This window comes from Faecalimicrobium dakarense (assembly GCF_000499525.1).
Taxonomy (GTDB): Bacteria; Bacillota; Clostridia; order Peptostreptococcales; family Peptostreptococcaceae; genus Faecalimicrobium; species Faecalimicrobium dakarense.
Genome location: NZ_HG529318.1, coordinates 1 through 47,024 on the forward strand (window position 1 = coordinate 1; position 47,024 = coordinate 47,024).

The following is a 47,024-nucleotide window of genomic DNA, read 5'->3' on the forward strand; positions in this document are numbered from 1 at the left end:
TTTATTAAAATATAATTGTTTTTATTTTTTTCAATCTCTTTAATGCAAGTTAATACATGTTTTTTTAATTCCTCTAATTCTATAGGTTTTAACAAATATCTATAAGCTCTTACCTCATATCCTTCTTGTACATAATCTATTAAAGAAGTTATAAATATTATCTCCATTGTATTATCTACTTCTCTAATCTTTCTTGCAGTATCCATTCCATTTATTTGCCCCATTTGTATATCAAGAAGTAATATATCTATGTCTTTTAAGTTACATTCAAGTAACTCTTCTCCTAGGCTGTATTTTTTTATTTCATATTCTATATTTATATTTTTTAATATAGAATCAAGATAATCTTCTATTGATCGTTGTGTTTCTTTTTCATCTTCACAAATTGCTATCCTAATCATAAATTCCCCCATTTTCAATTATTCTCAATTTAGAACAATTACGAACTTAATTATATTATATACTACATTCAAATATTCTCCAACTTTCACCATCCCCATTAAATATAACCATCATATTATCTTATAAATTAGTTTTATTTAATTAATCACAAAGAAAATGACTTTGATATGCCTAAGTGATAAAATATAAGCAAGTCGATAAATTGGAATTTGAAAGGAAAATGATATTATATGTATAATATAACGATACGCACTGCAATAGAAAGTGATAGAAAAGAAATTGCAAAAACATTTGCGGAATCCTTTTACAATGATTGGAAGTCTTTCTCAGATGATGTTGATAAAATAAGTCGTGCCTTAGAAAATGGAATAAATATAAAGCATTATCTAGTGGCAATATTAGATAACGAAATTGTTGCTTTTCTGGCGTTTGTTACAGGAAACAATAGAGCTTTTGGCATTCCCATAAAAGAGTTCCAAAAAGAGTTCGGCTATTTTAAAGGATTTATGGGTGGTATGACAATAAAAAATGATTTTGAGAAGTCTTTAGAACTCCCTGATACAACTTGCTATATCGATATAGTTGGTGTAAAAAAAGCAATATATGAGAAATGGTATTGCCAGTAAGCTAATTCAGTATTTATTAAATATAAACAATTATACGGAATACACATTGTCTGTTACAAATATAAATCAACCAGCAATTTCATGTTATAAGAAAATTGGTTTCAAAGAGTATCGAAAAGAAAAAGTAAAGTACGCTAAACAAAGAGGATTTTCAGAATATATATTTTTAAAACTTAAAAAGTCAAAATGATTTAATTAGAGTATTAGCTCAAATGGCAGTAGTAACTATTATGCTTATAGTAAGCTTAGTATATATTGTAAAAGACCTCTTGTATTGAGGTCTTTTATAGTGCAATTTTATAATTTATATAAATATTAAATAATAAATTATACCAAATACAGGAAAAAGATGTTAGAATTCAAAGTAAAGTATTAAAATATAAAATAATAATTCATAGTCCTAATTAGGTTTATAAGTTGTTATTTTCATTTAAGGAGTTTGTTATGCAAAAAGCTATAGATTTTATAAATGGTTTGAGTACGAAGAGGTTTATATTGATATCGGTATTAGTTGCATGTTTGTTCACTATACCAATTACTTTTATCGAGATGTATCTTGGTATAAATCATTGAGGACCAAATATCGATGAGAATATTTTAGTATTTTATGCTATTACAATGGGGCCTATAATAGAATCTATCTTAATAATCTTTATCACTAAGTTAGTAGGAAAATTTACAAAAAATAAATTTAAGATTACTATAATAACAGCTATATTATTTGCTTGTGGTCATACATATAGCTATGAGTATAAATTTCTAATCTTTGTCCCATCGTTGATATTGGTATGTTCATATGTTTTATATGATAATAAAAGCAGCAAGATAAGTTCATTTTCAATAATGACTATTATTCATAGTTTATATAATTTGATGCAAATTTTATCGACTGAATTGATCTATTATTATTTGGTAAATTGATTAAAATCATTTGATTAGAAAGTGAAAAATATTTAAATCAGTAGTGGTATGATTTCTGTTTTATTAAAGTTAATCCCCTTAGAATCAATTGATTTTAAGGGGATTTTTACTAGATATCTTTAAAATAAGTTTGTAAAAACTAGTTAGTCATTATCAACTTTTTTTAATTTTGATTTTGCAATAATATAACAACTCGTTCCGAAGAAAAGAGTAGCACAAATCCATACAATAATTTGAAACAATCCTATATTAATTCTTTCTCCCAAAAGTGTCGGGAATATGTATTCCATCATAACAAGCATAGAAAATCCCCATTGTATTGCTGCTATTATAGTTTGTTTTTTTGATTTTTTTAACTGTGTAGAATACGTAGCATTATCATCGAATTCCGTTTTATCAACACCACTTTTTCTTAATTTGATAAGAATATAATAAGCATTAAATTGCTGAATAAAAAACATAGCAAATGTACCAAATGTTAATTTATGATTAATAGAATCAAAAATAAGACTAACTAGCATACAGATTGTAAGTAGATAAAATGTATATAAATTTGCAGTTGTAAGTGTTTCATTAATTATACCTTGTTGATACTCATCTCTTTCTTCTACATATCCTATGTAATGTTTTAAAAGTTTGTTTTCTAGTTTATTCATACTTTTATTCCCCTCCCCAAAATAGTGTATTTAAATCAGTCCCTAGAGCTTTTGCAATCCTAATGCATAAATCTAAAGATGGATTATATTTTTGATTTTCAATTAAATTTATAGTTTGCCTTGCAACACCTACTTGTTTTGCCAATTCTAATTGAGACATCTTAGATAAAGTTCGATACTCTTTTATTTTGTTCATAACATCACCTCTACAATAAAAGTCATATATATATGACTTATTAGTATAATAATACTCTTTTGGATTTTTAGTGTCAAGTATATGTGACATAAATAAAATTAATTGTAATTATTATTTTGGATTTTAAGAGCACTTTTACTAGTTATATTTAGATGCGTTTTTAGGGCGTAGTTATTATAAATATTAAAATATATATTTTTTAAATTTCAGTCATAATATAAAAATCAATGTGATATATATGTAATATAGAGATATAAATATATCACATTAACGGAGGGGGATTTATTTATGAAAGAGTTAAACAAGTATTCAATTCTATTTGCACTTTTTGGATTTTTAGGTTTTAAAGAATTAAACGGTGATCCACTAGGACTTCTATATTTTGCGTTCTTTGGTCAACTTTCTCACATTTGGTGGAACAAGTTAGGTGATTATGAAGATGAGCGATTAATTTATAATAAACATCGAGCAGCTTCTATATCATTTAAGATAGGTTTTGTTCTAGCAGTTGTATCAAGTGTATTAATTAATATATATATAGTAGATGTTCTAACACTTTATAGGATGCAAGTATTAATACTAGCACTTACTTTTGCACTATCAGTGAATTTATGGGCATTTTTAACTTACAAATTTGATACAGGGAACTAAAAATTATGACAAAATTTATTAGTAATTTAAAGAAGTACCGTCAATTTAATGAGTTAACTCAAGAAGAATTGGCTAATAAAGTTAATGTTAGAAGAGAAACTATAGCTCGTTTAGAAAATGCAAAATACAATCCTTCACTTGAATTAGCTGTTAGAATATCAAAAGAATTGCATACTGCGATTGAAGAATTATTTATTTTTGAATTTTAGCTAGTTACTAAATTTCACTTTAGAAATTTGTTATATTTGAAATAAAATAACGCCATTAGAATTCATTCATTTGGATTCTAATGGCGTTTTCAATGGTTATCTTTAAATAACTTTTTAAGAAGTAGTATTTCTTATGAATGTACACAAAACATCTGCTTTAGTGGAAATTTAATAAAAATTAAAAATATGAGAAATAGTTGAAATTTTTTTCTTGATTAGTATATAATATAGATATAAATATTTAACTAATTAGTTAAATATTTATATCTATATTTAGGAGGAAATCATGATTAAAGTATTTAAAGCATTAAGTGATGAAACAAGAAGAGAAATTTTAAAATTACTTAATGAACGAGATATGAATGCAGGAGAAATAGCTAACTGCTTTAAAATGTCTAAACCAGCAATATCTAAGCACTTAGATATTTTAAGAGATGCAGAGCTTGTCACTTCAGAGAAAAAAGGGCAATTTTTAATCTATTCTATAAATACATCAGTTATTCAAGAAGTTCTTGGTGGTTTTTTAGATACTTTTACTAAAAAATAGGAGGAATGTATGGAAATAGTAGGTTTAATATTAATTACGATAACAATATTAGGAGTATATATAAATGCTCCCAATATGTTAGGTCTTTCAAAGGATAATCCTAAAGTTAAAACAGTTAGAGCTATACAGATACTATGTTTAATAGTCATTATAAGTCGTACTTTATTGCCACTTTTGGGAATGGATAAGCTATTTTCACCTGAAATTAATGACAAGATATCGGTGGGTATAAATGCCATTATAATTATGTACTTTGGAAATTTACTGCCTAAAATACCAATTTATAAAAATATAGAGATAAAGAATTCGTGGGCAACAGGCGATGAAAGAGTTTGGAGAAAAGCGACTAAAGTTTTTTCTTATTTATCATTTTTTATAGCTATATCAATGTTTATATTAAGTTTTCATTTTGATTCAAGTAAAGTTACTACAGTATGTCAATTTATATGGTTTTTTAATACCGTTATTATATTTACTAAGTTACTATAACAAGAAATTTAAATATATTAAAATAAAATAACTAATATATAAATTTATAGAGCGATAAGAGATTGCTCTATTTTTATGTTCATAAAAACATATGATTTTTAGAATCCATTTATTTGGATTTTAAAGGCATTTTTACTAGTTATTTTTAAATATGTTTTTATGAACTAGTTAAAAAGCACTCCTAGGAGTGCTTTTCTTTATTCTAATGCCAATTTATTTTTTGATTTAAAATAAATTCTAAAGCATATATCTTCAATTAATGCGTAAACACTACTCGTTATAAAATATAAACCTAATGCAACTGGAGTTCTTGCAGTTAATATAAAACTCATAACTACTGTCATTATAGCCATATGTTTATTAAGTGCTACTTGAGAACTAGTCTTAAAATAAGGTATATAGCTTATTAAACTGGGTGCTAACATTGTTAACGTATATATACAAGGTATTATAAATAAATTATCAGACATGCTTAAGTTATTTACCCAAGGGACTATCAAACTAGAAAAATTCTGTGGCATACTTGAAAATACCCTATAAAGTGCAAATACTATTGGCATTTGAAGTAATAAAGTAGAACAGCCTAACATACTTTTCATGCTCTCAGTTGCGTGTAATTGCATCTGTTTTTCAAGCTCCTTAGAATTATTTTTATATTTCTCCTTTAATTGATTCATCTTCTCAGCCATGTCTTGTTGTTTTCTCATAGAGAATTTTTGTTTCATAGATAACGGCATAATTATTAATTTAACCATTAATGTTACAACAATTATTGCAACTCCTAAATCTCCTGTAAAACTAAATAATATACTTAATAAATCTTGTAATATACTTGAAATGAAATTCATTTTATTCACTCCTTATAATTATAATTTAATATTTCGGATTAAAAAAAATTCATTTCAAATTAAAACAGACTACAATACCTCCAAATATCATATTTCTGAAATACAAAATACTCTTTTGGTATTAAGTTATAGAAATATCCTAGTCTATTATAAAAAACAGTCTTTATAAAAGTATAATTAATTTTAGAACATAAAAGTTCTTTACAGAAGTAAACTAGAGAGCCAATTATGGAAATTAAAAATGCCACATAGATTAATATATAAATTATATTATCTATATCAGGTCTCATTATTTTCACCTCACAATTAATTTACTTACAATAAATAATACTATAATTATATGAAAATATCTATTCAAATATTTATATAAATATAGTATATCTTTAAATGTGTTAGTTAAAACCTATTTAAATAATTTTCAAAATAGGTCTTGATTCTATATAACCTATCTGCTACATTCTATTTAGAAATATTTTTAAATAGACTTCAAAGGAGGGATTTTTTTATAGGATTTCAAGAGACCTTCAAGGCATTTTCTGACCCAATAAGAAGAGATATATTAATACTACTAAAAGACGGGAAAAAGTCAGCTGGAGAGATTGGTTCTAAATTTGATATGACTGGAGCTAGCATATCCTATCACCTATCAATATTAAAAAAAGCTGACTTAATATCTGAGTCAAAATACAAAAATTTTATTTATTATCAACTTAATATATCTGTATTTGAAGAAGTTATGATATGGATATCTCAATTTAAAGAAGGGGGAAAAGAAGATGTATAAAAAATTAGGAAAACTATACTGGTTTTTATCTACTTTACCAACCATAATAACTTTAATAATTTTACCCTACTTGCCAAATCAAATACCTGTTCATTATAGTTTAGGAGGAGAAGTAAATCGTTATGGCAGTAAGTACGAATCACTTGTACTACCTCTGATATGCATTATAATTGCATTTTTAATTCCTTATTTGAGCAATCGTTATGATAAATATGATATTAAATCAAAATCAAATATAAGGGTTAATAATCTAATGTTCATTGTAATGAATATATTAAACTTATTTTTCTTATACAATGCTTACACAATGTCAGATAATTTAAATGGAAATTTAAGTTCTAATATATTTAATGGAATACTTCCTATAACATTTATAATAATGGGAAATTATATGCCGAAAACTACTCCAAATCCTGTGTTCGGTATAAGAATAAAAGCAACATTAAGTGATGAAGATGTTTGGTATAAAACCCATAGAATGGCAGGTAAATTATGGGTTATTACTGGAGTAGTGACATTAATTATAGTTGCATGGAGTAGTTTTGATTTTGGAGTTACTGTTAGTATGATTGTTTTTGTAATTGATGTTTTTATACCAATTGTTTACGCAAATAAGATTTATAAACTAAAAAATAATGCTTAACTTAATAAATTTACTCGATTAAAGAAGGGGTGCTTTATATGATAGATACTTTAATAATTTTAATGGTTGGTGTTTTAGGAATTGTATTTGGAGCTTTAGTAAGAAAGTATAAAATGGTTTATGTTATCAGGGGCTTAGACATAGAAAAATATGATAAGGATAAACTTTGCAATATAGTAAGCTCAATGCTTATAATATATGGAATAACTATGGTTGCCGTAAGTTTTGTAAATCACTTATTAGGTGGAGGAGATAATACAGTTACTACAATAGCAATGATAGCATCAATACTAGGGTTATCTATAGGAATTCCTATGAGAGCAAAGAATTATGCTAGTTTAAATAATCTATAGTAATTGTAGAGAGGTTCTTATGGCTACATTTAAAAGTTCAAGTACCATCATAAAATTAGAAATGTCAGACTTTATTTTTACTAAGTCTGACATTTCTTTAATTAATCATATTAATTTTGATTTATTATTTTATCCTCAGTTATTATACCTGTTACTTCATCTAAATTAGCAAATTTATATAGTCCATCATAGTTAAACTTCTCTTTTTCCATTACTAAATATCTTTTATTAGAGCATTCAATTATAGTTTTTTTTGTATTTCCATCTTCTAAATTAAGTGTAGTTATATATCCTGTTTCTAAGTTAATTCCACATACTCCTATAAACGCTTTATCAAAAGTAAATTTTCTTATATATCTATCAGCAGCTGAACCTACTATTGCACCTATCTCTTTATTAAATTCTCCTCCAATACAAATTACTTTTGTATTCTTATTACTTCTTAATTCTAATACAATTTCTATCATATTTGTTACTACTGTAATTTCTTTATTTATTTTGTTTAATTCTTTTGCAATCTCTAGGCTATTAGTCGATATATCTAAAAATATTATATCTCCATTATCTATTAGTGTAATTGCTTTTAATGCTATCGCTTTTTTCTCTTCCATATTAATATCTTTTCTTTTATCAACGTTTTTTATCTCATTATAATCTCTTTGTGCAATAGCACCTCCATATACTCTTTTTAAGTGACCTCTAGACTCTAATTCTTTTAAGTCTTTTCTAATACAGTCTTGTGTAACTTCAAAGAATTCGGATAGATCTTTAACCTTTACTCTCCCACTTACTTTGATTGTTTCTATAATTTTTTCGTATCTCTCTTCTAAAAACAAATTCTCCACCTCTTATTTTCGTTCCAAATTTCTTATTTATTATTATTATTTATTATTATTTTATATTATTTCTTATTGATTTATACGCATTACCATATTATACTATAAATATAATAATTAGTATATAAAGTAGCGTTATAAGTTAATTCTTAGCGTGATACTTTATATACTAACAAAAGCACTGATCTTTTTAAAAAGATTAGTGCTTTTTATATTTTACATTCGATATCATAAGTATAGGTTATGTCAAATTAAATATTTATAGTATCATGATAATTTATAAGAGTATATGTATTTTAACTCCACTACTAAACTATTAAATATATTTTGACTTTACAATAAATTACTTTAGGAGCTAATATTATTGTTACTTATGCTAATGATTATGATTTAGTTATAGAGTAAATTATCTAAAAGTATTATTAGAATAAAGTAAGAAAATATAAAAGCCTGGTGATCATCTCTCTAGGCTTTTCTCTACCCTCTGTTTTTACATTTTTCAAGTAATAAATTTTTATCTCCCTCATCTAAATGCACTACACTTCTGGTAGAACTTGCTATAGTAGATAACTCTGACTTTCCTTCTTTAAATTCATTGTCTTTAAATTTATCTAAGCTAATAAATAACTCTTTGTTTAAAGGTAATGGATGTGTTAAAATTTTTGAGTTATATCTATTTCCAAGTATAATAACTTCATCTTCTCTTGCACTACATTTTAAATTGCTTATTTCTATATCATCTTTTCCTATAGATAATATTTTATCTATATAAAAGTATGCTGTTATATACCTAATTCCATTTATTGTAGTATTAAAAAATGCATATGATCCTGGATTAGCATGATTTAATATAGATTTTCCTTTAAGTTTAGAATCTCCATACACTAGATGAGTAAAATCTGGATCTATATGTCCTTTTTCTGAACAGTCAAAGCTATAGTTTATTAATAAATGTTTCATTTTAAATTTATATCCCCCTCTTTATTTTTTATATAATAATTAAATTTCACATTCTAATATGTATATAAATTTTTAATCACAAGGTCTACATACTTCACATTCTATAATTTCTATAGAAGGTATCTCATCAAATCCCTTACTACCTATTTTTAGAACTTTATTAAATAAAAACTCACTTAAACAACTTTGAGGTAAATCCTTTAACCTTGAGTACTTAGATATTTGCCACTGCTCTATAAATGCTCTTTCCCCAAATCCTTGACATCTTGTTATAACAGAATTTGCAGCTTGCTTTTTAGTTATTTTATTTTCTTGATAATATCGTGTAGCATTTGTTATGCTTTTATATATTATTCCATATATTTGAGAAACCGAAAAATTATCCAATAAATCATTAAATACTACATTGGTTTTTTCTCCCGGATTAAAGCTAAATCCAACTTTTTTCATTTGATAATCTAGATATTCAAGACATTCCTGTAAAGCTATCTGTTTCCACATATTATAAGCTAAATTTATCTGTATTTCCTCTTTAAGCATCTTAGAATTTAATATCTCATTTATCGTGCAAGATTTATCAACATCATATTTTATATTAAGGTGATAGTTTACTAAGTTTATATAAAATGTATTAGGAAAGTCTTCTCCTTCTTTAAAAGCTGATAAACTAGACATTGGATGAACAGTAATAATATTTTTCGAATATAAGTATCTTATAATATCATACTTTATTTCACCTGGGGCTAAACTCCCCTCCATACTTTCTAATGGCAGTATATTCGACATATCTTCACTTAGAGCAAACCTTAACAACGATCCTAAGTAAACCTTATCCTCAAATTCTAAACTGTCTATATTAATAGGTTTATGACTAACATTACAATATACTAACTCTATTAATTTCCTTTTTTCTAAATCTTTTCTCTCTTTTTCTTCTTTTAATCTTTTTAACTTTAATTCTCTATCTGAGATGCATTTATCACACTTACAACTATAATTCTCTTTATGGCCACATGTAGAACAAAACGGGGTATTATTATTTTTAGGATAATTAGTTTTTGATGGCCTATTAACTATCATTTTAGAATCACAATGAGGGCATAATCTATCATCTAATTCTTCTGGTGGGAATAACGTATATAGTCTAGACGGTGATATATTTATATTAAATAATCCTATTATTTCATTAGTAGCTTTATCTCCACTATAGTATAATCTCATTAAATCTTCTACAGATTCTAGACTTAAGTGTTGTAATTTTTCATGTAACTTCATATCGATATTCGCTTCTCCTTATTGTTTATAAATATTTCTAATTATACCATATTTATAAAAATATTTTATTATAAAATTATAATATATTAAAATATATATTTATTTTTACAACACTAAATCTATAATTTATTTCTCTTTTACCAACATTCTACTTTATGGAAAATATATAAATTTGAATCTGTTCAATTCCAACGTATAAATTTAATAGAAAAATAGCTATAAAAATAATTCACACTATTAACCTATATTTTTCTTTATTTTCTCTAAATATATTAAGTTCTTTCAATCCTAACCCTGGAATAAATATATCCATAAAGAAATAAATTATTGAATTAACCAAAGTCACAATACCCCAAATAGTAGTTAATATTTTTGTAGGTCCTCCCCATCCACTAATTTCAAATTTCATATTATTCTCCCATTATTTTAATTAATAGTATAAGCTATCTTTTTCTATATCTATCAATAATTTCTGTCGTTGCAAGTTTTAATTTACCTTCTTCAATTATATAAATTCTATCACAAAGTTGTTGTATATCCTCAAAATTATGGCTTGTTAATAGTATAGTTCGACCTTCATCTTTAAGGTACTTTATTATGTTTTTTATATCTTCATAAGTTTTATAATCTAATGCATTAAAAGGCTCATCTAAAACTAAAATATCCTGATCTTCCATTATAGCTTGAGCAATTCCAAGCTTTTGCTTCATACCAAGAGAATAATCTTGAACCTTCGCTTTATTATTTGGATTTAGACCAACTTTTTCCATAGTATGTTTTATTTTTTTATCATCTATTTTATTGTTTATATCAGCTAAAAACTTTAAATTTTGAAAACCATTAAATATACTTATATATCCTGGCTCATTAATAAAGACACCTACATCTTCAGGAAAATCTATTTTTTCACCTAGTTTTGAACCTCTAATAAATGTAGCTCCACTATCTGGTGATACAAATCCACATATTACTTTAAATAAAACTGATTTACCACTACCATTAGCCCCTATAATTCCTACAGTTTCCCCCTTATTTATTTCTATACTTATATTATTTAAAATGTTTGTACCATTGTATGACTTAGTTACATCTTCTAATTTTATTGCAACATTCATGTTAGTTCACTCCTTTAAGTTTATTTAATTATCAACTTTTTGTGTTTTGAATTTAGATAAATAAGCGTTATTGTAATTAATATTAATAGCTCTAAAATAACCTCTTTTAAATCTAGACCATAATTCATTCCGTACTCACCTAATATAAATTTATATCTTACTAAGCTTGAAATACCAAAAGGTATATAATAAATCAATTTAGATGGAATTACACTGATTAGATTAAACAGTACTAAACTAAAAAATGAAATAGTTATATTATTAGTAAGGCTATAAACTAAAAATAAAATAAGAAATTCAAATACTATACTAAGCAATTTAGTAATAAATACTGTAAAAAATAGATTATAAAAACCAGCTTCAAAGTTTGTTCCAAGCAATATCCCTATAAAAATAGGTATTAATATATTTAATATTGTGTATAGAAATATAAATTTTAACGAAACAGTAATTATAGATTTAAACCATGTTAAGCTACTTTTTAACCTTATATTTAAAAATAGTGTTCTATCATTACATTCCCGTTCAATAAACACACTTAATAAATATATCGGTGTTAAATTAAATACAAGCATTTCTAATATAATAAACGGATTAAATTCTCCTATAAAAGATCCTGAAAAAACATTCATTAAGTATTCATTTACTGATAGATTGTCCTCTAAAGATACTAATCTCCACATGCTCATTATTATTAATACAAATATAATTGACATTATATTGGATTTATTAAATAAAGACTTACTATGATATCTATAAATACCTCTATTGTTTGAAGTCTTTTTTATAATGTTCTTATCAAATACAAAGTTTCTATCTAAGGCAATACCTTATTCCCGTAATCCTTGTTTATTTTACAAAGCATTAAAATAAATAAAATTTCTATTATTAAATTCGGTATAATACCAAAACCAAAGATAAAACTATGATGAAAAATTATATAAGTGTTAATAAATAAAAAAGATACAAATTTTAAGCTAGTTGTTTTAATGCTAATAGCAGAAAGTAAATAAACAAATATAATAATTTTTATAGATGTTTTTTTACTAAAATAATGACTTATAGTACATATAAGTAAGCTAGTCATAAAAAATCCTAAAACCATATAAATAGTCATATACAAAACAATCTCACTTGGATTTGTAAATTTACTAGAATAAAAATATAAAACTTCATACAGCATAGAGTTTATATTTTCAAAACTATTATCATTTCTTAATCCAATTGACATAATTACTATTATTAAACTTTGAGATAAAACAAATAGTATTGAAAATATCCCATAAGCATATATTTTTGATTTGAAGTAGTTCCAATATGTTTTACTTCTAATTAGTGCATATTGATAGTCATCATCTAGACCAGAAATAATCATTAATAAAAACATAGGAATCATAAAGTATATTGTATAGTAGTGATTAGATAATGCTTCTACTATAAATTGTTGCGAAGATAAATTACCGTTTATCCTAGTGTCTAGATTAAAAATAATTAAAACTAGCCATAGAAATATTAATTTTTTAGATAAAAGTTTATTAATTTCTAATTTAAATAAAGAATTCATAATATCACCTATAAGTTATATACTTTCGCTTTTTTCCATTTAAGAATTACCAAAAGTATGATTATAAATAAAATAGATATAGTTGGTCCTACTAATAAATTAAATATATTAGTATGGGTCATAGTGTTAACATAAAATGAAGCAATAAATCTTTGTTTATGAAAACCTAATGTAGCCATTATAAAATTATCTAAAATAGCATAGATAAATGGGCCTGTAAGAATTACAAATATATTATCTAGATAAATAGAAAATACAAATCCCATAGTAGCCATAATCATTGCTAAAAATCCATCCCATAAACAATGAATAAATACATATAAATAAGTATGATTTATTAAAAACTCCTCCATAAATAAATTTGTATAAAAAAGAGGCTCATAAGATGCTGGTGCATGTACATTGTTTAAAAATAATAATGATACTAATCCACCTATAAACATAGGTATAAATACAATTAAAAAGGCGCTTAATACACAAACAATCCATTTTGAAAGTATATACTCTTTTTTAGATACTCTAGTAACTGTATATAGTAAAAATTTGTTTTTCCTTTCATAATACATAACCCAACAAGTAGGACATACAACTAAAATAGGAAATATTAATGCTATATAATCAATTGATACATTCCAAAACTCAAAACTGTGTTGTACGTAGTACTCATTTCCTGATTTCATAACAGTAGCTAAAAATAATAACGTTGTAATTATTAATGTTGTAATGACTGGTTTAAATACTTTTTTTATTTCTAATTTAATTAAATTTATCAAATTAATCACACTCCTTAGGTCAATTAGTTTATAACTATAGTATAAGCATAAAAAATTCTTATTCAATGAAATAGCCATAAAAGAAGGTTTTAAAGATATGTAATTTTTTCATACCCTTAAAACCTCTTTTTGTTCTCAAATTATTTACTTTTCAATAATAGTATGGTAATGAAACACCTATTGTAATATAGTTATTATTATTTATATTGGAGTTATAAAATAATATATTTCCTTTATTATTTTGGACGATATTTTTTACGTTATATAGTCCGTATCCTCTTGATTTGTTTGATTTAGTAGAATATCCTAATTCAAACATTTTACTAAATTCCAAATTAGAAGTATACTTATAAGGATTTCTTAATAATACTTCTAAACTATCATTATTTTTATTTATATCTAAATATATAACATCATTATAAACACTTGCTTCAATAGCATTATCTATTAGTATTCCTAATATTTCAATCAACTCATATTCCTCAATAGGTATTTTATCTAATTTAGTGATTATATTTACATCTAATGTTATATTTCTTAATTTAGCTAGTTTAAGCTTAGAATAAATAAACCCAGCTATAACCTTATTATCAATAACCATAATCTTCTTAATTCCATAATCTATTTTTATACTATCACTATACGAACCAAGTTTTTTCTTAGCTTCATCTAAGTTTTGTGCTGTTTCAAGAATACTATAAATAGCTAGTATTTTATTATCAAATTCATGTTGCTTAGATCTTACTTCATCAATTAAGTCATCTATTACTGGAACATAGTTTTCTATTACATCAAGTCTTCTTTTTTGAATCAGCTTCTCTCTTTGAATTATTAAGGTAATGAAATTAATAAATAAAATAATAAGTAAAAATACTAAAACGAAAATAATATTTTTTAATAACATAGCTGTATTAAAATTATAAAATGATACTAATGATATCAAAAATATAAAAGAATTAATAACTACAATTTTAAATATATATTGACTACTTATTAAATACTCCCTAAATTTGTAGAGAGGTAATTTATGAAAAATTAATGTAAAGTATAAGATAAAGAGCATCAAAATCCTATATCCATATTCATAAACACTTGTGTTAGTTAAACCAATATAGCTAAATATAGATATTATGATTAACCTAACAGAAATAAAAATCACAATAGAAAACAATGTAAGATAAAAGGTTTCACTATTGCTAGATTTAAATAAATAGCTGTTTAAAATCATAAATCCAAGCACTAAAAATAATACACCTGCAATAGAATTTACAGGGAATAAATCATAATTTGCATAATTAAAGAAAATTTTACTTTGACTTACACCATCAACAGGTGTACTGTCAATTCTAGCTACTATATATATAACTGTGGTAAGTAAAATCCAAAGCAAATTTTTATTATTCTTATTTATATTTTTATTAATTAGATAATTATATATAAGAAATGTAGATAAACTATCAAGTAATGCTTGGACTATTAATCTATAAAACATTACACTCAAACTTCTTTCCTATAGGTATATTGCCATAAGTACTAAGATGAATTATTTTATTTACCTTATCTATTTTTTCTATATAGCTTTTATTAACTATATAACTTTTATGACACTGAATAAAATCTGTATCATCTATGAGTTCAAGTATTGATTTTAATGAATATCCAGATATTACTTCACTACCTTTATTTAAATGGATCTCTAGTTTTTTCCTAAAAGATTCTATATATATAATGTCTTTTAAATCATATTCAAATATAAATAGCTTCTGCGTAATTTTTAACTTCTTACGTTTAGGATTTAAGTGTGTTTTATATTCTATAACATCCTTAAGTGTTTTTAGTAGCTCATCTTTTGTAAAAGGTTTTGTTAAAAAACTATAACTTTTTATTTCTCTATACGCATAAAGCTCTTCATTTGCTAGAGCTGTTATAAATACTATAGGACTATATTTATATGTATCTATTGACCTTATTTGTTTAGCTAATAAAGTTCCCTTATAATCATTTAATTGTATGTCTAATAAAAATATATCTATATGATTAACGTTTGCATAATCAAGAGCATCTTTTGCATTATCAAATATAGTAGATTTTATATTAGGATAAATATCATTAATAGTTTGATAAATTAAATTACTTATATTGCTTTCATCCTCGACTATAACTATATTCAAATAATATCACCCCTTTAGATTTTAATTTTTTTGATTTTTTAATTATAATATAACAAATAAAATGAATAATCAAATTAATATATTCAATATAAAAATATTGATAATTAAACATAATAGTATAGTTAAAATATATATAATAAATAATTAATTATCTTTTAGATATTACGATTTTTAATCATAAGTGCAATATATCCTAAAAGAGAGCCTACTCCAATTGTAAGTGATACAGCAGATACTACATCTGATTTATTGTAAAATGGACGCTCTACAAAAATCATTGGATTTACTATATTTCCATCAATATCTAAAAAATCTTTTGTATCATATGAAAAATAGTTTGCAAATTTATGTGTCGAATCTTCAGCAAAATCTATATCACTATATACTGATTTTGCTTTTACCTTTGAAGAATCTAGACTAGTATTTCCTTTTTCCATATCTGCTACATATATGTCTCTTAGTTTTAATTTATTATTAAATTTGTCTTCTTTTAATAGTTTTTCAAGTTCTGATTTGTACATATCTAACTCAGTCATATCATATTTTTCTGCTATTTTTTTTAGCTCACTATTAAACTCTTGAGTTAGCTTATAACTGTTTTTTTGCAAGCTATCTTTATAGTACCACGTTGTTCCAAATACTAATAATCCAATTATGGCTACAATTCCAAATATTCTTTTAGTAGCTTTCAGTGTAGATTTATGTATATTTAATGATGTAGAGAGCTCCTTTATTATTATTTGTAACTCTTGTTGCATTTCTAAGCCCCCATCAAATCTTTCAATAGCTTTTTTACATGCTTCTTCTTCATCTAGTCCTTCTAACTTTAATTCATTTACAGATTCTATAAGATGTTGTCTCATTTCTTCTTTTAAATCAAGATTTTTATTATTTATGCTGTTTTTATATAAATCATCTAGATACTTGTCTATTATCTTCATAACTTAATTTTCCTCCCCTAAAAATTGATTCATAACCTTTTGAATAAATCTCCATTCTTGTTTCTTTACTTCTAAGAACTCTTTACCTTCATCAGTTAAATTATAATACTTTCTTCTTCCCCCAGAACTTTGCTCACTCCCCCAATATGCTTGAATTAAATTCTTAGATTCCATTCTTTTAAGAGCTAGGTACATAGTTCCCTCTTTTAGCTCAAATTCGCTTTTTTCTCTTACTTCTTTAGCTATTTCATATCCATAGCAATCTTTTTCTTTTAATATGGAAAGTATTAGAGTATCAATATGTCCTTTTAATACTTCTTTGTTTAACTCCATTATATATATCACCTACTTTATATTTAGTACTCTATTATATAGAGTAGTTATACTTAACATAGTAATTTATAATACTCTATAATGCAAGGTTTAATTTTAAAACTGTATTATTTCGAATAAAAGTGTCCATGAAAACATCTGTTTTGTAGACCTTTTATTAAACTTTAAATTTAGATATAATTAAGTTAACGACTGTAATATAATATAAATAGGAATTTGAGGTGAAAATCTTATGGACAAATATACAAAAGAAGAATTGTTAAAGGCACTACAAGTTGTATCTTCAACTATCAGTAACTGTGAAAAAATACATCCCAAATTTGCAGAAGGTACCTCTCATCACACACTTCTTAAGAACAGGATAAAAGCAATGTATATTTCAAAATCATTGATAACAGATGAAGATATTTCGGATGAATATACAAAAGAAGAATTGTTAGAGGCGCTACGACCTGTATCTTCAGTTATCAGCAAATGTGAAAAAGCACAGCTAAAATTTGTGGAGGGTACCTCTCATCACACCCGCTTCAAGAACATAATAGAAGCAATGTATATTTCAAAATCATTGATAACAAATGAAATTAGTAAAAGAGATTAATTTCTAGTTTTTCTATATTAAAATAACAAGTCTTAAAATTTTACTTTAGGGACTAAGTTACATATTTAGAATAAAGTTAAAGCCCTTAGAAACAAAATGAATGGTTTCTAAGGGCTTTTTTACTAAATCTATTTCAATAAGTTTTTAAGGATTAGTTTAGCTATTACCTAAATAATATGTAGGATTATTAGCAAAAAGTGCAACAAAACATAAATTTGTAGATAATTACTTTTTTAAATAGTATATTGAATTTAAGAAGGGAATGAGGCAATGAAAATTAATATTTTAATAGATAAAGTTTTAAATAAAGACGAAATTGAAATTAAAGTAAGTCCTGAGAATATAAACCTTGGACAAGATTTAAAAAATTACATAAGACAAAATTCAAATTTAACAGTTATAAATGCGACAAATGATAGAAAACTACAAGTAAATATCAATGATATCTTAGAATTTCAATCAGAAGGGCATATGTGTTGTGTAAAGATGAAATCTAAAGAACTTTACTTAATAAACAAACGATTAAAAGAAATAGAAAAGTTAGAGTATGCACACTTTATAAAAATCAATAATCAAACAATTATTAATTTAAATGAAATCAAGGAATTTTCATCTGCACCAAATGCAAGATTAGAAGTTATACTTAGTGATGGAGCATCTCACTTTGTAAACAGACACTATGTAAAAATAATAAAGGAGAGATTATTATGAATAAACAATTAAAATCATCTTTTTTTCAAACTTTTTCAATGACATTTATATGGATTTTATTATTAATATCTATATTTTTAAGAGATATAACATTTTCAGTTAATTATACTTGGAATCTGGTAGGTATAAGTGCTATTTCTGCGAGTATATTCGGCATAATGTATCCAACCTTATGGAATTTTTCATCTATGAAAGCTTTTAACAAAATTGCTATATCATCTATTGTAAATACATTAGGTGGAATAGTATCAGTTTGGCTATTTTCAATCCATATGTTTAATTTTATAAAACCATGGATAATATATATATTTATTCTTACAATAATAGGTCATGTTATTAGCTTTTATTTTTATTCAAAGTGGGATAATGATAAAAATTCTGATGAATTAAATAACTTATTAAAAAATAACTAGTTGTTAAATTTCACTTTAGAGACTAGCTATATATTTAAAACAAATATAAAGCCCTTAAGATTCAAACAAATGGATTCTAAGGGCTTTTTTTACTAAACATCTTTAAATAAATTTTAGAATTATAATTATACACCATAAACAGTTTTCACTGTACCTCACAATAATTTCATATATATTCAGTCACTAGGGAGATAAGTCTGAGCTGTTGGGAGCGACCCTAGGCTTCTTACCCCAGTACAAAGTACGATATTCCTACATGAGAATGGTTACTCATAAATTTCATCTAACTTTCAGAAATATAATCTATATTCTCTCTATCTTGTCCTAAGGCTACTTTAACATAGTTCTTGTGTTACACACAGATCTCTCTGCTTCAAGACAAATGGCTTTGTTTGGTATTTCCAATGTCATATAAGGTACCACGCTTATACCCCGTTGGATTATTCCTCACTGAGTCGTCTATTGCAGCCACCACAAGGCTATTACCTTTATATGCAAGTATGTTTTAATCAGATATTGATTGTTTTTTCTTTCGATAAACAAAAGGTGAAACTCCAGTCTGTAACTTAAACTTTTCAATATAATAGCTAGCACTTCCAAATCCACATTGGTAAGCTATATCAGTAATAGATTCATTTGTTGTAATTAATAAATTTTCACTAACGATTAATCTATAATTAGTAATATATTCAAAAATAGAACAATTCATATGTTTTTTAAATTCTCTACAACATGCACTTTTAGATAAATTAACTTGGCTAGATATATCTTTTAAGTTGATCTTTTCCATATAATGATTATGTATATAATTAATAATTTTTTTTAATCTAGAAGTATCATTAATATTTTTATCGTCATGGTATAATATAAGGCAATTTTTTATTAAACTATTCCATATATTCAAAATTGATATAAGTATTTGTAATTCAAACCCAGAATTTTTCTTTGTATACTCTTTATGAATCTCTAGCAAATCTTTTAAAATATCAGATTTCCACTTAGTATCACTTTTTAAGATACAATACTTAACCATTGAGTTGCCTACATATGGTCGTACATATTTTATATTTATTATACTTCCTGTAAAACCATAAATTAAATTTGGATGAAAATCAAAACAAATAAAAGAACTATCAATGTCTTTATAGTTCTTTGCACTATGTAGCTGTTGCGAGTTAATAAATAACCCCTTTCCCTCAGGTAAAATTACTGTATCTCCTTCAATATTAAAGCTCACAGTTCCTTTTGTAACAATACAAAATTGAAGTTCCTCATGCCAATGCCAATCAATAAAACCCAATACATTTTTGTTAATTTGAGTTGAATATATAGCAAGTGGAAACTCTAAAGATCCATGTTTAGTTATTTCTTTTTGGTTTTCATCAATAATTATATTGTGAATTTGCATAATATTCTCCTTTATTAAAAGTTAGATTATAAACTATATATCAATATAGTTATATTTATAGCTTATATTTTTGTATAAATACATTTTTAATATCAATATAATTATACTATCGATTAAATAAATTTCATATAGAAAGGAAATAAATTTTATGAAGGATTCTTTAAGGGCAAAAGGTCTATTTCTAGTAATGTTTGGTACATTACTTTGGGGAATTTCTGGAGTTGTAGCTCAATATTTATTTCAAAGTAAGAACTTTACACCAGAGTGGCTTGTTGTTATAAGAATGTTTTTTTCTGGAGCAATTATTTTAATTTTTTCTTTACTTAAAGGTGATAAAAATGTAATTGAAATATGGAAAGACAAAGAAAATATTATAAAGATTTTAATATTTTCTATACTTGGAATGCTTGGAGTCCAATATTCTTATTTTGCAGCTATACACCATGGAAATGCTGCTACTGCAACAATACTTCAATATTTATCACCAATTATTATCACAATCTACTTAGCTCTTTATAATAAAAAACTCCCAACATTAAAACAAATATCTTGCGTACTTATGGCAATCTTAGGGACTTTTTTAATTATTACAAAAGGAAATTTAAACAGCTTAGCAATATCAAAACCGGCTATTTTCTGGGGAGTACTATCTGCTTTTGCATGTGCTATATACACACTACAGCCTGCATCTTTATTAAAAAGATATGGATCATTATGTGTGGTCGGTTGGGGAATGCTTATTGGAGGAATTGCTTTTAGTTTTATACAGTCACCTTTTGATGTTGTAGGAAACTGGTCATTTGAGTCAGTTTTGGCTATTGTATTTGTAGTATTATTTGGAACTTTAACAGCTTTTTACTGCTATTTAGAAAGTCTAAAATATATTGAGCCCTATGAGGCTAGCGTATTTACTTGTGTAGAGCCATTGTCAGCATCTATTCTTTCAATAATATTTTTAAATGTAACTTTTAATTTAATACAGTGGATAGGAACATTGTGTATAATTATTACAATTACTATGCTTTCACTTACTAAGAAAGAAAATAGTTCAATGAGTAAAGAAGAAGATGAAGGAAACATTACTAGTTAAATTTTACTTTAGTAACTAGTTAGTATATTTGTATAAAATTAATGCCATTACAATTCATTTATTTGAATTATAATGGCATTAATTTTACAAAGCCTTATCCAACTCTTGTTCCATTAGGTACTGCTTTTTCAGGCTGTGCTAACACAGGAATAATACCATCAGCATATCCAATATCAAAAAGCATCCCTTCTGAAACTTCCCCTGCCATTTTCTTTGGAGCTAAATTAACTATAAATAATGCCTGTTGGCCTTCAATTTCTTTAGGATTATCTCTTTCACCTTTCATCCCTACTAATATAGTTCTTGTAAATTCCCCAAAATCAACAGATAGTTTAACTAACTTATCTGATTTTTCAACATCCTCAACTAATTTAATTGTTCCAACTCTAATATCAATCTTATCAATTAAGTCCATATTGATATTCGCTTTAACTGGAGCACCCATACCAATTCCTCCTTTTCAACTTATTTTAATTAATTATAGCATAGGAAGAAATATTAAATGTCCATTATTCAACAACTTTGCAATATTAATAGTTAGTATCCTATTAATGACACGTATAATACTCAATAAGTACTATGCATCTACACGCCAAGATACTAATTGAAATAAATTTAATAGTATACTAAAATTATATTATCGAAGATGAATTTTGGAATCTATTTCCAAATACAAAATTGGTGTTATTACTTGCCTCGGTATAATTACTGATTAAATAAAAGGAGCCTAGATTATGAAAAACTATATTAATACTAACATTCCTAATTTCAAAATTAGATTTGCAACAAAAGAAGATAACAAATTAATACTTACATTTATTAAAGAATTAGCAGATTATGAAAATCTATTAAGTGAAGTAGTTGCAACAGAAGAAATATTATATGAATCTTTATTTGTTAAAAAACAGGCTGAAGTAATAATAGGTGAATATAATAATGAACCAGTTGGATTTGCATTATTCTTCCATAACTTCTCTACTTTCTTAGGTAAAGCTAATTTATACTTAGAAGATTTATATGTAAGACCGAGCATGAGAGGTATTGGAGCTGGAAAGGCATTACTTTCAGCTTTAGGAAAAATAGCTATAGATAGAGGCTGTGGTAGATTAGATTGGTGGTGTCTTGATTGGAATAAATCTTCTATAGAATTCTATAAAAAAAATGGGAGCAATTCCTATGGATGAATGGACTGTTTATAGAGTCGAGAACCAAGCTCTTATCGATTTAGCCAATGGTCTAAATGAGTAACCATTTTATTTTCAATATAAACTATTAATTTAATATTTTGTTATTATAAGCTGAGCTGATAAATGACACTTATAATACTCTATAAGTACTATACATATACACACCAATGATACTAATTGAAATAAATTTAATAGTATGCTAAAGTTATATTATTAATATAAACTTGTAAATTATAATTAGTTTTCTAGGGTTCCGTAGTTTTTAACTAGCTGGTCCGAGAGAAAACACACAGTTAACTGTGGACACGGAAGGAAAAAAGCCTGGGAGATATTTTATAATACTTCCAAGGCTTTTTTGTATTTAAATTATTTTAGGAGGGTGTTTAAATGAAAAAATTTATTACTGAAGATGAATTCTGGAATCTATTTCCAAATGCAAAAATTGGTGTTATTACTTGCCACGATATAGATAACTCTATAAAAGATAAAGACAAATATAAAAATATGATTTCTGAATCAGAAAAAGAAGTTTCAAAACACTTACGAAATGAGGAGTTTAGTAGTAATGAAGTAATAAAAGTATGGAGAGATGCTTTTAAAAAGTTTAAAACAAAAAAAGGTGCAAGGTCATCAATTGAGGCTTTATTAAAACGTGTTTCTACTGGAAAAAATTTAGGAACTATTAACCCTTTAGTAGACATTTATAACTCTATTTCACTAAAATACGCTCTACCATGTGGTGGTGAGGATATAGATACATTTGTAGGAGATATAAGATTAACTAAGGCTATAGGGGATGAAAATTTTGTTACATTAGGAACTGATAAAAATGAACCACCATATGAAGGTGAAATAGTATATAAAGATGATGAAGGAGCAATCTGTAGATGCTTTAATTGGCGTGAATCAGTAAGAACTATGTTAACTGAAAACACAAAGAATGCTTTTTTATGTATTGAATTAGTAGATGAAAAAAGAGTGAAAGAATTTGAGAATGCTTTAAACGATTTATCTAAATTAGTTAAAGATAATTTAGGTGGAACATGTAGTATATCTATTCTTGATATTAATAATAAAGAGGCAGTTATAAATTAATTTTAAATGGGGGGAAATAATGAGTAATTTTAGTTGTAAAAACATTTATATTGAAGATGGGAAAAAAATATTAGAAATTAATATACTTCCTGAAAAACACTGTAACTTTGACTGTATTTTTTGCCCTATAGGAAGGTCAAAAAATAAAATAGATACACAAAAGTCATTTGATGAAATAGATGATTCATTAGTTGAATTAGAAAAAAAGATAGAAGATACAAAGCCAGAGTTAATCTTTATTAATTCAAAAGGAGAGGCTTTAGTACATGATAAAATTGAAGAGATCATAGATTTTATAAAATCTAAAGGGTTATCTGTAAGACTACTTTCTAATGGATACGTATTATCTAAAGATGATTACATAAAAATTGCTAATAAATGCGATGAAGTTATTGGCGAAATAAAAGTAATTACAGAGGAAGATTTCCAAAAAGTTCAACGACCAATTGAAGGTTATACTCTAAAAGAATATATTTCAAACATGGTTTACTTTAATAAACAATATAAAGGTAAATTTATATTTGAAATAACTATTGTTAAAGGATATAACGATGATAATAAATCAGTTGAAAAGATAAAAGATGTTATTAAAGAAATATCTCCTGATAAGGTAATTGTTGTAAGAATGGATGATGAAATCTTTAAGAAAAAGCTTGGAATAAGTGATGAAAGATTTGAAGAAATTTCAAAGGAATTACTAAATATATAATACGTATTTACATAAAATTAATGCCCTTCCAATCCATTTATTTGGATTGTAAGGGCTTTTTACTTAATATATCTTAATCAATTCTATATTTGCCTATTTCAGTCTTTCCATCTTTTTCGTAAACTGGAATTATTCTAGGACCTTCTTTTTCTCTCTTTTCCATATAAGCAAGTGCTTCTTCAGGGTTATTAGGTTGGTTTGCTTCATCGTACAAATCAGCCTTTCTTACATACCCTTCTACATCATTTAAACCTACAACTTCCATTAAATCTGGCTCTTCCCATTCACCATTTCCCTTATCAATATAAGTTCCATAAGTTTCGCCATTATTATTAGTTTCAAAATACCCCCTAATTGTATCAATTGTCTTAGATATTTTGTTATTATCAGCTGAACTGATAGTAAATATCCCGCACCCTACTATTAAAATAGATATGGATAGTCCTACTGCATATAATTTTAACTTCATTTAATTCCCCTCTTTAAACTATTTATTTTCATACAATTGCTGTCTTTCTTCTAACTCTTCTTTTGGAATACCCATGTTTCTTTTTGTCATAAATCCCCTCCTAAGGGTATTTTTAAATGTTATAATTTAAATTTAGGATAGATTTTAACTACTAAATAAAGTAACAAGAAATTATAATAAGTAAGCCACTTGTTTTAGAAATAATATCTAGTATGGTACTATTTATGTTTCTATTTATTATACTTGTCCCTAAAAATAATATCCCCAGAATACATCTAATTAAATATCCCATTTCAATATTAATATTCATTACAAATGAATATAACAAAGAACATGCTACTAAGGCTAAAACTATATATTCCATATTTATCTGTATTTTTTTTAATATATTCAAATATGCCCCCCCTTTTTACAGCATTAAATATTGCAAAAAAAAGTATATCATATTATAAGCATTATTTAAGTTCCATTTTTTAACAATAATCTATTTATGACTTTAATAAAAAAGGAGTATTAAGAATTAATGCTCCCTTAACTTAAATTAATTCTCTTGTTTTTTTAGTGCTGTATATAGATGAGCAGTTCCTCCAGATGCTAATATTTGCCCTTTTAATCTTTTGTTATACTTCATCGATACACCCCTTATTATATACTTTTTCTTAAATATATAACGAATGTAATTTATTATTTTGTGACAAATTTATATTTTTGAAATATGTATTTATGAACTAATCAAAAAATAAAAAAATATAAGAACAAATTATGATTAGTATAATAAGTAAATCGAATATTAATGAAGTTTTACTATATCTTTGATTTGTACTTCTTAGTTGCTTAATATCTTTTGTTAAAGAAACTAACATATAACTGGCTAATGATAATATGGCTAAACCAATTATAGAGTTATAAGTGGCTCTACCTACTATACTACTAATATAAACTTTAATTTTTAGAAGAACTATTAAAAGTATAGCTATTACCCAACGATATTTCTTTAAAAAACTTTCTATTTTTTTCATCTCTCCCATCTCACTGTTCAACTCAATCTCACTACCTCTCTTAGACGAAAAGTTACTCAATAAAATTATACATATAAAGTCCTTAAAACTCAAATAAATGGATTTTAAGGACTTTTTTACTACATCCCTTTAAATAACTTTTAGAGACTAGTTTATTTACAACTGAAATTAAGCTATATTTTTTAATAAAGGAGGTCTAATATGAATATCAAATATAATAAAACTTTAATAATTATGTTAAGTATATTACTTCCAAGTTTATATTTATTTCTTTTAAATTTTAATAGTTCTATTACATTAGCAATCATACTATTTTTTATATCTTATGTAGGATTTAAAATACGTAAATCAAAGAATATTAATTTAAGTTTGATTATATTAGCAGCTCTGTTCGCTTTAGGAAATTCCTGCTTAGGGTTATATGAATTAAATTTAATTAGTATATAAATGAGACTACATTTAAAATAAAAGCTATGCCCTTAGTATCCAAATAAATGGATTCTAAGGGCATTTTTTTACTAGATATCTTTAAATGTACTGTTACGTCACAATCTTATTGAATAAATTTGTGCCTTTTTTTGTTAATTACAATTACCTCTACAAAAATAAATATAAGGAATATACTCGCTACTGATATTGCTATCTCGAATGGTAATTCAAAAACAAATTTATCTAATGTAATAATTAACCCAAAAATAATTGAAATTATCCCAGTTAAAAAATATGCTTTAGAAAATAAATCTATATATCTATCCTTATCTTTTACTCTTTCAGGGTTATCAAATGCATACTTTTTTATATTTTTAGTTTTACTCAATCGATTTCCTCTATCTATAAACCCAAGACCAAATAATATATTTATCATTTATTTTCCTCCCTTTTTATAAATAGTATTAATACTATTATACCAGATTGGTTAAATAAAGATTTTAACAACCCCTAAAATTTCTGTTTAGAAACTAGTTTATATATTCAATTAAAAATAAATGGATTCTAAGGCTATTTAAACTATAACTTTTTAAATAAGCTTTTTGAGAATAGTATTTTTAAGAATGGCCAAGAAAACATCTATTTTAGTGGACATATGGTAAACTATAACTTATATTATGATTAAATAGACAATTGTTGTAAATTACGAGTAGTTTATTAACATGTGCATAAAGAGAATACTAGCGGGAGAATTTATAATGAATAAATATCAGAAGGTACTGAACTCAGCAACAAAAGAAGTAGAATCGTATTATAAAATGTCAATCAAACTAAAATACAAAGATAAATGGTTAAAAGGTGGTACACCTATAAATCATCCTATTCATATATCTTATGATGAAGAATTTAATAAATATAGCTACACTACTATTAGAAGTTATTTAAAATTATCATATAGAGATATAAATAAGCTTAAAAGTATTAGAGATATAATAGCTACTAATAATAAAGAAATATATTATATACTTTTTAATGAGGATATTAAATATAATAATAGATAATATCATTCTTATTTTGTTTTATTTTGAACTAAGAGAACATTAATGTGAGATACTTTTTTTAGTGTTCAAAAAACATACTATTTAGTTAACATATTTACTTGCTCTATAACATATCTAAAAATATTTAAATCAATATCCAAACTGTACAAAAAATAAAAAATACCGTTTTGTGTACAATTTTTTATATTAGGCTATGTTTTAATATAGTGTTGATATTAGGAACAATTTTAATAACAAAAAAGTAGGGGTATATCGATTGATTGATACACTCCTACTTTTTTGTTAGCATTATATTAATATTGTTCACTAAATCTACTCTACAAATTGGAATTTAGACTTCTATTTTACTGCCAGTAGACAAGTAAATAAGTCGTTCAGAAAGAACTTGCTTCATTTTGTAAAATGCTTTTTCTCCTGTGCAATGACAAGTGTAGTAACACGTAGAATTGTCATTTAATCTTTCTGCAATTTCCTGTATCAAAGCATTACTTTCTGTCCTTTTTGATATTGGATTATACAAATGAAAACCTCCAACAACACAAGTTATTTTATTATTCACTATATGCTCTGCTTTGTTTTTAATGTTTATTATTCCTGCATGTGAACACCCTGCTATAAGTATCAACTTTTCATTTTCTAAAATAATTAAACTTTGTTCATGAGAGAAATCATCTATTGAAATGCTTTTTCCTGTTTTCGCAAATAAAGTATTATTTGATGTAGAGATACATTCCCTCGTATCAACATCGGAGAATAAAATCAATTCATCATCTATCACCATTCTTTTTTTAGTTAGAACTACTTGCGGATGATTTTTTAATGAACTATCGATACCAACATCAATTTTAAGTCCAAGAAGTTTTGTGTAATGTTTATCAAAAGCATTATCTCTAATATAGACCTTTGCAGAATGATTATTTTCTAAAAATAGTTTTAAAGGTCCTCCATGGTCTATATGACCATGAGATATTATAACTGTATCAATATCTGAAATATCAATCCCCATTTTCTTCGCATTTTCAAGAAATAATCCATTTTTACCTAAATCAAATAGTATTTTATGATTATTTGTCTCTATATAAAAGCATAAACCATGTTTATTTTTAAAATCTGATGAAACAGATGTATTTTCAACTAGTGTTTTTAATATCATGTAATTTTAAACTCCCCTACAAATTTCTATTTATCTATATGTTATCAGATGTATACCTACTTCGCATTATATAACGATTGCGTACTTGCTTTTATTATAGCATCCTTTTAAGGCATTTATTATTAGTTACATAAACTGTGGCGTTCTTAATTTGAAATCCTTTATCCTAGTGTAGGAGTATGCCGCATTACTTTGTACAACAAAATTCTTAGTTTTAATAGAATCTCTATCAGTTTCAAATATTCTTAGCCACTTAAACCATTGCATATAGTTCGAGATATACTTACTTGCAACACCATTAAATCTACCCATCCATTTCTTTAAATTGCTGTGTAAACTATTAATGTGCTGAATATGGTAAATACCTTCTTTATGTTTACCTGCCTTTATGCGTTTGTGGTCTAAATTAAAGTCTGTGGCAAATTTAATATATGATTTATGGCTATCTGTACATAATATAGAACTTTCTCCTATATTCCCTTTGTAAAGCCTCTCAAGTTCTTTATGAGTCATTCTGCCTTTACATAAAGGCTCTATTATTAAATTACCTTGTCTATCTAACGCCGTAGCCACACAAATTTGCTCCTTAGATATACCTCTTTTTTTAATCTCTTTACCTCTTTTACGAGATTTTCTTGGCATATTATCAGTTCTTGTACCTTTAAAACTTTCAGCAAAAAACACTTCATCTGCTTCTATTACCCCATCAACATGACCAGTACCTAAAAAAGAACTTATACAATCTAATATTTTATGTCTCCAAAAGAAACTTGTTGCTATGTTAATTCCTACTATTTTAGCCGACTTTCTTATTGATAACCCCATAATCATACATTTAGCATATTTAAGCCACTTCTCTAACGATTTCTTGCTTCTATATGTTGCAGAGTTTGTAAAATCAGTAAAAGTCTTTCTACAATCTTTACAGATATATCTTTGCTTACTATTGTATTTACCATTTCTTGAGATTGATTCAGAACTACAATGAGGACATACTTTCCCCTTAGCAAATCTAAATTCTTTAACTTCTTCACATACTTGTCCTACTTTAGAGCCTAATACAAGAAATTCTTCCAAATAAGACAGTAATTCTTCTACTTGATTTAATGGTAATTTTTGTATATCTGTTAATATAGACTTCATACTTGGCATACTACACCCTCCGAAACATTGATATATCTATATCATAATCTATATATTTGAAAATATCCATTTTCAACATTGATTTAAAACATAGCCTTATATTAAAATAACAAGTCTCAAAATTTCACTTTAGGAACTAGTTATGTGTTTCGAATAAAGTTAATGCCCTTAAAATCCAAATAAATGGACTTTAAGGACATTTTTACTAGATATCTTTAAACAAGTTTTTAAGAACTAGTTAAAATTATCTAAATTTATTATAAAATTCTAATTTGATAGTATTGTTGAAACTACTTGATCTAGGTCTAAATTAGTATTATCTAAAAAGTATTGATTGGGAATATTAGAAGTTTTAAACTCACTTCTAAGAACTTTTACTCTTTCTCCCATTTGACAGTCCACTTCTCTTAATTTATCTCTTTTTAAATTTGTAACTTCATCTGACCATAAAACAGCATAATGAACTTCATAACCTAAATCTAATATTGGTTTTGATATTTTTTTTGCATCATCCCAAAATATAACCCAGTCGCTAATAACATTGTATCCTTGACTTAAAAAGTTTTTACTTAAATCTATAATGTTTTCTAATACTAAATCCTTAGCTCTTTGAGATTCCCATGGCTTTTCATATCCAGAAACAGGCATATGACTTATTATATCACCACTTATGTAAGCACTCTTATTAAAATTACTTGCTAGAATATCAGCAGTTGTTGATTTACCAACACCAGCAGGTCCAGAAAGTATTATTATTTTGCCTTTCAATTATTACATCCCCCTTTTGTAACTATTCTATAGTTAATATTAGAGCATTAAATTAAAAAATAATACAGTTTTAGATAAATATATTTATTAACTAGTTCTAAAATTTCAGTTTAGGAACTAGTTTGTATTTAGAATAAAGTTAATGCTCTTGCAATCCATTTATTTGGATTATAAGGACATTTTTACTAGATATCTTTAAATGTGTTTTTGAAGAGTAATTGTAATTTAAATAATTTCTCTATATTAATTAAAAAAATCATTTATTATTAAATTAATTTGCTATAATAAAAATATTATTTTATACTTAAGAAAGGATTTGATTAATATTTTTCAATTTATTGCAATAATTACGGGTTTTATAAGTCTATTAAATTATTCACTTTGGACAAACAATAATCTTAGTTCAGCATTTAAGTTGTTAAGTGTAGGTGGACAAGGCTTATTATTATTAATCACATTAATAATAACTGTGACTTACTCTGGAAAAAAACTAAAGCTTAATTATGAAAATCGATTTTATAAAGTTTTTACATTTAGATACTCAATCTTATTAATTTCATCATTAGGAAATTTATGTATTTTTATTGTATTATTTCTAAATTTAATCGGTAAAATAAACAGATTATAATAAATTTATAATATCCATCTCAAATATCTAATTTTAGATAATTAGTTTTTAAATTTCAGTTTGATATTTAGAATAAAATTAATGCCCTTAAAGTTCAAAAAAATGGATTCTAAGGGCATTTTTACTAGATATTTTTAAATGTGTTTTTAAAGATTAGTTTGCTATAATTAACATATTAAATATTTAGGAGGATTAGAAGTATGATAGTTTTAATTGCAGGTAGCTCACATTCTGGAAAGACATTATTATCTCAAAAACTACTTGATAAGTATAAGTTTCCGTATATATCTATAGATCATTTAAAAATGGGACTTATAAGAAGTGGAAATACTGATTTAACCCCTGAAGATGATGATAAATTAACGGATTATCTTTGGCCTATTGTTAGAGAAATAGTAAAAACAGCTATTGAAAATAAACAAAATCTTATTGTCGAAGGGTGCTATATTCCATTTAATTGGAAGGAGAGCTTTGATAAAGACTACGCTAAACAAATAAAATATATTTGCCTTATAATGACTAAGAAATATATAGAAGATAATTTTTCAGATATAAAAAATTATGCAAATACTATAGAAAAACGTTTAGATGATTCGAGTTGTATAAAAGAAGAGCTTATAAAAGATAATAAGTTAAATCTTAATATGTGTAAAAAATATAATTGTGATTATGTTCTAATAGATGATAATTATAAATTTGAAGTAGTTCTATAAAATTTTGTAACTAGTTATTAAGTTTAGGTTTTAGGAAGTCTAGCAAAAAATAAGATAGATTCGATTTTAAGTTATGTATTTGCAATAAAGTTAATGCCCTTAGAATCCAAATAAATGGATTTTAAGGGCATTTTTACTAGATATCTTTAAAGGTGTTTTTGTGGAAGAGTTAATGTGTTCACAACGAAATACGTGTAAACTTCAGAAAGGATACTTCCAATTTTTATAAATATTTCGTCGTCCATCCCTTTATTGAGTTTCTAACTGGTTATTTTTAACTTTATCAACGAAGAAAACCGAAATTACTAATAAAATTACTGCTACTATAGACATGGCAAAGAAAGTTACATTTAAACCATGCATTGGAGCATTTTTTCCATAAGTTGGAATAGAATTAGTTGAAATCATTGACATAACTCCAACAAACATTGCTGCACCAATTGCTCCTGCTATTGTTCTAAGTGATGTTAATAATGCAGTCGCATCTGTTACTAGTGATTTATCTACGCTATTTGTACCCCATGTAACTAATGGCATCATTAAGCAAGCAATAGCAATACTTCTAATTACATGGTATAAAGCTGGTATATAAATAGGTGTACTCATAGAAATAAAAACCATTCCTATATTACTAATAAACATAAAAAGTGCACCTATAATAAATAATTTTTTCATCCCAATTTTATCAAATAATTTTCCAGTAAATGGACTAACTACAGTCATTGCAAGAGATCCAGGTAAAGTAACTAATCCTGAAATAGTTGCAGAGTACCCCATAATTGACTGAATATATAGAGGCATTATTACAGAAGTTCCCATCAATATAAGATAAAGTAACATACTACCAATGACACTTAATGTATATTTTCTAAATTTTAGTACTCTAAGATCTAAAAAAGGTTGTTCAATGCTAAATTGTCTATATACAAATAAAATTGAAGTTATAATACCTACAATTAAAGGAATTAGAACTGAAGTACTAATAAAACCAAAACCTGCTATATTTCCAATTCCTAAAGTAATACCACCAAATGCAAATATGCTTATAGCAAAAGAAATGGCATCAAACTTTTTATTTTGAGTTTCTAAGATATTATCAAATACTGAAATTGCAAATACAAGTGAAACTAACATGATTGCCATTGTAATAAAGAAAATTGATCTCCAACCAACAGTATCAATAAGAATACCAGCTAGTGTAGGAGCTATAACTGGAGCAGCTGCAGTAGCTAAACCATACCATCCCATAGCTGTTCCTTTTTTGTTATTTGGAAAAATTGTTAAAATCACAACTTGTGCCATAGATAGAAGAAGACCATTTCCACAAGCTTGTAATACTCTACCAATCATCATAATTGGGAAATTTGTAGCAAATGCACATATAAGTAAGCCAATAAGAAATATTCCTATACCAGCTAAATAAAGTCTTTTAGTTGGAAAACGTCTAATTAAAAAAGCTGTTAGTGGCATTATGATACCCAGAGCTAAAGAAAAACCACTAGTTAGCCATTGTCCCGTTGTAACATCAATTCCAATATCTTTTGTAATTGGTAAAAGTGCAGTAGCTAATGCTGTTGAAAGTAGTGAAGTTGCAATACATGAAATTAATATGTTAATAAAAATTAAATTTCTTTTTTTATCCGTCATTTCTAGTGAATTACTCATTTTCGTCATCTCCTAATTCGGTGTAATAGTCTTTAATTTTTGATAAGATATATGTAAACTGCTGTTTTTCATCATCAGATAGAGGGGTTACTATTTCGGTATGAGATTTAATTCTTGATTTTCTATGTTTTTTTACCTCATCAAGACCTTCCTTAGTTAGCGAAATAAGAAATGTTCTCTTATCTTCGGCGGAACGAGTACGTTCTACAAATCCTTTTTTTTCTAATTTAAACAATAACTCACTTAATGAAGTCGATCGTATATCTAACAAGGTGGACAATTTTTTTTGGCTAATTGATCCCATATTATCGAGTATAGACATACAACGATATTGTCCGGTAAGGGGATTTACATTTCCTTTTTTATTACGTGCATATCTATTACTTAAACGATAAACATCGAAAAAAAAGTTCTGCTATATCTTCATTTTTTAAATTCATTAATTTTATCCTTTCTATGCTTCGATTTTAAGAGGTACCTCTTATTATATAGGAGGTACCTCTTGAAATCAATAGTTTTATATTTTATATAGCTAACTAGTTATTAAATTTCAGTTTAGGAACTAGTTTTATATTTAGAATAAAATTAATGCCCTTACAATCTATTTTTTTGGATTATAAGGGCATTTTTACTAGATATCTTTAAATATATTTTTAAGGATTAGCTAAATTTCTTAAGTAAAATCATCATAAATTTATTTATTTTTGTTGAAAATATATCACATAATGTTATATATTTTTAATATAATGTTATTAATATATAACAATTTTAATTTAAAGGGGTGCTTCAATGAAGAAAATAAACTATTTTGGTTTTTTGGGTTTTACGAGCATTTTAGGGTTATTAGGATTTTACACAAATAATAAATCAATGTTTTTATATTTTTGCTTTTTACCTTACTTCATGTACTTTAAAGTAATTCCAGATGAATCATTTAAAGAAAATGTAAGGAAGTCTGCTACAATTGCTTATATTATATCTTTTGTTATTAGTTGTATTTCAATAGGATTATACGAAATATATAATAATCCTTCTATAGCAATAGCTGGACTTAATTTTAGTTTTTCAATATCAGGTATTTTATTTTTAATTAAGTTTTTGGCTATTGAGTCAAAGGAGAAGAAAGGACTAGAGTGATGCTTTTACGTGCAAAAACAAAAGAATTTAGAGCTAGATATAATATGAGCCAATCAGATTTAGCTAAAAAAGTTGGGGTTAGAAGAGAAACTATAGGTAATTTAGAGAATGGAAAATATAATCCATCATTAAAATTAGCATTTGATATAGCTATGTTATTTGAAGTGAGCATAGAAGAAATATTTGAATATATACCAGATTAAATAAACTATATCTTAAATTTTACTTTAATGACTAAGTTATGTATTTAGCATAAGGTTAATGCCCTTAGAATCTAAATAAATGAATTCTAAGGGCATTTTTACTAGATATCTTTAAATGTGTGTTTTTAGAGATTAGTTAAAGACTATTACTTTTTAGGAAATCCATTCTCATCAAATTTAAATCTCAAATACATATTTGGTATTGCCATTAATAACATTGCAGGCAAAATTATTAATGGATATATCATTGATGATGTGTTTAGGTTAATAGAGTTATTTAACAATGATAAAACCAGATAAAATGGTCCTAATAGCAACATCAAGTTAGATGCAATTCTATTACCTTCACTCCAAGTATCATTATTTTTTAAAGAAAATGGCGTTTTGTAAGCGTAAATAGATTTCTTACTTGGTGGTTTAATCTTTATTAATACCCCACATATGGTAAATATCAATCCAAATAGTAGTATTACAAAGAATGCCATACTTATCACCTCCTTATGCTAATATTTAGGATTATATCCTTAGTTAAAGTTTAGTATATAGAAGTTTGTAAATCTATATAATGTGCAACTAGTCATTAAATTTTACTTTAAGGACTTGGTTATGTATTTGATATAAAGTTAATGCCCTTAGAATCCATTTATTTGGATTATAAGGGCTTTTTTACTAGCTATCTTTAAATAAGTTTTTAAAGATTAGTTGATTAACTCACATTTCATAAATACTACTAAATCTTTTTCGTTTAAGCTCGGTTTATAACCTTCATCAATATCTACACTTGATATAGCTCCATCATTATTTGAACTAAACACAGCTATTGGAACTTCATCACCTAACGTTAATTCTTTTTCTTTTTCTAATGTTGAAAGTAGTATATCTTTTGTTGAATTATTAAAGAAATCAAGCGTTACATCTTTAGAAATCGAGGCAACAGAATTAGGATCAATAAAAAATCTTACAATTTTACTTTCTTGGTAGATGCCTATTGGTAATTCCTTATCATCTGTATCTAATGTTGAGCTATATATTTTATGCTCCTCTACAAACTTCCCGTTTTCATACTCTTTAGAATAAAAACTTATTTCATATTTGCCACTTTTTAAACCTTTAATTATGTAATCTATTCCTTCTCCACTGATTCCGAATGGACTAGTTTCGGAAGAATCATCTTTGACTATCTTAAATTCTTTTTCTACTTTAAGTTCTTTTTCGTTTGTCTCGGTACTACACCCTGTTAAAATTATTAAAAATATTATTAGATAACCACATATTGATAAATATTTTTTCATAACACCCCTCCATCTTTATTCTAGATAATAATATATTATAAAATCAAATAATTAAATAGTAAAACGGTGAATAAAGAGATTAGTATAAACTAGTAGTTAAATTTCCGTTTATGCCAACCTGCGTTTTTTCTGCAAAATCGCACCAAAATTTGATATATATATTGATAACTAAATATTATTTATATACTATTAAAATAAATAGGTATTTGAAATGTAGATTAAAATATTGGGGGATATAATGAATAATAGTAAAAATGAAGTACTAGTTATATTGACAGAACAATGGAATGATTGGGAAGCAAGTTATGCTATTGCAGTTTTAAATTCATTTTCAGACTATAAAGTTAAAGCCATTGCCGTTGATGAAATTCCTAAGGTATCAATGGGAGGTATTAACGCGTCTATTGACTGCACTATAAATAATTATAAAAATTTTAATAACCTTGCAATGGTCATTCTACCAGGAGGGCTTTCTTGGGAATCAAATGATTATGGAGAAATTGCAGAATTTATAAATCGTGTAATAGAATTAAATATTCCTATAGCCGCTATTTGCGGTGCAACTACTTTCCTATGTAAGCATGGATTTCTTGATAGTGTAAAGCATACAGGAGATAGTCTCGAATTATTCCAACAACAAAAAGAATATAGGGGAGAATCATTTTATATTCACGAACAAGTAGTTGTCGATAATCTAATTATTACTGCAAATGAAACTGCGGCTGTTCAATTTGCTTATGAACTTTTTAAAATTTTAGAAATTGATAGTACTGAAGAAATTGAGCAATGGTATGATAATTTTAAAAATGGTGCAATACGATAGAATGAAATTAAAATCACCACTATAAAAGTCTAATATACAATTTATCTAGCTATAAAAACTTTCAATATTTACATAAAAATTTATTAAAAACAACAAGTCTTAAAATTTCACTTAGGTAATATAGTCATGTATTTGCAATAAAATTAATGCCCCTAGAATCCAAATAAATGGATTCTAAGGGTATTTTTACTAGATATTTTTAAATGTGTTTTTAGAGAATAGTTTAAATCAATTTAATAAATACGCATATTAATAAATAAGGGGGGTGAAAGTTTGTTTTCATTTTATCAGTTTATATTTGTTGTAGTAATGTGGATATTATATTATCTTATTCTTAAAATATTTATTTTAAATAAAAAACTAGATAACTATATAGAAAAAGTTAAACTAAATGGAGATCACAACGAAATTTACATTACCCAATATAAAAAATATCTCAATGCTAAAAATATCTCAAGTACATTAACGCTTATGGTACTAACATTTGTTGTTTTTATGCTTAGACCTATGCAAATAAATAGTTTATTGGAATTAGCAGTCGTTTTAGGTACAGGTGCTCTAATTCAAATTTTAGGAGATAGATTTATAGATAAAAAATATACGTATAAAAAATAAGATTAAAATCCTGCACTTAAATTTATTTAGGGTATAGTATTCTAACATCTTATTAAACCTAACTTATGATTAACAAGTCCTAAAATTTAACTTTAGGGACTAATTATAGTTAATGCCCTTAAAATCCAAATAAATGGATTTTAAGGGCATTTTTACTAGATATCTTTAAACAAGTTTTTTAGAACTAGTTTAACTACTTAAATTCACCTGGGTTCTCTGCTAAAAACTCTATATGACCACATGTAGCACATACATAACATAAAATATCACTTATCTTTTCACCTTTAAAGGTACCTTTTTTCTTGGCACTTATGTATGGTTTTACTCCAATTGGTACAGCTTTAAAATCCACCATCTTCATTTCAATTTTACATTTCTGACATTCCATAAATTTTATCCCCCCTTTTAATATTTATGATATATGTATAACTACGGGGGAGGACGACATACGTGTAAAAATCGGCCACTTAAATTTGGACACATTGATATAACTGGAATACAGCGATTTTTTTATTTTTATAAAATCTATGGATTTTACAGTTAAATTGGAGTTATCTCAATCATAACTTCTAAGATTTGACTATGTGATTGCAGGTTAGTAATTTCAATGCTTTAAGCATAGTCATAACTAGCAATCATAAGTACTCATGTAATTTATGATTTTATCAAGTGGCTGAAAATAACATGTATGTCGTCCTCCCCCGATGATACACTCTTTTTTAATTTCATTTTTTATTCCCCCACCTATTCTTATTTATTTTTTATTTTTTCATATTCTTTTTTACAGGTTTATATAAAAGTAATAAAAAAATTAAGCTTATAATAGTTATTGTAAGTACTAAACCATATCCATAATTGATATATGTATGAGTGAAATTAGGATTGTCCACAGATTGAATAATTCCCTTAACTGTATTCCATTGATGAGGTTTAAGTATAAAAAATGATATAGTACCTATTATGCAAGAAATTATAGTTGATAAAATTATATGATATTTATAACTGTAATCTATAACTCCCCCCGCCTCCTTTCTAAAAAATAAAATCTATAAATTTTGATTCTCACATTAAAAAACGAATTTAGATAATAATTTTGTGACAAAATTATTATTTTTTTATAAATTTTTTGTAAATTTATAAATTTTTATATAAATAAGGATCACATTTTTACTAGATATCTTTAAGCAAGTTCTTAAGTATTAATTGCATATACTTAATTGTCTTTTCATATACATATTACTAGTCATTTGATAAAAATTTGGACAAGCCTTTCTAACCATGTATATATGGAGGTGTATAAATGCATAAATCTTTTTTTAAATAAATATAATTGGATTTACATAAATATTTTTAATTGTATCTATCTCATTAGCAAATAGATCCTGCTCTGACCGTTCAAATATTGAAGATAATCAAGCAACTGTTAAATATAACAAAACATCTAAATTTGAAACTTTACCTTATGCTGAAGATCCAGAGTCTCAAAAAGTTTCATTTGAAGTTCAGCCATATAATCTATCAAATAAAATCGTAATAGAACCATTAAATCTAGCTTACGATTAACAAGTTCTAAAATTAGGACTAACTACAACCCTTAGAATCCAAATAAATGGATTTTAAGAGCTTTTTTACTATGCATCTTTAAATATGTTTTTAGGGACTAGTATTTCTTAGTAACGACCACTAAAACATCTGTTTTAGTGAACATATATTAAACTATGAGTTCTGCTATAATTAAATTAAAATTTAATAAGGGGGAGAATTATGTTTAAGATTATAGAAATACATGATATTGAGGTTAAGTCTAACGTTACTGATCGTATATTAAGAAAACTTCCTGAGTGGTTTGATATTGAAGAGGCTATAGTTGAATATGTAGAAGGTGTAAAAGATACTAAATTTTATGTAGCTTATGACTTAGAGAAACCTATTGGGTTTATAAGTATAAAACATAATACTGAGTATACATCAGAAATATATGTTATAGGGGTATTAAAAGAATATCAAGGTAAGCATGTAGGAAAATCATTAGTTGAGGTTGCCAATAATACTTTGGCTAATATGAGTATTAAATTTCTTCAGGTTAAAACACTAGGACCATCAAATTCAAATAAGTACTATGCAGATACAAGGAAATTCTATCAAAGTGTCGGTTTTTATCCATTGGAAGAAATAAAAGAAATTTGGGATGAGATAAATATATGTTTAATAATGATAAAAAACATTTAATTAAAAAGCAGTCATAAAATTTAATAAACTGTTCAATAAAACATATGATTTTATGTGCAGTTTTTTATATTAAAAGAACTAGTCTTAAAATTTACGTTTAGGATATAGTTTAAATTAATCTAGTATTTTCACCACTTTAAATATATCTATAAATAAAGAAAGGATAAACTTAATTTTATTAAGTTCTCCTTTTCTTTATTTTATTAGCTAATTATTGATTTTTCACAATATTTCTAACCTGCATCTCACTAATCTCAAATCTATTAGCCAATTCCCTAAAATTACCTCCATTAAACTCACTTTTAATAACTCTATTTCTAGCATTTCTAATAACTGATCTTTTACTTGGAAAGTAAATCATACCTCCACCACAATAATCAACAATCTCCATACAAACATCCACCCCAACAACATCGACAAAATCAGCTATCCCATCTGGAAAATCATCTCTTTTAACCTCACTATAAAAATCCATTACCTTATCCCCCTTTATACTTATATTAATTATTTTTATATTATTTATATATAATTTTAACTTTTTATACTCTATATAGAATCTAATGGACACAATAGACACAGTTAAACATAAACCTTTGCTATAACTAAATTCAAGCCGTGTCCATAGGCGTGTCCTTACTCTAGTTTATATGGACACATGGACACACTTTTTAAGTAAAAACTTCAAATTAGACCTAAACTTATTAAAAGTATTAAACTATTATTAATTTTTAGTAAGGACACATTTAAGCATTATATAGACACGCTTTTTCATAGTAAGGATACGTTTTTAGCCTTTATAGACACACTTTTAATATACTAAGGACATATTTTAACATCCTATAGACACGTCCTAGATATTAATTACATTAACAAACACTATCTTCATCTAAAATAAATGCTCTTTGATTTCCATAAACCTTTCCAAATCTAAGCTTACCTGTACCTTTGTCATAAGACTTCCAACCTTCAATATTCCTAAGTATATCGTTAATCTCACGAGCAGCATAAGGATTCAACATCTTAGGATCTCCGTTAAAAAGTTCAACCCATATCTCCATAGCACATACCTTTTCTCTTTTTAAGCTCCCTTTCTCTGTATGATTAAAATCTCCGCCTTGAATATACATTCTCTTACCATCTATGTCCATCTTGTCCCAATTAGTAGGAAGTAAAGTATCTAAATACTCTCTTACCATACCTTCCTTTGGATTTGCCTCTAAGTGCTTACTTTGACACTTTAAGGCTATTATATTTTCTTCTTTACTAAGTAATAATTTTTCGCCACTTTTAAAAAGCTCTACTGTCTCTGCCCAAATATTATCTATTTCGCTTTCATTTAATTTTTCAAACATTGACTTCTTTATTTTATTAACTCCAACCTTAATAGGCCAAAATCTTCTATTACCAGTTCTATCTTTTAGAAATTCATCATCATTGGTAGTTCCAAAGAATACACATTGTCTTTTAAACTTTTCTACTCTCCTTCCATAAGCAACTCTATAAATATCTTCTCTTTTAGATATAAAGTGTTTAACGCTTTCTGTCTCTGCTTTTTTAGTTGCTGAAAGTTCTGCCATTTCAACTATCCAAGCTTCTTGCAATTGTTCATATGCTTCTTTTCCTATTACTGTGTTTATAGAGTCTGAATACCAACTTTTACCGAGTAAGTTTATAAAGTGACTTTTACCTATACCTTGCCTTCCTACAAATACAGCCATATAGTCAAACTTAACTCCTGGATTAAATATACGACTAACTGCAGCTACTAGCATTTTTCTAGCTACTGCTTTTGTGTAATCATTACTATCTGCACCTAAGTAGTCTATAAATAGATTTTCAACTCTTTTTTTACCATCCCATTTTATAGAATTTAGATAATCTTTTATTGGATGATATGAATTTTTACTTGCTACTACACTTATTCCATCGTATATTACTTGTTGAGATTTTATTTTATATACTCTTTCTATATAATGTCTAAGATTAGAATCATCACTATCACACCAAGTACTTTGACTTTCTTTGTCTTTAATTTTTCTCCAAGGTAGATTCTTCTTTATTGTTATTTGATGTGAAAATTCATTTAATGCAATTTTTCCTTTTAAATTTATATCATTTTCAAGTATTAAAACTATATTGTCTATTGTAGATGTGTACATTCCTTTTTTATTTATTTCAAGTTTAGTTATCCATAAACTATTTTCATTTTCTTCAATATTATCATCAATTATTTCAAATTCTTCCTTAGCTATTTTTAAGCTTTCTTCACCTAATTTTTTTATAACATCTTTATCATTTAATACTAATTCAACCATACTATCAAATGAACTTTTTTCATTTAAATCTTTAAATTTATGATTTTTTACTAAATCAAAAGAATTGCATAATTTATCTCTACAAGGATCAGTACTATGATGAGAGTATGCAAATAGTGAGTCTTCATATACTATAAGCCCACCATAAGAACTTCCGTCTTTATATGTATATCTATTTTTATCAGCTGTTGGTGTGTATACATCGCTTAAATACTTCTCTATTACTTCATAAATATTATAAGTTCTACAAAATGCACCTACTACCCCCTCTTTCTCTAGTGGGTTTTGTTGTTTATTACTGTCTAAAGTTGTAACTTTACTAACTCTTGAGGATTTTGGCCAATTATTTTTATCTTTATAATCACTATACATATTTAGGTATCTTTTAACATCTAAGTATTCTTCATCAACATGTATAAATTTAAACTCTCCATCTTTACTTGTTGATGGAAAGTACATAAGCCTACATGGATCATATGTTGTATCGTCAAAATAGTCTATTCCAAATTGATTCGCTATAATTCTTCCTAATGCCTCATATTCTATACTATCTACATTCTGATTTAGTGGTATTACTATCCTAAATCTTTCATTTTCGCTATTATGTTTATGAGTAGTATACATTAGACAGGAAAATTCTGTTACCATTTCTATGTACTCCATCATCCCTTTATATCCATAATCAACATCAAGGGTAAGAAGGCTTCTATACTCTACTGATTTCTTATTTCTTTTTCCATCTTTAAGGTAACCTCCTACAAACCCACCAACGTCTTTTATATTATCTTGTATTTCTTTTTCTAAATTTAAATAAGTACTATATGTTTCATTTGTGTATTTAGTTTTACTTAATTTTTCTATAAGCTTTTCAAATGGTATTTTATAATTTGTATATGTTTTATCTGTTCTATTATTACAAACTGCTATATCTATCATATTTATCCTCCGTCAATATTATTTATGTTGTTATTTCCTAGGAAATCTCTTTATTTCAATCAAAGCGAATTATTTTGAGCAACGGACCTGGTTTTTAGGTCGTTGGCGACATGAAGCGAAGCGAATTTTATTTTTTATAATAGTAACTTTCCTGTGTATCTGCTTTTAGTTTTAGTCCATTTAGATAATCTATATCTTTTTCCATAATCAAATTTATTTTATCTATATTTACATCTTCATCAACTTCAAGTACAACTTCATCGTGTACATGCATTACTATTTTATAACCATTATTTTCTAAATCTAGCATCTTAAGTGCTAATATGTCACGAGATATTGCTTGTACAATATTTTCGGTTAATTTGCCTCCGTATGTATAAGTTTTTTCAAATTTTTTTGTGGTTTGATTAATGCTTTTGTAGGTTAACACCTCTTTATTAAAGTTTTTATCTATTTCTATTTGTGGATTAAAATATGCAAGACGCCTATTAGATGGTAGCACTATAAACATATAATCATCTTCATATATAAACTCTAGATTATTGACTTTAACATTTGTCTTATACTTTACACAACTTATACTTGCTCTTTCTACACTTTTCCAAAAGTTGACTACGTTTATATTCGCTCTTCTATAACTTTTAACTATGCTTTCCATTTGAAAATTACTAAGGCCCATCTTATCTGCTCCCATTTTTATAAGTGCATTTATACCACCTTGATAGCCTAGGGCAAGTTCTGCTACTTTCCCACTTTGCCTTAACTTACTATCTTTACTTATTGTATTTATATCTGCATTAAACATTTTAGCTGCACTAGCTTCATATATTTTTCCATGGGTATTAAAAACTTCAATTCTCCACTTTTCCCGTGAAATATATGCTAGTACTCTTGCTTCTATTGCACTAAAATCTGAAATTATTAATTTTAAATTATTAGCTGGAATAAATGCTGTTCTTATAAGATTTGAAAGTACCTCTTGAGTATTTTCATATAGTATTTCTAATAATTCATAAGAGTTACTTGTACTATTTTCCTTTAATATATTTCTTGGTAAGTCCATATTTTTTAAATTAGTTTGTGGTAAATTTTGAACTTGAACTAACCTTCCAGACCATCTTCCTGTTTTATTAGCTTTATAATACTTAAAAAGTCCCTTTATTGTATTATCATTACTAATTGTTCTTTTCATAGCTTCATATTTTTTTATTGAAGTTTTACTTATCATTTGTCTTAAAATTAGTATTTCTTTTAAATCATCATCTTTCGTTTCTTTTATAAGCTTTTCTATATTTTCTTTTGATATGCTATCTATTTTTATGTTGTGTTTCTCTACTAGGTAATTCTTAACCTGTGAAGGGCTTTTTATATTTTCTATATTTGTTAAAGTTTTTAGTTTTTCTTTTAATATTTTTTCGCTATGTAGATTTAATTCTATTGCCTTATCTATTAATTTTTTATCTATGTTTACTCCCCTATCATTAATCTTTTGATCTATTATATATATTTCTTCTTCAAATAAAGTTGTTTTATATTTTTCTAACTTTTTTCTTATATCTCTTTCAACTATGCAATCTATTTTGCAGTAGTTTTTGAATTGTTCCCATTTTACTAAATCATCACTTGGGTTATGGTTATTGAAGTATTTTATTAATGATTTCCCTTCTTTATCTTTTTTAATATCTAATTTTAGAACCTCAGATACATTTTCTAAACTATGAGGTAATCCTAGTCTAAGTGCCATGGCTTGAGTACACTTAAAGCTTTTAGGTTCTATATATGTATTTAGATATTTACTTAAACATACTCTCTCAAAATTTGCATTAAATGCATATTTTATTATTTCAGGATTTAAAATAGCTTCTCTTACTCTACTTGGTAATTGTTCTCCATTTTCTAAGTCAATTACACTTACTTTTTCATCATCAAAGGCATAGGCAATAAGTAATATCTTAAAATTTTTATCCTCACTATAAGGATAGACCCCACATTTTGTAAGGTCTACACTGCTTTTAGTTTCTATATCAATTGATAAAATCATGATAATATGTCATCATCTTCTATTATTGTAAAATCATCTTCTGCCCTTGATTGACTTATTACTTGTCCATCACATATTTTTTGTACATTATTTACTGAACATCCTATACCACATATATTTTCTTTGTAATAAGGGTAAAAATTTAAGCTAACTCTACCATAACAACCAGGATAAATTTTATCAGGATCTTTTATTTCATTTAAGCTCTTATCAACTATCCCTGGTTTATATTTACTAGTTGCATTTAGGAAATAGTGATTTTTGTAAGCTTCATTATCTGATTTTTCTATATCGCCATCTCTTAAAGGTGTTTTTATTTCATCATCTATTTCACTCCATATATTTAATCCTTTTTCCTTTGCACTAAATATTGCCTCATTTATTTTTGATATTGTGTCTATATCACTTTTGGGTATTAGTATTGATAAAGAGTATCTTTTATCTTCACTTTCTTCTAACTTTTTTGGTATAAATATATTTGGATAGTTCATTCTAATTTTCCCTGTTATAACCTTCATAATTTCCCCCTAATTACTTAGTTCATAGTTTAGTTCTTTGTTTATACTTTCATAGTCATTAATATTAAGTTGTGATACTTTGCTTGCATTGTATTTTGATAGTATTTCCTTTGCTTTTGATACTTTTCCCATTTGAGATAGTTTTGATATTTTCTCTCTTATATCTTCTATTGTTATACATTCATTTTTGATAATCTCAGTTCGATTTAGTTCGATTTCATTAGTATGTATATTAGTATCTTTAATTTCTAAATTATTATTTTTATTTATTAGGTATGATAGCTTTTCTATTACTTGATTTATGTTTTGTAAATTTAGGTTTATATCTATTTTTATCTCCATTTTTCCCCCTTAAGTTTATATATTTTTTTCAAAGAATATATCATCATCATAATAGCTTAATATTTCTTTAATTTTGCTTGCTAGTAGTAGTGATGGGTTACCTCTTCCTTGTTCTAAGTTTGTATAGTAGGCTCTAGTTATCCCTATTTTTTTAGCTAATTCTTCTTGAGTTAGGTTCTTTTTTATTCTTAGCTTTTTTAATTTTACCCTCATATTTTCCCCTTTGTATTTTTTAAAATTATTTTAAGTTTTTTTTAAACTCTGTTTAATATAATCATATTATCTACAAGTATATAAGTCAATGTTTTTATCGAACACATATTTCCATTTTTTTACATATTCAACAAACCTACGTTTGTAAATTTAATTACAAACCTAGCAGTACTGGTATTGTGTCTTAAATGACTAAAATAAAGGATTTCAAATTAAGAAAACTACAGTTTATGTGAATGGTAATAAATTAGTTTAAAGAATGCTACAATGAAAATATGTACACAATTGTTATATAATGCGCAATAACTATATATATATCTAATAACATATAGATAAATTCTTATAATTCTTGCTAAACTTTAAGTAAGAAATAAATCTGTTTGGAAGGAGGTAAAACTTGTGCAATTTTCAATAGGGGATATTGTAATGTTTTTGATATTATCAGTATTTTCTTTATTTTTCATAAAGAAATATTACAAATCAAAGCATAAAAAGTATCTATTATTTTTATTAGTTTGTATATGTGGAATATTTAATAAAAATAATATGATTTATATTAATGGGATAGAAATTAATAATACAATATATGTAGAGATATTTAGGTATATAATTTTAGCTACAATAGTGATATTTGGATATAAGCTATATAAGAAAAAAGAATTATTTTAAGTCTATATATTGATTACCATTAATTAATATATTACGAACTTAGAAGTATATGCCTATACTTTTTTAGCGTTTAAATAGTTTCTAAAATCAACATTGTATTAAAACATAGCCATATAAAAAATCCAATAGTTTATCTATT

Annotated in this window: 62 protein-coding genes and 1 riboswitch; of the genes, 26 read left to right on the forward strand and 36 right to left on the reverse strand. The window is 25.8% G+C overall.

Annotated elements, in window-relative coordinates; genetic code table 11:
- A partial coding sequence (locus BN899_RS07830) for a response regulator (RefSeq protein ID WP_042274387.1) occupies positions 1 to 401 on the reverse strand: 401 nt, incomplete at its 3' end.
- A gap of 231 nt (positions 402 to 632) precedes the next feature.
- On the opposite strand from BN899_RS07830, the gene BN899_RS19385 reads away from it, so the two are divergent.
- From BN899_RS19385 to BN899_RS20970, 3 genes are all read left to right on the forward strand, one after another.
- Positions 633 to 1,028: a hypothetical protein gene (locus BN899_RS19385; RefSeq protein ID WP_207636849.1), complete on the forward strand. Its 396-nt coding sequence runs from the start codon at positions 633 to 635 to the stop codon at positions 1,026 to 1,028.
- Positions 1,006 to 1,218: an N-acetyltransferase gene (locus BN899_RS20965; RefSeq protein ID WP_207636850.1), complete on the forward strand. Its 213-nt coding sequence runs from the start codon at positions 1,006 to 1,008 to the stop codon at positions 1,216 to 1,218. The genes BN899_RS19385 and BN899_RS20965 overlap by 23 nt, the downstream gene beginning before the upstream one ends.
- A 404-nt stretch (positions 1,219 to 1,622) precedes the next feature.
- Positions 1,623 to 1,949 carry a CPBP family glutamic-type intramembrane protease gene (locus tag BN899_RS20970; protein WP_350339259.1) on the forward strand — a complete coding sequence of 109 codons (327 nt, stop codon included), beginning with the start codon at positions 1,623 to 1,625 and terminating at the stop codon, positions 1,947 to 1,949.
- 143 nt (positions 1,950 to 2,092) lie between these two features.
- On the opposite strand, the gene BN899_RS07840 is transcribed toward BN899_RS20970, so the two are convergent.
- Positions 2,093 to 2,605 carry a DUF3278 domain-containing protein gene (locus tag BN899_RS07840; RefSeq protein WP_042274389.1) on the reverse strand — a complete coding sequence of 171 codons (513 nt, stop codon included), beginning with the start codon at positions 2,603 to 2,605 and terminating at the stop codon, positions 2,093 to 2,095.
- Between the two features lie 4 nt (positions 2,606 to 2,609).
- On the reverse strand, positions 2,610 to 2,801 hold the full coding sequence (locus BN899_RS07845) for a helix-turn-helix transcriptional regulator (protein WP_042274390.1): 192 nt from the start codon (positions 2,799 to 2,801) through the stop codon (positions 2,610 to 2,612).
- Positions 2,802 to 3,089: 288 nt separating this feature from the next.
- Here BN899_RS07845 and BN899_RS07850 point away from each other — a divergent pair, with 288 nt between their 5' ends.
- The 4 genes from BN899_RS07850 (at position 3,090) to BN899_RS07865 (ending at position 4,697) form a co-directional block, all read left to right on the forward strand.
- Complete coding sequence (locus BN899_RS07850; protein ID WP_042274392.1) at positions 3,090 to 3,452, forward strand: DUF3796 domain-containing protein; 363 nt, start codon at positions 3,090 to 3,092, stop codon at positions 3,450 to 3,452.
- Between the two features lie 5 nt (positions 3,453 to 3,457).
- Positions 3,458 to 3,661, forward strand: a complete 204-nt coding sequence (locus tag BN899_RS07855; protein WP_042274394.1) for a helix-turn-helix transcriptional regulator — start codon at positions 3,458 to 3,460, stop codon at positions 3,659 to 3,661.
- Between the two features lie 286 nt (positions 3,662 to 3,947).
- Positions 3,948 to 4,208, forward strand: coding sequence for an autorepressor SdpR family transcription factor (locus BN899_RS07860; RefSeq protein WP_042274395.1), 261 nt, complete (start codon positions 3,948 to 3,950; stop codon positions 4,206 to 4,208).
- A gap of 9 nt (positions 4,209 to 4,217) precedes the next feature.
- On the forward strand, positions 4,218 to 4,697 hold the full coding sequence (locus tag BN899_RS07865; RefSeq protein WP_042274397.1) for a hypothetical protein: 480 nt from the start codon (positions 4,218 to 4,220) through the stop codon (positions 4,695 to 4,697).
- A gap of 197 nt (positions 4,698 to 4,894) precedes the next feature.
- Here the strand turns inward: BN899_RS07865 and BN899_RS07870 are convergent, their stop codons facing one another.
- Positions 4,895 to 5,545 (reverse strand): YidC/Oxa1 family membrane protein insertase, encoded by a 651-nt coding sequence (locus tag BN899_RS07870; RefSeq protein ID WP_042274400.1) that lies wholly within the window; start codon positions 5,543 to 5,545, stop codon positions 4,895 to 4,897.
- Positions 5,546 to 5,975: 430 nt separating this feature from the next.
- Between BN899_RS07870 and BN899_RS07875 the strand changes: the two genes are divergently transcribed.
- From BN899_RS07875 to BN899_RS07885, 3 genes are read left to right on the forward strand one after another with little or no spacing between them, the layout of a single operon-like run.
- Positions 5,976 to 6,329 carry an autorepressor SdpR family transcription factor gene (locus BN899_RS07875; RefSeq protein ID WP_330362496.1) on the forward strand — a complete coding sequence of 118 codons (354 nt, stop codon included), beginning with the start codon at positions 5,976 to 5,978 and terminating at the stop codon, positions 6,327 to 6,329.
- Positions 6,322 to 6,972, forward strand: coding sequence for an SdpI family protein (locus BN899_RS07880; protein ID WP_042274401.1), 651 nt, complete (start codon positions 6,322 to 6,324; stop codon positions 6,970 to 6,972). Before BN899_RS07875 ends, BN899_RS07880 begins: the two co-directional genes overlap by 8 nt.
- 38 nt (positions 6,973 to 7,010) lie before the next feature.
- Positions 7,011 to 7,325, forward strand: a complete 315-nt coding sequence (locus BN899_RS07885) for a DUF3784 domain-containing protein (RefSeq protein WP_042274403.1) — start codon at positions 7,011 to 7,013, stop codon at positions 7,323 to 7,325.
- Positions 7,326 to 7,435: 110 nt separating this feature from the next.
- On the opposite strand, the gene BN899_RS07890 is transcribed toward BN899_RS07885, so the two are convergent.
- The 12 genes from BN899_RS07890 to BN899_RS07945 form a co-directional block, all read right to left on the reverse strand.
- The gene (locus BN899_RS07890; RefSeq protein WP_042274405.1) at positions 7,436 to 8,161 is read right to left on the reverse strand and encodes a DeoR/GlpR family DNA-binding transcription regulator; all 726 of its coding nucleotides are present in this window, start codon (positions 8,159 to 8,161) and stop codon (positions 7,436 to 7,438) included.
- A gap of 477 nt (positions 8,162 to 8,638) precedes the next feature.
- Positions 8,639 to 9,121, reverse strand: coding sequence for a hypothetical protein (locus BN899_RS07895; protein WP_042274407.1), 483 nt, complete (start codon positions 9,119 to 9,121; stop codon positions 8,639 to 8,641).
- 72 nt (positions 9,122 to 9,193) lie between these two features.
- Positions 9,194 to 10,396 carry a hypothetical protein gene (locus BN899_RS07900; protein ID WP_042274409.1) on the reverse strand — a complete coding sequence of 401 codons (1,203 nt, stop codon included), beginning with the start codon at positions 10,394 to 10,396 and terminating at the stop codon, positions 9,194 to 9,196.
- 229 nt (positions 10,397 to 10,625) lie between these two features.
- Positions 10,626 to 10,805 carry a hypothetical protein gene (locus BN899_RS07905; RefSeq protein ID WP_042274410.1) on the reverse strand — a complete coding sequence of 60 codons (180 nt, stop codon included), beginning with the start codon at positions 10,803 to 10,805 and terminating at the stop codon, positions 10,626 to 10,628.
- A 34-nt stretch (positions 10,806 to 10,839) separates the two neighbouring features.
- On the reverse strand, positions 10,840 to 11,511 hold the full coding sequence (locus BN899_RS07910) for an ABC transporter ATP-binding protein (RefSeq protein ID WP_042274411.1): 672 nt from the start codon (positions 11,509 to 11,511) through the stop codon (positions 10,840 to 10,842).
- A gap of 20 nt (positions 11,512 to 11,531) precedes the next feature.
- On the reverse strand, positions 11,532 to 12,227 hold the full coding sequence (locus BN899_RS07915) for a hypothetical protein (RefSeq protein WP_042274412.1): 696 nt from the start codon (positions 12,225 to 12,227) through the stop codon (positions 11,532 to 11,534).
- 101 nt (positions 12,228 to 12,328) lie between these two features.
- Entirely contained in the window at positions 12,329 to 13,075 is a 747-nt protein-coding gene (locus BN899_RS07920) for a hypothetical protein (protein ID WP_042274414.1), read from the reverse strand.
- 8 nt (positions 13,076 to 13,083) lie between these two features.
- The gene (locus BN899_RS07925; RefSeq protein WP_042274415.1) at positions 13,084 to 13,848 is read right to left on the reverse strand and encodes a hypothetical protein; all 765 of its coding nucleotides are present in this window, start codon (positions 13,846 to 13,848) and stop codon (positions 13,084 to 13,086) included.
- Between the two features lie 151 nt (positions 13,849 to 13,999).
- Entirely contained in the window at positions 14,000 to 15,340 is a 1,341-nt protein-coding gene (locus BN899_RS07930; RefSeq protein ID WP_042274417.1) for a sensor histidine kinase, read from the reverse strand.
- Entirely contained in the window at positions 15,330 to 16,019 is a 690-nt protein-coding gene (locus BN899_RS07935; RefSeq protein WP_042274419.1) for a LytR/AlgR family response regulator transcription factor, read from the reverse strand. The genes BN899_RS07930 and BN899_RS07935 overlap by 11 nt, the downstream gene beginning before the upstream one ends.
- Before the next feature lie 155 nt (positions 16,020 to 16,174).
- A complete protein-coding gene (locus BN899_RS07940) occupies positions 16,175 to 16,960 on the reverse strand; it encodes a permease prefix domain 1-containing protein (protein WP_042274420.1) in 786 nt (261 codons plus the stop codon).
- Positions 16,961 to 16,963: 3 nt separating this feature from the next.
- The gene (locus tag BN899_RS07945; RefSeq protein ID WP_042274421.1) at positions 16,964 to 17,293 is read right to left on the reverse strand and encodes a PadR family transcriptional regulator; all 330 of its coding nucleotides are present in this window, start codon (positions 17,291 to 17,293) and stop codon (positions 16,964 to 16,966) included.
- A 232-nt stretch (positions 17,294 to 17,525) separates the two neighbouring features.
- Between BN899_RS07945 and BN899_RS07950 the strand changes: the two genes are divergently transcribed.
- The 3 genes from BN899_RS07950 (at position 17,526) to BN899_RS07960 (ending at position 19,015) form a co-directional block, all read left to right on the forward strand.
- A complete protein-coding gene (locus BN899_RS07950; protein ID WP_042274423.1) occupies positions 17,526 to 17,891 on the forward strand; it encodes a hypothetical protein in 366 nt (121 codons plus the stop codon).
- Positions 17,892 to 18,161: 270 nt separating this feature from the next.
- Positions 18,162 to 18,602: a LytTR family DNA-binding domain-containing protein gene (locus tag BN899_RS07955; RefSeq protein WP_042274425.1), complete on the forward strand. Its 441-nt coding sequence runs from the start codon at positions 18,162 to 18,164 to the stop codon at positions 18,600 to 18,602.
- Complete coding sequence (locus BN899_RS07960) at positions 18,599 to 19,015, forward strand: hypothetical protein (RefSeq protein WP_042274426.1); 417 nt, start codon at positions 18,599 to 18,601, stop codon at positions 19,013 to 19,015. Before BN899_RS07955 ends, BN899_RS07960 begins: the two co-directional genes overlap by 4 nt.
- 505 nt (positions 19,016 to 19,520) lie before the next feature.
- On the opposite strand, the gene BN899_RS07965 is transcribed toward BN899_RS07960, so the two are convergent.
- A complete protein-coding gene (locus BN899_RS07965) occupies positions 19,521 to 20,423 on the reverse strand; it encodes an AraC family transcriptional regulator (RefSeq protein ID WP_042274428.1) in 903 nt (300 codons plus the stop codon).
- A 148-nt stretch (positions 20,424 to 20,571) separates the two neighbouring features.
- Between BN899_RS07965 and BN899_RS07970 the strand changes: the two genes are divergently transcribed.
- Complete coding sequence (locus tag BN899_RS07970; protein ID WP_042274431.1) at positions 20,572 to 21,513, forward strand: DMT family transporter; 942 nt, start codon at positions 20,572 to 20,574, stop codon at positions 21,511 to 21,513.
- Between the two features lie 94 nt (positions 21,514 to 21,607).
- Here the strand turns inward: BN899_RS07970 and BN899_RS07975 are convergent, their stop codons facing one another.
- Complete coding sequence (locus tag BN899_RS07975) at positions 21,608 to 21,958, reverse strand: tRNA-binding protein (RefSeq protein ID WP_042274433.1); 351 nt, start codon at positions 21,956 to 21,958, stop codon at positions 21,608 to 21,610.
- 289 nt (positions 21,959 to 22,247) lie between these two features.
- Here BN899_RS07975 and BN899_RS07980 point away from each other — a divergent pair, with 289 nt between their 5' ends.
- From BN899_RS07980 to BN899_RS07990, 3 genes are all read left to right on the forward strand, one after another.
- A complete protein-coding gene (locus BN899_RS07980; RefSeq protein ID WP_330362497.1) occupies positions 22,248 to 22,697 on the forward strand; it encodes a GNAT family N-acetyltransferase in 450 nt (149 codons plus the stop codon).
- Between the two features lie 237 nt (positions 22,698 to 22,934).
- Positions 22,935 to 23,030, forward strand: a riboswitch (guanidine-I (ykkC/yxkD leader).
- A 57-nt stretch (positions 23,031 to 23,087) separates the two neighbouring features.
- Positions 23,088 to 23,795 carry a B3/B4 domain-containing protein gene (locus BN899_RS07985; protein WP_042274434.1) on the forward strand — a complete coding sequence of 236 codons (708 nt, stop codon included), beginning with the start codon at positions 23,088 to 23,090 and terminating at the stop codon, positions 23,793 to 23,795.
- 19 nt (positions 23,796 to 23,814) lie between these two features.
- Complete coding sequence (locus BN899_RS07990) at positions 23,815 to 24,504, forward strand: radical SAM protein (protein ID WP_042274436.1); 690 nt, start codon at positions 23,815 to 23,817, stop codon at positions 24,502 to 24,504.
- 73 nt (positions 24,505 to 24,577) lie between these two features.
- Here the strand turns inward: BN899_RS07990 and BN899_RS07995 are convergent, their stop codons facing one another.
- The 3 genes from BN899_RS07995 to BN899_RS08005 all read right to left on the reverse strand — a co-directional run bounded on the left by BN899_RS07995 (position 24,578) and on the right by BN899_RS08005 (position 25,992).
- Complete coding sequence (locus BN899_RS07995) at positions 24,578 to 24,973, reverse strand: hypothetical protein (protein WP_052356735.1); 396 nt, start codon at positions 24,971 to 24,973, stop codon at positions 24,578 to 24,580.
- Positions 24,974 to 25,124: 151 nt separating this feature from the next.
- Positions 25,125 to 25,367 carry a hypothetical protein gene (locus BN899_RS08000; protein WP_042274438.1) on the reverse strand — a complete coding sequence of 81 codons (243 nt, stop codon included), beginning with the start codon at positions 25,365 to 25,367 and terminating at the stop codon, positions 25,125 to 25,127.
- 334 nt (positions 25,368 to 25,701) lie between these two features.
- Positions 25,702 to 25,992: a hypothetical protein gene (locus tag BN899_RS08005; protein WP_147568516.1), complete on the reverse strand. Its 291-nt coding sequence runs from the start codon at positions 25,990 to 25,992 to the stop codon at positions 25,702 to 25,704.
- Positions 25,993 to 26,193: 201 nt separating this feature from the next.
- On the opposite strand from BN899_RS08005, the gene BN899_RS08010 reads away from it, so the two are divergent.
- Entirely contained in the window at positions 26,194 to 26,439 is a 246-nt protein-coding gene (locus tag BN899_RS08010) for a hypothetical protein (RefSeq protein WP_042274442.1), read from the forward strand.
- A gap of 106 nt (positions 26,440 to 26,545) precedes the next feature.
- On the opposite strand, the gene BN899_RS08015 is transcribed toward BN899_RS08010, so the two are convergent.
- Positions 26,546 to 26,857 carry a hypothetical protein gene (locus BN899_RS08015; protein WP_042274444.1) on the reverse strand — a complete coding sequence of 104 codons (312 nt, stop codon included), beginning with the start codon at positions 26,855 to 26,857 and terminating at the stop codon, positions 26,546 to 26,548.
- Positions 26,858 to 27,179: 322 nt separating this feature from the next.
- Between BN899_RS08015 and BN899_RS08020 the strand changes: the two genes are divergently transcribed.
- Positions 27,180 to 27,482, forward strand: coding sequence for a hypothetical protein (locus BN899_RS08020; RefSeq protein ID WP_042274447.1), 303 nt, complete (start codon positions 27,180 to 27,182; stop codon positions 27,480 to 27,482).
- 331 nt (positions 27,483 to 27,813) lie between these two features.
- Here the strand turns inward: BN899_RS08020 and BN899_RS08025 are convergent, their stop codons facing one another.
- From BN899_RS08025 to BN899_RS08035, 3 genes are all read right to left on the reverse strand, one after another.
- Positions 27,814 to 28,635 (reverse strand): MBL fold metallo-hydrolase, encoded by an 822-nt coding sequence (locus BN899_RS08025; protein ID WP_042274449.1) that lies wholly within the window; start codon positions 28,633 to 28,635, stop codon positions 27,814 to 27,816.
- 126 nt (positions 28,636 to 28,761) lie between these two features.
- Positions 28,762 to 29,787, reverse strand: coding sequence for an IS1595 family transposase (locus tag BN899_RS18620; RefSeq protein WP_081712206.1), 1,026 nt, complete (start codon positions 29,785 to 29,787; stop codon positions 28,762 to 28,764).
- A 258-nt stretch (positions 29,788 to 30,045) separates the two neighbouring features.
- On the reverse strand, positions 30,046 to 30,546 hold the full coding sequence (locus tag BN899_RS08035) for a hypothetical protein (protein ID WP_042274450.1): 501 nt from the start codon (positions 30,544 to 30,546) through the stop codon (positions 30,046 to 30,048).
- A gap of 828 nt (positions 30,547 to 31,374) precedes the next feature.
- On the opposite strand from BN899_RS08035, the gene BN899_RS08040 reads away from it, so the two are divergent.
- Positions 31,375 to 31,887, forward strand: a complete 513-nt coding sequence (locus tag BN899_RS08040; RefSeq protein WP_042274452.1) for a P-loop NTPase family protein — start codon at positions 31,375 to 31,377, stop codon at positions 31,885 to 31,887.
- 249 nt (positions 31,888 to 32,136) lie between these two features.
- Here BN899_RS08040 and BN899_RS08045 read toward each other — a convergent pair whose 3' ends face one another.
- A complete protein-coding gene (locus tag BN899_RS08045) occupies positions 32,137 to 33,552 on the reverse strand; it encodes an MDR family MFS transporter (protein WP_042274453.1) in 1,416 nt (471 codons plus the stop codon).
- The gene (locus BN899_RS08050; protein ID WP_052356737.1) at positions 33,545 to 33,874 is read right to left on the reverse strand and encodes a MarR family winged helix-turn-helix transcriptional regulator; all 330 of its coding nucleotides are present in this window, start codon (positions 33,872 to 33,874) and stop codon (positions 33,545 to 33,547) included. The genes BN899_RS08045 and BN899_RS08050 overlap by 8 nt, the downstream gene beginning before the upstream one ends.
- A gap of 467 nt (positions 33,875 to 34,341) precedes the next feature.
- Between BN899_RS08050 and BN899_RS08055 the strand changes: the two genes are divergently transcribed.
- Entirely contained in the window at positions 34,342 to 34,689 is a 348-nt protein-coding gene (locus BN899_RS08055) for a DUF3796 domain-containing protein (protein ID WP_052356739.1), read from the forward strand.
- Entirely contained in the window at positions 34,689 to 34,892 is a 204-nt protein-coding gene (locus BN899_RS08060) for a helix-turn-helix transcriptional regulator (RefSeq protein WP_042274454.1), read from the forward strand. Before BN899_RS08055 ends, BN899_RS08060 begins: the two co-directional genes overlap by 1 nt.
- 146 nt (positions 34,893 to 35,038) lie before the next feature.
- Here BN899_RS08060 and BN899_RS08065 read toward each other — a convergent pair whose 3' ends face one another.
- Both BN899_RS08065 and BN899_RS08070 read right to left on the reverse strand, forming a co-directional pair.
- Positions 35,039 to 35,377, reverse strand: a complete 339-nt coding sequence (locus tag BN899_RS08065) for an SdpI family protein (protein ID WP_042274455.1) — start codon at positions 35,375 to 35,377, stop codon at positions 35,039 to 35,041.
- A gap of 213 nt (positions 35,378 to 35,590) precedes the next feature.
- Positions 35,591 to 36,184, reverse strand: a complete 594-nt coding sequence (locus tag BN899_RS08070; protein WP_042274457.1) for a hypothetical protein — start codon at positions 36,182 to 36,184, stop codon at positions 35,591 to 35,593.
- 238 nt (positions 36,185 to 36,422) lie between these two features.
- On the opposite strand from BN899_RS08070, the gene BN899_RS08075 reads away from it, so the two are divergent.
- On the forward strand, positions 36,423 to 37,007 hold the full coding sequence (locus BN899_RS08075; RefSeq protein WP_042274459.1) for a type 1 glutamine amidotransferase family protein: 585 nt from the start codon (positions 36,423 to 36,425) through the stop codon (positions 37,005 to 37,007).
- A 273-nt stretch (positions 37,008 to 37,280) separates the two neighbouring features.
- On the forward strand, positions 37,281 to 37,622 hold the full coding sequence (locus BN899_RS08080) for a hypothetical protein (RefSeq protein WP_042274461.1): 342 nt from the start codon (positions 37,281 to 37,283) through the stop codon (positions 37,620 to 37,622).
- Positions 37,623 to 37,815: 193 nt separating this feature from the next.
- On the opposite strand, the gene BN899_RS08085 is transcribed toward BN899_RS08080, so the two are convergent.
- Positions 37,816 to 38,010 (reverse strand): hypothetical protein, encoded by a 195-nt coding sequence (locus tag BN899_RS08085; protein WP_042274463.1) that lies wholly within the window; start codon positions 38,008 to 38,010, stop codon positions 37,816 to 37,818.
- A 1,376-nt stretch (positions 38,011 to 39,386) separates the two neighbouring features.
- On the opposite strand from BN899_RS08085, the gene BN899_RS08090 reads away from it, so the two are divergent.
- Positions 39,387 to 39,851, forward strand: coding sequence for a GNAT family N-acetyltransferase (locus tag BN899_RS08090; protein ID WP_042274465.1), 465 nt, complete (start codon positions 39,387 to 39,389; stop codon positions 39,849 to 39,851).
- 211 nt (positions 39,852 to 40,062) lie between these two features.
- Here the strand turns inward: BN899_RS08090 and BN899_RS08095 are convergent, their stop codons facing one another.
- The 6 genes from BN899_RS08095 to BN899_RS08120 all read right to left on the reverse strand — a co-directional run bounded on the left by BN899_RS08095 (position 40,063) and on the right by BN899_RS08120 (position 46,216).
- A complete protein-coding gene (locus BN899_RS08095) occupies positions 40,063 to 40,326 on the reverse strand; it encodes a Mor transcription activator family protein (RefSeq protein WP_042274466.1) in 264 nt (87 codons plus the stop codon).
- Positions 40,327 to 40,717: 391 nt separating this feature from the next.
- A complete protein-coding gene (locus BN899_RS08100) occupies positions 40,718 to 43,102 on the reverse strand; it encodes a VapE domain-containing protein (protein WP_052356742.1) in 2,385 nt (794 codons plus the stop codon).
- Positions 43,103 to 43,229: 127 nt separating this feature from the next.
- Positions 43,230 to 45,143, reverse strand: coding sequence for a DNA polymerase (locus tag BN899_RS08105; protein WP_042274468.1), 1,914 nt, complete (start codon positions 45,141 to 45,143; stop codon positions 43,230 to 43,232).
- Positions 45,140 to 45,661: a DUF2815 family protein gene (locus BN899_RS08110; RefSeq protein ID WP_042274469.1), complete on the reverse strand. Its 522-nt coding sequence runs from the start codon at positions 45,659 to 45,661 to the stop codon at positions 45,140 to 45,142. The genes BN899_RS08105 and BN899_RS08110 overlap by 4 nt, the downstream gene beginning before the upstream one ends.
- Positions 45,662 to 45,670: 9 nt before the next feature.
- Positions 45,671 to 46,003 (reverse strand): hypothetical protein, encoded by a 333-nt coding sequence (locus BN899_RS08115; protein ID WP_042274471.1) that lies wholly within the window; start codon positions 46,001 to 46,003, stop codon positions 45,671 to 45,673.
- Between the two features lie 15 nt (positions 46,004 to 46,018).
- Entirely contained in the window at positions 46,019 to 46,216 is a 198-nt protein-coding gene (locus tag BN899_RS08120) for a helix-turn-helix transcriptional regulator (RefSeq protein ID WP_042274472.1), read from the reverse strand.
- Between the two features lie 399 nt (positions 46,217 to 46,615).
- Between BN899_RS08120 and BN899_RS08125 the strand changes: the two genes are divergently transcribed.
- Entirely contained in the window at positions 46,616 to 46,885 is a 270-nt protein-coding gene (locus tag BN899_RS08125) for a hypothetical protein (RefSeq protein WP_042274473.1), read from the forward strand.
- The last annotated feature ends 139 nt before the right edge of the window (positions 46,886 to 47,024 follow it).

Excerpts from the sequence above, each read along its gene's own strand:
- BN899_RS07945 (WP_042274421.1), bottom strand. The coding sequence starts at position 17,293 with ATGGAGTTAAACAAAGAAGTATTAAAAGGACATATTGATACTCTAATA.
- BN899_RS07900 (WP_042274409.1), bottom strand. The coding sequence starts at position 10,396 with ATGAAGTTACATGAAAAATTACAACACTTAAGTCTAGAATCTGTAGAA.
- BN899_RS07940 (WP_042274420.1), bottom strand. The coding sequence starts at position 16,960 with ATGAAGATAATAGACAAGTATCTAGATGATTTATATAAAAACAGCATA.
- BN899_RS07995 (WP_052356735.1), bottom strand. The coding sequence starts at position 24,973 with ATGAAGTTAAAATTATATGCAGTAGGACTATCCATATCTATTTTAATA.
- BN899_RS07985 (WP_042274434.1), top strand. The coding sequence starts at position 23,088 with ATGAAAAAATTTATTACTGAAGATGAATTCTGGAATCTATTTCCAAAT.
- BN899_RS07980 (WP_330362497.1), top strand. The coding sequence starts at position 22,248 with ATGAAAAACTATATTAATACTAACATTCCTAATTTCAAAATTAGATTT.
- BN899_RS08110 (WP_042274469.1), bottom strand. The coding sequence starts at position 45,661 with ATGAAGGTTATAACAGGGAAAATTAGAATGAACTATCCAAATATATTT.
- BN899_RS08010 (WP_042274442.1), top strand. The coding sequence starts at position 26,194 with ATGAATATCAAATATAATAAAACTTTAATAATTATGTTAAGTATATTA.
- BN899_RS07855 (WP_042274394.1), top strand. The coding sequence starts at position 3,458 with ATGACAAAATTTATTAGTAATTTAAAGAAGTACCGTCAATTTAATGAG.
- BN899_RS20965 (WP_207636850.1), top strand. The coding sequence starts at position 1,006 with ATGAGAAATGGTATTGCCAGTAAGCTAATTCAGTATTTATTAAATATA.
- BN899_RS18620 (WP_081712206.1), bottom strand. The coding sequence starts at position 29,787 with ATGCCAAGTATGAAGTCTATATTAACAGATATACAAAAATTACCATTA.
- BN899_RS08015 (WP_042274444.1), bottom strand. The coding sequence starts at position 26,857 with ATGATAAATATATTATTTGGTCTTGGGTTTATAGATAGAGGAAATCGA.
- BN899_RS08105 (WP_042274468.1), bottom strand. The coding sequence starts at position 45,143 with ATGATTTTATCAATTGATATAGAAACTAAAAGCAGTGTAGACCTTACA.
- BN899_RS07915 (WP_042274412.1), bottom strand. The coding sequence starts at position 12,227 with ATGTCAATTATATTTGTATTAATAATAATGAGCATGTGGAGATTAGTA.
- BN899_RS07955 (WP_042274425.1), top strand. The coding sequence starts at position 18,162 with ATGAAAATTAATATTTTAATAGATAAAGTTTTAAATAAAGACGAAATT.
- BN899_RS07990 (WP_042274436.1), top strand. The coding sequence starts at position 23,815 with ATGAGTAATTTTAGTTGTAAAAACATTTATATTGAAGATGGGAAAAAA.
- BN899_RS07850 (WP_042274392.1), top strand. The coding sequence starts at position 3,090 with ATGAAAGAGTTAAACAAGTATTCAATTCTATTTGCACTTTTTGGATTT.
- BN899_RS08060 (WP_042274454.1), top strand. The coding sequence starts at position 34,689 with ATGCTTTTACGTGCAAAAACAAAAGAATTTAGAGCTAGATATAATATG.
- BN899_RS07910 (WP_042274411.1), bottom strand. The coding sequence starts at position 11,511 with ATGAATGTTGCAATAAAATTAGAAGATGTAACTAAGTCATACAATGGT.
- BN899_RS07870 (WP_042274400.1), bottom strand. The coding sequence starts at position 5,545 with ATGAATTTCATTTCAAGTATATTACAAGATTTATTAAGTATATTATTT.
- BN899_RS07965 (WP_042274428.1), bottom strand. The coding sequence starts at position 20,423 with ATGCAAATTCACAATATAATTATTGATGAAAACCAAAAAGAAATAACT.
- BN899_RS07970 (WP_042274431.1), top strand. The coding sequence starts at position 20,572 with ATGAAGGATTCTTTAAGGGCAAAAGGTCTATTTCTAGTAATGTTTGGT.
- BN899_RS07975 (WP_042274433.1), bottom strand. The coding sequence starts at position 21,958 with ATGGGTGCTCCAGTTAAAGCGAATATCAATATGGACTTAATTGATAAG.
- BN899_RS07905 (WP_042274410.1), bottom strand. The coding sequence starts at position 10,805 with ATGAAATTTGAAATTAGTGGATGGGGAGGACCTACAAAAATATTAACT.
- BN899_RS07930 (WP_042274417.1), bottom strand. The coding sequence starts at position 15,340 with ATGTTTTATAGATTAATAGTCCAAGCATTACTTGATAGTTTATCTACA.
- BN899_RS08020 (WP_042274447.1), top strand. The coding sequence starts at position 27,180 with ATGAATAAATATCAGAAGGTACTGAACTCAGCAACAAAAGAAGTAGAA.
- BN899_RS08065 (WP_042274455.1), bottom strand. The coding sequence starts at position 35,377 with ATGGCATTCTTTGTAATACTACTATTTGGATTGATATTTACCATATGT.
- BN899_RS07840 (WP_042274389.1), bottom strand. The coding sequence starts at position 2,605 with ATGAATAAACTAGAAAACAAACTTTTAAAACATTACATAGGATATGTA.
- BN899_RS08070 (WP_042274457.1), bottom strand. The coding sequence starts at position 36,184 with ATGAAAAAATATTTATCAATATGTGGTTATCTAATAATATTTTTAATA.
- BN899_RS08090 (WP_042274465.1), top strand. The coding sequence starts at position 39,387 with ATGTTTAAGATTATAGAAATACATGATATTGAGGTTAAGTCTAACGTT.
- BN899_RS08025 (WP_042274449.1), bottom strand. The coding sequence starts at position 28,635 with ATGATATTAAAAACACTAGTTGAAAATACATCTGTTTCATCAGATTTT.
- BN899_RS07860 (WP_042274395.1), top strand. The coding sequence starts at position 3,948 with ATGATTAAAGTATTTAAAGCATTAAGTGATGAAACAAGAAGAGAAATT.
- BN899_RS08085 (WP_042274463.1), bottom strand. The coding sequence starts at position 38,010 with ATGGAATGTCAGAAATGTAAAATTGAAATGAAGATGGTGGATTTTAAA.
- BN899_RS08040 (WP_042274452.1), top strand. The coding sequence starts at position 31,375 with ATGATAGTTTTAATTGCAGGTAGCTCACATTCTGGAAAGACATTATTA.
- BN899_RS08055 (WP_052356739.1), top strand. The coding sequence starts at position 34,342 with ATGAAGAAAATAAACTATTTTGGTTTTTTGGGTTTTACGAGCATTTTA.
- BN899_RS07950 (WP_042274423.1), top strand. The coding sequence starts at position 17,526 with ATGGACAAATATACAAAAGAAGAATTGTTAAAGGCACTACAAGTTGTA.
- BN899_RS07920 (WP_042274414.1), bottom strand. The coding sequence starts at position 13,075 with ATGAATTCTTTATTTAAATTAGAAATTAATAAACTTTTATCTAAAAAA.
- BN899_RS08075 (WP_042274459.1), top strand. The coding sequence starts at position 36,423 with ATGAATAATAGTAAAAATGAAGTACTAGTTATATTGACAGAACAATGG.
- BN899_RS08005 (WP_147568516.1), bottom strand. The coding sequence starts at position 25,992 with ATGAAAAAAATAGAAAGTTTTTTAAAGAAATATCGTTGGGTAATAGCT.
- BN899_RS08095 (WP_042274466.1), bottom strand. The coding sequence starts at position 40,326 with ATGGATTTTTATAGTGAGGTTAAAAGAGATGATTTTCCAGATGGGATA.
- BN899_RS07845 (WP_042274390.1), bottom strand. The coding sequence starts at position 2,801 with ATGAACAAAATAAAAGAGTATCGAACTTTATCTAAGATGTCTCAATTA.
- BN899_RS19385 (WP_207636849.1), top strand. The coding sequence starts at position 633 with ATGTATAATATAACGATACGCACTGCAATAGAAAGTGATAGAAAAGAA.
- BN899_RS08100 (WP_052356742.1), bottom strand. The coding sequence starts at position 43,102 with ATGATAGATATAGCAGTTTGTAATAATAGAACAGATAAAACATATACA.
- BN899_RS07960 (WP_042274426.1), top strand. The coding sequence starts at position 18,599 with ATGAATAAACAATTAAAATCATCTTTTTTTCAAACTTTTTCAATGACA.
- BN899_RS07885 (WP_042274403.1), top strand. The coding sequence starts at position 7,011 with ATGATAGATACTTTAATAATTTTAATGGTTGGTGTTTTAGGAATTGTA.
- BN899_RS08115 (WP_042274471.1), bottom strand. The coding sequence starts at position 46,003 with ATGGAGATAAAAATAGATATAAACCTAAATTTACAAAACATAAATCAA.
- BN899_RS07880 (WP_042274401.1), top strand. The coding sequence starts at position 6,322 with ATGTATAAAAAATTAGGAAAACTATACTGGTTTTTATCTACTTTACCA.
- BN899_RS08120 (WP_042274472.1), bottom strand. The coding sequence starts at position 46,216 with ATGAGGGTAAAATTAAAAAAGCTAAGAATAAAAAAGAACCTAACTCAA.
- BN899_RS08050 (WP_052356737.1), bottom strand. The coding sequence starts at position 33,874 with ATGTCTATACTCGATAATATGGGATCAATTAGCCAAAAAAAATTGTCC.
- BN899_RS07865 (WP_042274397.1), top strand. The coding sequence starts at position 4,218 with ATGGAAATAGTAGGTTTAATATTAATTACGATAACAATATTAGGAGTA.
- BN899_RS08045 (WP_042274453.1), bottom strand. The coding sequence starts at position 33,552 with ATGAGTAATTCACTAGAAATGACGGATAAAAAAAGAAATTTAATTTTT.
- BN899_RS07895 (WP_042274407.1), bottom strand. The coding sequence starts at position 9,121 with ATGAAACATTTATTAATAAACTATAGCTTTGACTGTTCAGAAAAAGGA.